This window comes from Streptomyces sp. NBC_00028, from assembly GCF_045041065.1.
GTDB lineage: Bacteria > Actinomycetota > Actinomycetes > Streptomycetales > Streptomycetaceae > Streptomyces.
The window spans coordinates 7,264,390-7,322,060 of sequence record NZ_CP108293.1; the positions used below are offsets into that span (position 1 = coordinate 7,264,390).

49 protein-coding genes and 1 riboswitch (2 of these 50 only partly in view) are annotated in these 57,671 nt (G+C 71.4%); of the genes, 31 read left to right on the plus strand and 18 right to left on the minus strand.

Going from position 1 to position 57,671, the window contains the following annotated elements; genetic code table 11:
• The 4 genes in view from OG885_RS32690 to OG885_RS32705 are tightly spaced (at most 48 nt apart) and all read left to right on the plus strand, a layout consistent with a single transcriptional unit that may run on beyond the window.
• Nucleotides 1–1,952, plus strand: the 3' portion of a protein-coding gene (locus OG885_RS32690) for a CHAT domain-containing protein (RefSeq protein WP_405737843.1). It extends 1,768 nt beyond the left edge of the window; 1,952 of the gene's 3,720 nt are visible here — the last part of the coding sequence; the start codon falls outside the window, past its left edge; it ends in the stop codon at nucleotides 1,950–1,952.
• 29 nt (nucleotides 1,953–1,981) lie between these two features.
• Nucleotides 1,982–2,323, plus strand: a complete 342-nt coding sequence (locus OG885_RS32695) for a hypothetical protein (protein WP_405737844.1) — start codon at nucleotides 1,982–1,984, stop codon at nucleotides 2,321–2,323.
• A gap of 10 nt (nucleotides 2,324–2,333) precedes the next feature.
• Nucleotides 2,334–3,191 (plus strand): hypothetical protein, encoded by an 858-nt coding sequence (locus tag OG885_RS32700; protein ID WP_405737845.1) that lies wholly within the window; start codon nucleotides 2,334–2,336, stop codon nucleotides 3,189–3,191.
• Between the two features lie 48 nt (nucleotides 3,192–3,239).
• A complete protein-coding gene (locus tag OG885_RS32705; protein WP_405737846.1) occupies nucleotides 3,240–4,235 on the plus strand; it encodes a 2-hydroxyacid dehydrogenase in 996 nt (331 codons plus the stop codon).
• On the opposite strand, the gene OG885_RS32710 is transcribed toward OG885_RS32705, so the two are convergent.
• Nucleotides 4,187–6,067: an anthranilate synthase family protein gene (locus OG885_RS32710; RefSeq protein WP_405737847.1), complete on the minus strand. Its 1,881-nt coding sequence runs from the start codon at nucleotides 6,065–6,067 to the stop codon at nucleotides 4,187–4,189. The genes OG885_RS32705 and OG885_RS32710 overlap by 49 nt on opposite strands.
• A gap of 103 nt (nucleotides 6,068–6,170) precedes the next feature.
• Nucleotides 6,171–6,350 carry a trp operon leader peptide gene (locus OG885_RS32715; RefSeq protein WP_405737848.1) on the minus strand — a complete coding sequence of 60 codons (180 nt, stop codon included), beginning with the start codon at nucleotides 6,348–6,350 and terminating at the stop codon, nucleotides 6,171–6,173.
• Between OG885_RS32715 and OG885_RS32720 the strand changes: the two genes are divergently transcribed.
• The 4 genes from OG885_RS32720 to OG885_RS32735 all read left to right on the plus strand — a co-directional run bounded on the left by OG885_RS32720 (nucleotide 6,349) and on the right by OG885_RS32735 (nucleotide 15,226).
• On the plus strand, nucleotides 6,349–12,696 hold the full coding sequence (locus OG885_RS32720) for an RHS repeat-associated core domain-containing protein (protein WP_405737849.1): 6,348 nt from the start codon (nucleotides 6,349–6,351) through the stop codon (nucleotides 12,694–12,696). The genes OG885_RS32715 and OG885_RS32720 overlap by 2 nt on opposite strands.
• On the plus strand, nucleotides 12,696–13,382 hold the full coding sequence (locus OG885_RS32725) for a T6SS immunity protein Tdi1 domain-containing protein (RefSeq protein WP_405737850.1): 687 nt from the start codon (nucleotides 12,696–12,698) through the stop codon (nucleotides 13,380–13,382). Before OG885_RS32720 ends, OG885_RS32725 begins: the two co-directional genes overlap by 1 nt.
• A 101-nt stretch (nucleotides 13,383–13,483) precedes the next feature.
• The gene (locus OG885_RS32730; protein ID WP_399959342.1) at nucleotides 13,484–14,836 is read left to right on the plus strand and encodes a class II 3-deoxy-7-phosphoheptulonate synthase; all 1,353 of its coding nucleotides are present in this window, start codon (nucleotides 13,484–13,486) and stop codon (nucleotides 14,834–14,836) included.
• Nucleotides 14,837–14,983: 147 nt separating this feature from the next.
• Nucleotides 14,984–15,226 (plus strand): bacterioferritin-associated ferredoxin, encoded by a 243-nt coding sequence (locus tag OG885_RS32735; RefSeq protein ID WP_405742978.1) that lies wholly within the window; start codon nucleotides 14,984–14,986, stop codon nucleotides 15,224–15,226.
• A gap of 11 nt (nucleotides 15,227–15,237) precedes the next feature.
• Here OG885_RS32735 and bfr read toward each other — a convergent pair whose 3' ends face one another.
• Entirely contained in the window at nucleotides 15,238–15,717 is a 480-nt protein-coding gene (gene bfr / locus OG885_RS32740; protein ID WP_007381448.1) for a bacterioferritin, read from the minus strand.
• Between the two features lie 174 nt (nucleotides 15,718–15,891).
• Here bfr and OG885_RS32745 point away from each other — a divergent pair, with 174 nt between their 5' ends.
• Nucleotides 15,892–16,524 carry a sulfite oxidase-like oxidoreductase gene (locus tag OG885_RS32745; protein ID WP_405737851.1) on the plus strand — a complete coding sequence of 211 codons (633 nt, stop codon included), beginning with the start codon at nucleotides 15,892–15,894 and terminating at the stop codon, nucleotides 16,522–16,524.
• A gap of 3 nt (nucleotides 16,525–16,527) precedes the next feature.
• On the opposite strand, the gene OG885_RS32750 is transcribed toward OG885_RS32745, so the two are convergent.
• The 6 genes from OG885_RS32750 to thiO form a co-directional block, all read right to left on the minus strand.
• Nucleotides 16,528–17,001, minus strand: a complete 474-nt coding sequence (locus OG885_RS32750) for a DUF4396 domain-containing protein (RefSeq protein ID WP_405737852.1) — start codon at nucleotides 16,999–17,001, stop codon at nucleotides 16,528–16,530.
• A gap of 76 nt (nucleotides 17,002–17,077) precedes the next feature.
• Entirely contained in the window at nucleotides 17,078–17,938 is an 861-nt protein-coding gene (locus OG885_RS32755; RefSeq protein WP_405737853.1) for a deoxyribonuclease IV, read from the minus strand.
• A 49-nt stretch (nucleotides 17,939–17,987) separates the two neighbouring features.
• Entirely contained in the window at nucleotides 17,988–19,916 is a 1,929-nt protein-coding gene (pknB, locus tag OG885_RS32760) for a Stk1 family PASTA domain-containing Ser/Thr kinase (protein ID WP_405737854.1), read from the minus strand.
• A 118-nt stretch (nucleotides 19,917–20,034) separates the two neighbouring features.
• Nucleotides 20,035–20,829 (minus strand): thiazole synthase, encoded by a 795-nt coding sequence (locus OG885_RS32765; protein ID WP_405737855.1) that lies wholly within the window; start codon nucleotides 20,827–20,829, stop codon nucleotides 20,035–20,037.
• Between the two features lie 3 nt (nucleotides 20,830–20,832).
• Entirely contained in the window at nucleotides 20,833–21,033 is a 201-nt protein-coding gene (gene thiS, locus OG885_RS32770) for a sulfur carrier protein ThiS (RefSeq protein ID WP_405737856.1), read from the minus strand.
• Nucleotides 21,030–22,190, minus strand: coding sequence for a glycine oxidase ThiO (thiO, locus tag OG885_RS32775; protein ID WP_405737857.1), 1,161 nt, complete (start codon nucleotides 22,188–22,190; stop codon nucleotides 21,030–21,032). The genes thiS and thiO overlap by 4 nt, the downstream gene beginning before the upstream one ends.
• Nucleotides 22,188–22,299: riboswitch (TPP riboswitch) on the minus strand. It overlaps the preceding gene by 3 nt.
• Nucleotides 22,300–22,351: 52 nt before the next feature.
• Here thiO and OG885_RS32780 point away from each other — a divergent pair.
• The 6 genes from OG885_RS32780 to OG885_RS32805 all read left to right on the plus strand — a co-directional run bounded on the left by OG885_RS32780 (nucleotide 22,352) and on the right by OG885_RS32805 (nucleotide 27,899).
• Nucleotides 22,352–22,702, plus strand: a complete 351-nt coding sequence (locus OG885_RS32780; RefSeq protein ID WP_405737858.1) for a hypothetical protein — start codon at nucleotides 22,352–22,354, stop codon at nucleotides 22,700–22,702.
• A gap of 89 nt (nucleotides 22,703–22,791) precedes the next feature.
• A complete protein-coding gene (locus tag OG885_RS32785; protein ID WP_405742980.1) occupies nucleotides 22,792–23,955 on the plus strand; it encodes an NAD(P)/FAD-dependent oxidoreductase in 1,164 nt (387 codons plus the stop codon).
• A 76-nt stretch (nucleotides 23,956–24,031) separates the two neighbouring features.
• Nucleotides 24,032–24,403, plus strand: coding sequence for an Rv2175c family DNA-binding protein (locus OG885_RS32790; protein WP_399959325.1), 372 nt, complete (start codon nucleotides 24,032–24,034; stop codon nucleotides 24,401–24,403).
• A gap of 754 nt (nucleotides 24,404–25,157) precedes the next feature.
• Nucleotides 25,158–25,823 (plus strand): thiamine phosphate synthase, encoded by a 666-nt coding sequence (gene thiE, locus OG885_RS32795; RefSeq protein ID WP_405737859.1) that lies wholly within the window; start codon nucleotides 25,158–25,160, stop codon nucleotides 25,821–25,823.
• Between the two features lie 148 nt (nucleotides 25,824–25,971).
• Entirely contained in the window at nucleotides 25,972–26,895 is a 924-nt protein-coding gene (gene metF, locus OG885_RS32800; RefSeq protein WP_405737860.1) for a methylenetetrahydrofolate reductase [NAD(P)H], read from the plus strand.
• A gap of 56 nt (nucleotides 26,896–26,951) precedes the next feature.
• Nucleotides 26,952–27,899, plus strand: a complete 948-nt coding sequence (locus OG885_RS32805; RefSeq protein ID WP_405737861.1) for a hypothetical protein — start codon at nucleotides 26,952–26,954, stop codon at nucleotides 27,897–27,899.
• A 36-nt stretch (nucleotides 27,900–27,935) separates the two neighbouring features.
• Here the strand turns inward: OG885_RS32805 and OG885_RS32810 are convergent, their stop codons facing one another.
• The 5 genes from OG885_RS32810 to OG885_RS32830 form a co-directional block, all read right to left on the minus strand.
• A complete protein-coding gene (locus OG885_RS32810; RefSeq protein ID WP_405737862.1) occupies nucleotides 27,936–29,447 on the minus strand; it encodes a phytoene desaturase family protein in 1,512 nt (503 codons plus the stop codon).
• A 48-nt stretch (nucleotides 29,448–29,495) separates the two neighbouring features.
• A complete protein-coding gene (locus OG885_RS32815) occupies nucleotides 29,496–30,113 on the minus strand; it encodes a DUF4126 domain-containing protein (protein ID WP_405737863.1) in 618 nt (205 codons plus the stop codon).
• Nucleotides 30,114–30,476: 363 nt separating this feature from the next.
• Nucleotides 30,477–31,097: a TetR/AcrR family transcriptional regulator gene (locus OG885_RS32820; RefSeq protein WP_405737864.1), complete on the minus strand. Its 621-nt coding sequence runs from the start codon at nucleotides 31,095–31,097 to the stop codon at nucleotides 30,477–30,479.
• A 44-nt stretch (nucleotides 31,098–31,141) separates the two neighbouring features.
• Complete coding sequence (locus OG885_RS32825; protein WP_405737865.1) at nucleotides 31,142–33,226, minus strand: YhgE/Pip family protein; 2,085 nt, start codon at nucleotides 33,224–33,226, stop codon at nucleotides 31,142–31,144.
• Complete coding sequence (locus OG885_RS32830) at nucleotides 33,198–33,923, minus strand: ATP-binding cassette domain-containing protein (RefSeq protein ID WP_405737866.1); 726 nt, start codon at nucleotides 33,921–33,923, stop codon at nucleotides 33,198–33,200. The genes OG885_RS32825 and OG885_RS32830 overlap by 29 nt, the downstream gene beginning before the upstream one ends.
• A 171-nt stretch (nucleotides 33,924–34,094) precedes the next feature.
• Between OG885_RS32830 and OG885_RS32835 the strand changes: the two genes are divergently transcribed.
• The 3 genes from OG885_RS32835 to OG885_RS32845 all read left to right on the plus strand — a co-directional run bounded on the left by OG885_RS32835 (nucleotide 34,095) and on the right by OG885_RS32845 (nucleotide 36,297).
• On the plus strand, nucleotides 34,095–34,667 hold the full coding sequence (locus OG885_RS32835) for an SAV_6107 family HEPN domain-containing protein (protein ID WP_405737867.1): 573 nt from the start codon (nucleotides 34,095–34,097) through the stop codon (nucleotides 34,665–34,667).
• Nucleotides 34,668–34,853: 186 nt separating this feature from the next.
• A complete protein-coding gene (locus tag OG885_RS32840) occupies nucleotides 34,854–35,618 on the plus strand; it encodes a methyltransferase (protein WP_405737868.1) in 765 nt (254 codons plus the stop codon).
• A gap of 283 nt (nucleotides 35,619–35,901) precedes the next feature.
• Entirely contained in the window at nucleotides 35,902–36,297 is a 396-nt protein-coding gene (locus tag OG885_RS32845; protein ID WP_399959303.1) for a DUF3040 domain-containing protein, read from the plus strand.
• Between the two features lie 153 nt (nucleotides 36,298–36,450).
• Here OG885_RS32845 and OG885_RS32850 read toward each other — a convergent pair whose 3' ends face one another.
• The 4 genes from OG885_RS32850 to OG885_RS32865 form a co-directional block, all read right to left on the minus strand.
• Nucleotides 36,451–38,835, minus strand: a complete 2,385-nt coding sequence (locus tag OG885_RS32850) for a DUF3488 and DUF4129 domain-containing transglutaminase family protein (RefSeq protein ID WP_405737869.1) — start codon at nucleotides 38,833–38,835, stop codon at nucleotides 36,451–36,453.
• Nucleotides 38,832–40,208 (minus strand): DUF58 domain-containing protein, encoded by a 1,377-nt coding sequence (locus OG885_RS32855; RefSeq protein WP_405737870.1) that lies wholly within the window; start codon nucleotides 40,206–40,208, stop codon nucleotides 38,832–38,834. Before OG885_RS32855 ends, OG885_RS32850 begins: the two co-directional genes overlap by 4 nt.
• Nucleotides 40,205–41,236 (minus strand): AAA family ATPase, encoded by a 1,032-nt coding sequence (locus OG885_RS32860; RefSeq protein ID WP_399959297.1) that lies wholly within the window; start codon nucleotides 41,234–41,236, stop codon nucleotides 40,205–40,207. Before OG885_RS32860 ends, OG885_RS32855 begins: the two co-directional genes overlap by 4 nt.
• A 251-nt stretch (nucleotides 41,237–41,487) precedes the next feature.
• Entirely contained in the window at nucleotides 41,488–42,096 is a 609-nt protein-coding gene (locus tag OG885_RS32865; RefSeq protein WP_399959295.1) for a beta-class carbonic anhydrase, read from the minus strand.
• A 316-nt stretch (nucleotides 42,097–42,412) separates the two neighbouring features.
• Between OG885_RS32865 and rsmH the strand changes: the two genes are divergently transcribed.
• The 13 genes from rsmH to OG885_RS32930 form a co-directional block, all read left to right on the plus strand.
• Nucleotides 42,413–43,369 carry a 16S rRNA (cytosine(1402)-N(4))-methyltransferase RsmH gene (gene rsmH / locus OG885_RS32870; RefSeq protein ID WP_399959293.1) on the plus strand — a complete coding sequence of 319 codons (957 nt, stop codon included), beginning with the start codon at nucleotides 42,413–42,415 and terminating at the stop codon, nucleotides 43,367–43,369.
• A gap of 8 nt (nucleotides 43,370–43,377) precedes the next feature.
• Nucleotides 43,378–43,935, plus strand: a complete 558-nt coding sequence (locus tag OG885_RS32875; protein WP_405737871.1) for a septum formation initiator family protein — start codon at nucleotides 43,378–43,380, stop codon at nucleotides 43,933–43,935.
• A gap of 5 nt (nucleotides 43,936–43,940) precedes the next feature.
• Nucleotides 43,941–45,902 (plus strand): peptidoglycan D,D-transpeptidase FtsI family protein, encoded by a 1,962-nt coding sequence (locus tag OG885_RS32880; protein ID WP_405737872.1) that lies wholly within the window; start codon nucleotides 43,941–43,943, stop codon nucleotides 45,900–45,902.
• A 162-nt stretch (nucleotides 45,903–46,064) separates the two neighbouring features.
• Nucleotides 46,065–47,585, plus strand: coding sequence for a UDP-N-acetylmuramoyl-L-alanyl-D-glutamate--2,6-diaminopimelate ligase (locus OG885_RS32885; protein WP_405737873.1), 1,521 nt, complete (start codon nucleotides 46,065–46,067; stop codon nucleotides 47,583–47,585).
• A gap of 4 nt (nucleotides 47,586–47,589) precedes the next feature.
• Nucleotides 47,590–48,999 (plus strand): UDP-N-acetylmuramoyl-tripeptide--D-alanyl-D-alanine ligase, encoded by a 1,410-nt coding sequence (gene murF, locus OG885_RS32890; RefSeq protein WP_405737874.1) that lies wholly within the window; start codon nucleotides 47,590–47,592, stop codon nucleotides 48,997–48,999.
• Nucleotides 48,996–50,069 (plus strand): phospho-N-acetylmuramoyl-pentapeptide-transferase, encoded by a 1,074-nt coding sequence (gene mraY / locus OG885_RS32895; protein WP_266828289.1) that lies wholly within the window; start codon nucleotides 48,996–48,998, stop codon nucleotides 50,067–50,069. The genes murF and mraY overlap by 4 nt, the downstream gene beginning before the upstream one ends.
• On the plus strand, nucleotides 50,051–51,484 hold the full coding sequence (murD, locus tag OG885_RS32900; RefSeq protein WP_405737875.1) for a UDP-N-acetylmuramoyl-L-alanine--D-glutamate ligase: 1,434 nt from the start codon (nucleotides 50,051–50,053) through the stop codon (nucleotides 51,482–51,484). The genes mraY and murD overlap by 19 nt, the downstream gene beginning before the upstream one ends.
• 19 nt (nucleotides 51,485–51,503) lie before the next feature.
• A complete protein-coding gene (ftsW, locus tag OG885_RS32905; RefSeq protein WP_405737876.1) occupies nucleotides 51,504–52,868 on the plus strand; it encodes a putative lipid II flippase FtsW in 1,365 nt (454 codons plus the stop codon).
• 6 nt (nucleotides 52,869–52,874) lie between these two features.
• Complete coding sequence (gene murG, locus OG885_RS32910) at nucleotides 52,875–53,972, plus strand: undecaprenyldiphospho-muramoylpentapeptide beta-N-acetylglucosaminyltransferase (RefSeq protein ID WP_399959282.1); 1,098 nt, start codon at nucleotides 52,875–52,877, stop codon at nucleotides 53,970–53,972.
• 26 nt (nucleotides 53,973–53,998) lie between these two features.
• On the plus strand, nucleotides 53,999–54,796 hold the full coding sequence (gene ftsQ, locus OG885_RS32915) for a cell division protein FtsQ (RefSeq protein WP_405737877.1): 798 nt from the start codon (nucleotides 53,999–54,001) through the stop codon (nucleotides 54,794–54,796).
• Between the two features lie 277 nt (nucleotides 54,797–55,073).
• The gene (gene ftsZ, locus OG885_RS32920; RefSeq protein ID WP_399959278.1) at nucleotides 55,074–56,270 is read left to right on the plus strand and encodes a cell division protein FtsZ; all 1,197 of its coding nucleotides are present in this window, start codon (nucleotides 55,074–55,076) and stop codon (nucleotides 56,268–56,270) included.
• On the plus strand, nucleotides 56,267–56,995 hold the full coding sequence (gene pgeF, locus OG885_RS32925; RefSeq protein WP_405737878.1) for a peptidoglycan editing factor PgeF: 729 nt from the start codon (nucleotides 56,267–56,269) through the stop codon (nucleotides 56,993–56,995). The genes ftsZ and pgeF overlap by 4 nt, the downstream gene beginning before the upstream one ends.
• A gap of 6 nt (nucleotides 56,996–57,001) precedes the next feature.
• A protein-coding gene (locus tag OG885_RS32930) for a YggS family pyridoxal phosphate-dependent enzyme (protein ID WP_405737879.1) crosses the window boundary here: on the plus strand, nucleotides 57,002–57,671 show its 5' portion. Its footprint extends 50 nt past the window's final position; the window shows 670 of its 720 coding nt (coding positions 1–670); its start codon is at nucleotides 57,002–57,004; the stop codon falls past the right edge of the window.

Here is a 57,671-nt window from a genome sequence, read left to right on the forward strand (position 1 = left end):
GAATCGACCCCGGCCACAACGGCCGGCACCACCTGGTCTCCGCGCTCGGTGGCGTCCTGCTGGCCCGCTTCCAGCAGCCCGGCGCAGGTGCCGAGGACGCCGAGACCGCCGTACGCCACTACGAGACGGCCCTCGCCGACCCGCCCGCCGACCCCCTGCGCCGCGCGAGCCTGTACGGCAACCTGGCGCACGCCCTGCGCGAGCGCCACCGGCACGGCGGGGACCGGGAGGACCTCGACATCGCCCTCGCGGCCGCCCGCAAGTGCGTACGCCTCGTACCGGCCGGGCATCCGCTGTACGGCGCCGGACTGGGCGCGGTGTCCTGGGTGCTGCGGGACATCGCCCGCGCGGACGGGGGCTACGACGCGATCCGCGACCAGGCGCTCACCGTCAACGCCGAGCTGGCCGCCGACCCCGCGATGCCCCCGGCCCACAGCGTCGCCGCCTCGGTGCGGCTGGCCGGGGTGGCCCATGAGGTCGGGGACGAGGAGCGGGCGCTCGGCGCGCTGCGGAACGCGATCGACACGCTGCCGCTGGTGGTGTGGCGCGGCGGTGACCGCGACGACCATGAACGGGCGCTCAGCGAAACGGAGATGGGGTCGTTCGCCGCGACGGTGGCGCTGGCCGCCGGCAAGCCGTACGACGCCCTGGAGCTGCTCGAAGCCGGTCGCGGCCTGCTCGCCGCCCAGGCCCTCGAACTGCGCACCGACACCGACGACCTGGCCGCCGCCCACCCCGAACTCGCCGCCCGCTTCGGCGAGGTCCGCCGACAACTCGAACACGCCGCCGACGACCTCTCCGCGCCCGGCGCCGACCGACGCCACCGGCTGGCCCGCGAGTGGCAGGAGACCCTGGAGGACATCCGGGCCCGCCCCGGCTTCGCCGACTTCCTGCGGCCCCCGAGGGCGGGTCGGCTGCTGTCCGCCGGCGCGCACGGACCGGTCGTCGTCGTCACGGTCGGCCAGGAGGGGACCGGGCACGCCCTGCTCCTCGACGGCACCGGCCTCAGTGTCCGCCCGCTGCCCGGGCTCACCCATCAAGAGGCCCGGGAACGCGGCGAGTTGCTGTTCCAGGCGGTCGCTGCGGCCGGTCGCTCCGGACTGGCCCGCGCCTTCGCCGAGCAGTCCGTCGCCGACCTCCTCGACTGGCTGTGGACCACCGTTGCCGAACCGGTCCTCGACACCCTCGGCATCACCGGCCCGCCTCCGCCCGGCGAGGAGCCGCCCCGCCTGTGGTGGTGCCCTGCCGGGCCGCTGACCTTCCTTCCGCTGCACGCCGCGGGCGCCGTGCCCGACCGGGTCGTCTCCTCGTACACCCCGAGCCTCGCGGCCCTGCTGCGGGCGCGGGACAGGGCCGCACCCGAGGGCGACCGGGACCCGCTGATCGTCGCCGTACCGGAATTGGACGGCCAGGCCCCCCTGCCGGGCGCCCTGCGGGAGGCCGAGCTCGCCCATCGGGCCGTCGGCGGCGCGCTGTTGCGGGGCGCGGAGGTGCGTGCGGACGCCGTACGGGACGCGCTGCACGCCCACCCTTGGGTCCACTTCGCCTGCCACGGCGTCCAGGACCCCGAACGGCCCTCCCAGGGGCGGCTGTTACTGCCCGACGGGGCGCTCTCCGTCCTCGACGTCGCCCGACTCCACCTGCCCGCCGCCGAGTTCGCCTACCTCTCGGCCTGCGAGACGGCGGTCGGTGGTTCCCGTCTGCCCGACGAGGCGCTGCACCTTGCCGGGTCCCTCCAACTCGCCGGGTTCTCCCAGGTGATCGGCACGCTGTGGCGGGTCGATGACGACTCGTCCGCGGAGATCGCCGCGCAGGTCTACGGTCGGCTGGCCGCAGTGGGGCCGGGGGCACCGCCCGCCGCGCGGGCCCTGTGGCACGCCGTACGGCAGATGCGGGAGCGGTGGCCGGAGCGGCCGTTGAGCTGGGCGGCGCATGTGCATTCGGGGGCGTGAGGGGCGGGGGCGGCTTTACGATCGGGTCTGTGGAAGCGGCTGAGAGTGATCTGCATGCTGAATTCTGCCGGGAGTTGGCGATCCTGCGGGTGCTGAGCCGGGACCGGCGAGCGGCTCTGGAGCAGGCCGTGCGGCGGCTGCGCGAGGGAGCGGCCTTCGCCGAGGTGTTCGCCTCGCTGGACGTCAGCGTCACCCGCCCGCTGCGCGAGCGGCACGCGCCGCCTCCGGTCGCCGCCCCCGGCCCACCCGTCCCCGGCACCTACCTCTGCCCCATGAGCGCCTGCCACCGCGTCGAGCAGCGGTTCGCCGGCCAGGGGCCACCCGAGTGCCTGGTCCACGAACGCGTCCTGACCTTCGTACCGGACGCCTGAGGACCGGCCGGTGACGGGGTTCCTCGCCGAGCTGGGCCGGAAGCTGGCCGAGCGCTGGTTCACACTCCTGGTCCTGCCGGGGCTGGCCTATCTCCTCGCCGCCGCCACGGCGTTCAGGCTGGGGCAGGCCGACTGGCACGACTGGCGTCAGCTCTGGGACGGCTTCACCGCGCTCACCGAGGGCGACCCCGGCCGCGACAACGCCCTCGCGGTGCGGGCGGTCCTGCTGGTCCTGGCCGCGGTACCGGTCTCGGCGGCGCTGGGGCTGCTGGCGCAGGCACTCGCGGGCCCGGTCGAGCGTGCCCTCTGCGGCCCCTGGCCGCGCCCCTTCGCGGGCCTCTCCGCCCGCCGCACCCGCCGCCGCGCCGACGCCTGGGCCGCCGAGGACACCGCCTACCGCGAGCACCGCGACCCGGAGCGAGCCGCCACCCGCAACGCCCTCTCCCTGATCCCGCCCGAGCACCCCACCCGCCTCGGCGACCGCCTCCGGGCCCCGGCCGTCCGTCTCCGGCAGGAGTACGGCATCGACCTGGCCACCGTGTGGCCCCGCCTCTGGCTCCTGCTGCCCACTCCGACCCGCGACACCCTCACCGAGGCCCGCACCCGCCTCGACACGGCGTTCACGCTCGGCGGCTGGGCGGTGCTGTATCTCGCGCTCGCCGTGCGGTGGTGGCCGGCCCTGCTGATCTCGCTGATCACAGCCCTCGTCTCCCGCCGCCGTGCCGCCGTCGCCGCCGAGGTGTACGCCGAGCTGGTCGAGGCGACCGTCGACCTCCACCTGGACCGCCTCCACACCCGTCTCGCCGAACCCCGGCCGTCCCCGCAGCAGGGCCGGGCGCTGACTGAGCGCCTCCGCAGGGGTCTGTGAGATATTCGACCAGGACCAGACAATTCCGGCGCACCCCCGGAGGGCCGCGTGGAGATCCTCGCCTTCGGTGTCCAGGCCGACGAGAAGCCCCTGATCGAGCACGCCTTCCGAGGCCACCACGAGGTCCGCTGCCTGGACGTCTTCCTCAACGAGGACACCGCCCCCATCGCGGCGGGCTATGAGGTCATCTCCACCAGCGTCAACGCCGAGCTGGGCCCCCGCGTCCTGGAGGTGCTCGCGGCCGGCGGCACCCGGATGATCGCCCAGCGGTCCACCGGCTTCAACAACATCGACCTCAAGGTCGCCGAGCGGCTCGGCATGACGGTCGCCCGGGTCTCGTACTACTCGCCGTACTCGGTCGCCGAGTTCGCCTGGACCCTCGCCATGGCGGTCAACCGCCGGATCGTCCGCGCCTCCACCCGCACCCGCGACTTCGACTTCCGCCTCGACGGCCTGATGGGCCGCGACCTGCGAGGCCGCACCGCCGGCGTCCTCGGCACCGGCAAGATCGGCGAGGCCTTCACCCGGATCGCCCACGGCTTCGGCATGAACCTGCTCGGCTGGGACGTCGCCGAGAACCCCGCCTGCCTGGAACTCGGCATGAAGTACGTCCCCAAGGACCAGCTCCTCGCCGAGTCCGACCTGATCACCCTGCACGTCCCGCTGATGCCGGAGACCAGGCACCTCATCGACGCCGCCGCCCTGCGCGCGATGCGCGATGACGCGATCCTCGTCAACTCCAGCCGCGGCGGTCTGATCGACACCGCCGCCCTGGTCACCGAGCTGCGCGCGGGCCGCTTCTCGGGCGTCGGCCTCGATGTGTACGAGGCGGAGGCGGGCCTGTTCTTCCTCGACAAGTCCCTGGAGGCCGTCGAGGACGACACCCTGGCCCGCCTGGTCACCTTCCCGAACGTGCTGGTCACGTCCCACCAGGCGTACTACACCGAGGACGCCGTCGGCCAGATCGTCGACGCCACGGTGCAGAACGTCCTCGACTACAAGGCGGGCCGCCGCTCGGAGAACGTGCTGGTGCCGCGCAGCTGAGCCATCAACTCCCGTACGACCGAAGCCCCGTTCAGCGTCAGCACCGACTCCGGGTGGAACTGCACCCCGCCGAAGCCCGGCCCGCGCAGCGCGTGCACCTCGTACGACCCGCTCCGGCTCACCTCGACCCCGTGCGCGGCCAGCTCGGCCGCCGTCTCGTCGTCGCAGCGCGCCACGAAGCTGTTGTAGAAGCCGACGGTCTCCTCCCGCCCGAACAGGTCGACCGTCGTCTGCGCCCCCTGGTACGGCACTTCCTTCCGTACGATCTCCAGCCCCAGCTCCGCCGCGATCAGCTCGTGCCCCAGGCAGACGCCGAGCACGCCGTGCCGGTGCTCCCGGATGACACGGGCGGCGAGATCGCGCAGGAAGCGCATCTTGGGGTCGGTCAGGTCGGAGGGGTCGCCGGGGCCGGGGCCGAGCACCACAGGGCCCTCGTGCGCGAGAACCCGCTCCCGGAGCCCGGGTTCGTCGTAGCGCCGGACGGTGACGGCGAGACCGCTGGAGCGCAGGACGTGCGCCAGCATCGCCGTGAAGGTGTCCTCGCCGTCGACGACGAGGGCATGTCCGGTGAGTTCCTCGGTCCGGTCCTGCATTCGCAGCCAGAACGGGGCCAGCGACGCGCGGCGCCCGTCGAGCGCGGCACGCACGCGTGGGTCGTCGGTCAGCCGGGGGCGCGCCTCTTCCGTGCGCGGGCGAGACGGCCGTACTCCAAGGGCCGCCAGCACCCCCGCCGCCTTGGCGTGGGTCTCCGCCACCTCGCTCGCCGGGTCCGAACCACGGACGAGGGTCGCGCCGACCGGGACGCGCAGGCGTCCGTCGGGGGAGATGTCGGCGGTGCGGATCAGGATGGGGGAGTCCAGGGTCTGCGCCCCACCCGAGTCCCGGCCGAGCAAGGCAAGGGCGCCCGCGTAGTAGCCGCGCCCGCCGACCTCGTGCCGCTCGATGACCCGGCAGGCGTTCTGCACCGGCGATCCGGTGACGGTCGCCGCGAACATGGTCTCCCGCAGCACCTCACGGACGTCCAGCGAGGACTTCCCGCGCAGCTCGTACTCGGTGTGCGCGAGGTGGGCCATCTCCTTCAGTCGCGGCCCGATCACCACGCCGCCCATGTCGCCGACCGTGCACATCATCTTGAGCTCCTCGTCGACGACCATCGACAGCTCCTCGATCTCCTTGCCGTCGGCGAGGAAGTCCAGCAGGTGCTCGGGGGTGGGGCCCTCGGCGGGATAGCGGTACGTGCCGCTGATCGGGTTCATCACGACCGTGCCGCCGGACATCCGGACGTGCACCTCGGGGCTGGCGCCGACCAGGGTGCGGGCGCCGGTGTGGACGACGAAGGTCCAGTAGGCACCCCGCTCACCCTCCAGGAGCCGCCGGAACAGGGCGAGGGCGTCCGCGCGTGAGAACCCGGGGATCTCGCCCTCGTAGGTCCGCCGGATCACGAAGTTCGCGCCCTCGCCCCGCCCGATCTCCTCCCGCAGCACCCGGCCGACGATCTCGCCGTACTCCTCGTCGGCGACGTCGAAGCCACCGTTCTCGACCCGGACGTCATGGGCGGGGAGCTGCGCCAGGGCCTCCGGCAAGGTCAGCGTGTGTGTCTCCTCGGGGACCAGCACCGCGAGCGGCGTGCCGTCGTCCCGCACGTCGAAGCCGCGCTCGCGGATCTGCCGGAAGGGGATGAGGGCGAGGCCCTCGTCGGGGAGGTCGGCGAGGCGGTCGTAGGAGGAGACCGGGCCGAGGAACACCTCGACGGTGTTGTCGTCATGGCCCGGCGTGCGGCGGCGCAGCAGGGCGAACGGGCGGTCGTCGTGCAGGAGCTGGGTCAGGTCCATGGTTCCTCTGCCGTCTTCTGTCGATTGTCGGTGAGGAACGACCCCGGAAACGCCGAAGGCCGCCCCTCGGGCGGCCTTCGCGAAGTCTTGCGTACGCGCAGAATCAGTGGGCCGCCGGATGAGCGGTCCACCACCAGTTCTGGGTCGAGTGCGCGAACATGCCAGGGACCCTACACGATGCTCCGCACACCACGGTCCCTTCACAGGAATGTCTCAGCTTGTGCATTGACGTGCTCATGCCCCGCCGTGACGCTTGAGGCCTCACGGGTGGAGGGGGACTCATGAAGCGCTTCCGGACATCCTGCGTCGCGGCGGTCGTCCTGGCGATGGGCCTTTCGGGCTTATCGCCGGCGATCGCCCAGGCCGCATCGAGGCAGACCACCTCGATCGCCGACGCAGCCGAATCCGTCACCACAATCGACCGCACCGAGTTACGGGCCGGCGCCCGTCTCGACACCAGACCCGTCGACCCCCAGGGCAGACCCCTCGCCGCCGCCAAGGCCGCGAAGGTCGACTGGCCCGACGCCGGCGAGGACACCGTCACCGTCGGCACCAAGCCCGCCCGCGCCGCCGACACCGCCGTATCGGTGACCGCGCCCCACAGCCGCAGCGCCGCTCCCGCAACGGTCGAGGTCAAGGCGTACGGCAACACGAAGGCCCGCCAACTCGGCGGCCACGCCACGGCGTTCACTCTCGAAGCCGCCGACACCGGCGACCGCGTAGGCGTCCGGGTCGACACCTCCGGATTCCGCCAGGCCTTCGGCGCCGACTTCGAGACCCGTCTCCGGCTCGTCGCCAAGCCCGCGTGCGCGCTCACCACACCCCGCGCCGCGCAGTGCGAGCAGAGCGCCCCGGTCAAGAGCCGTGTCGACCTCACCACCCACACCCTCTCCGCCGAGGTGGCCGCCGACCCGGACACGGTGTTCGTGGTCGCCGCCGCCCCCGACGGCGAGACGGGCTCCGCCACCGCCACCACGCTCGCCTCGTCCAGCAAGTGGCAGGTTGGCCTCAACTCCGGTGACTTCTCCTGGTCGTTGCCGCTCCCGCAGGTCCCCGCGATCGCAGGCGACGCCCCCGACATCAGCCTCGGCTACTCCTCCCAGGCCGTCGACGGCATGGTCGCCGCCGAGAACAACCAGCCGTCCTGGGTCGGCCAGGGCTGGGACCTCGCCCTGCCCTACATCGAGCGCCGCTACAACGGCTGCGCCGACGACGGCGGTGACACCGGCGACCTGTGCTGGGCGGGCGACGAGTACCGCATCTCCCTCCAGGGCACCTCGTCCTCGCTGGTCAAGGACACGGCCGCGGGCGGCGACACCTGGCGCGCCCAGGAGGACCCGGGCTGGCGCATCCAGCGCAAGACCGGTGCCGACAACGGCGACAACGACGGCGAGTACTGGGTCGTGACCACCCCGCAGGGCACCCAGTACACCTTCGGCCGCGGCAAACAGGCCACCACCGGTACGGCCACCGACTCGGTCTACACCGTCCCTGTCTTCGGCGACGACGAGGGCGAGCCCTGCCACGCGGGCGGCGTCGAGGACTCGTACTGCACCCAGGCCTGGCGCTGGAACCTCGACGGCGTCGTGGACGCGCACGGCAACTCCAACACCTACTTCTACGCGCAGGAGACCAACCGCTACGCCCGCAACGGCGACCCGGACAAGTCGACCTCGTACGTCCGCGGCGGTCACCTCAAGGACATCGTCTACTCGCAGCGCTCCGGCGCCGAGGACCAACAGGCCCCGGCGCGGCTGCACTTCACGACCGGCCTGCGCTGTGTCGAGGCCGCCGACGGCAGCGGCGACTGCCCGGCCTTCGACGCCGACCACGCCACGTCGTACCCGGACGCGCCGCTGGACTCGTTGTGCGCGAGCGGCGACTGCACGGGCGAGGACCAGAAATCGCCGACCTTCTTCACCGAGAGCCTGTTGAAGAGCGTCACCGCCCAGCGCTCGAACGCCGACGGCGGCTGGACCGACGTCGACCGCCTCGACTTCACCTACGACTATCCCGAGCCCTCCGACGGCACCAGCGCCATGCTGTGGCTGACCAAGGTGCAGCAGACCGGCCTCGCGGGGGACGGCGAACTCAAGCTGCCCGCCGTCGAGTTCACCGGCAGGGAGTACGCCAACCGCGCCGACGCCGACCCGGAGGCGGGCGCCCCCGAGATGCGCAAGCTGCGTATCTCCGAGTTCGTCGACGAGCTGGGCCGCCGGGTCGACGTGACGTACGGCCAGCCCAACCCGTGTCCGGTCGACGACCTGCCCGAGGGCCGCTTCGACTCCAACACCCAGGACTGCTTCCCGGGTTGGCGCACCAACGGCGACTCCTCCGGCTTCGGCGTCTGGCACAAGTACCTCACCACCAAGGTCACCGTCCGCGACAACGGCGGCGGTTCACCCCCGCAGACCACCGAGTACCGCTACCGCTCCACCCCCGCCTGGCACCACGACGACGACCCGGTCACCAAGGCCGAACGCCGCTCCTGGAGCGACTGGCGCGGCTACGGCAGCGTCGACGTGGCGAAGATGACCGACCCCGACTACCGGGGTGAGGCCACCAGCCGCGCCGCCCAGATCACCCGCACCCTGCACTTCCGCGGCATGGACGGCGACTCCAAGGCCGACGGCTCCCACAAGTCCGTCGAGGTCACCGACTCCCAGGGCAACTCCCTCAAGGACCTGCCCTACTTGCGCGGCAAGGAGCGCGAGAGTCAGCAGTTCCAGGTGACTTCGTCCGGCGCCATCGACTACGAACTCGGCGGCACCCTGCACGGCTACACCTCCGCCCACACCACCCCGGCGAAGGAGGGCGAGACCGACGCGGCCAAGGACGCCCACCTCGTCGTCGAGGACGAGGCGGTCACCCGTGAGACGGTCACCGCCGACGCGGGCGGCCGCAGCAGTCGTACGACCAGTCTGAAGACCACGTACGACACCTACGGCCAGGTCACCGAGGTCCTCGACACGGCCGGTGACGACGTGCGCTGCACGAAGACGTCGTACGACCGCTCCGCCACCACCCTCGACCACTGGATGCTCGCCTTCCCGTACCGCGTCCGCGCCTACTCCGGCACCTGCGCGGACCCGAAGGCGCTGGTCAACGGAAAGGACCAGTACTACGACGGGTCGGCCGAGCTGGGCGGCGCGATCACCAAGGGCGACATCACCCGCTCCGTCGCCGCCGTGACCGCGAGCGGCCCGGACGCCGTCTCCGACACCGTCGCCACCTCCGCGACCTTCGACGCCTACGGCCGCACGCTCACCGAGACCGACGGCCGCGACCACACCGACCGCACCACCTACGCCCCCGCCACCGGCCGCCCGGCCACGGTCACCGAGACCAACGCCCTCGGCCAGAGCGAGGTCACCACCCTGGACCCGGACCGTCAGCTGCCGGTCGCGGTGCGGGACGTCAACGGCAACACCAAGCGCAACGCCTACGACCAGCTCGGCCGGATCGTCTCCGTCCACGAGGCCGACCAGGCCGCCGACGACCCGCCCGCGCAGACGTACGCCTACTTCCTGGACCCGGAGCACCGGCGGCCACCACTCGTGACCATCCGGCAACTCCAGTCCGGCGACACCTACTTGACCAACTGGAAGTACCTGGACTCGCTCGGCCGTGACCGGCAGAGCCAGGAGGTCTCGCCCGCCTCGACCGACGACGACAAGAAGACCGTCGTCATCGACACCCGCTACGACGACATCGGCAACATCGCCGCCGAGTCGCTGCCCGTGGTCGCCGCGGGCGAGTCCGGCAGCGCGCTGCTGACGGTCCCCGGCGACCAGGTCGACGAGACCCGGCGCGCCTACGACTCCATGAGTCGCGTCATCCGCTCCGCCCGCTACGGCGACGGCAAGGAACTGTGGGCGACGAGCATCGTCTACTACGGCGACCACGTCCGCTCCACCCCGCCGCCCGGCGGCACCGTCACCACCGTGTGGACCGACGCCCGCAGCCGCCAGGTCCGCCAGCAGGAGGGCAGCGACCCGAAGCAGGCGACCGTCTACGCCTACACCCCGGCCGACCAGGTCGCCTCCGTCACCGACCCCTCCGGTCACACCTCCACCAGCACCTACGACCTCCTGGGCCGACGCGTCTCCGGCGACGACCCGGACGCCGGCACGTCCCGTACGCGGTACGACGCCAACGGCAACGCGACCGCCGTATGGGACGCCAAGGCCGGCGACACCCCGTCGCTGCGGACCGAGTACGACGAGCTGGACCGTCCCGTCGCCCGCTACAACGGGTCCGCGAAGACGGCGAGTTGGACCTATGACTCCGCCGACATCGCAGGCGGCGTCGGCCAGCCCGCCGCGATGACCACCCACCGCGACGGCAAGGACTACACGATCGCCGTCGACGGCTACGACAAGCGGGGCCGCGCCACCGGCCGGACCTGGACCTTCCCGGCCGGACTCGGCGGCGCCCTGCACCGGTCGTCGTACAGCGTCGACTACGGCTACGACGACGCCGACCACGCGGTGAGCATCGAGTACGAGGACGCCGTGATCGGCGCCCCGCGCGAGAAGATCACCACCGACTACGACGCCCAGGGCAACCCGGACGCCCTCACCGGCGTCCAGAAGGACCCGCTGACCGGCAAGGACGTCACCGTCCCGTACGTCTCCGCCACCGGCTTCGCCGCCGACGGCAAGCTGGCCTCGCGCGACTACGCCAACCCGCACCACGACCTGCGGCGCGTGTACGCGTACGAGAGCGACAGCCAGCGCCTGTCCCGCGTCCAGACCCTGACGACCGGCCTGACCGGCGACTGGGAGGCCAAACAGGACGACACCTACGCCTGGGACCAGGCCGGCAACCTCGACTCGATCACCGACAAGGCCGGCCTCAAGGACGTGGCCACCTGCTACACCTACGACGGCCTCGCCCGGCTCGCGCACGCCTGGACGTCGTACAAGACGGACTGCTCGGACAGCGACTCCGAGCTCACGCACGACGGCCCGGCCGGCTTCAACCAGTCCTGGACCTACACCGCCGACGGCAACATCGCCTCGCGGCGCAGCCTCCTGGACACCGACACCTACACCTATGACGACCCCGACCACCCGCACGCGGTCACCAAGCAGGGCGCGAGCAAGTACGAGTACGACGCGAACGGCGCCCTGAAGAAGAAGGTCGACGGGCTCGTCCCGACGACCTACGAATGGAACGCCAACCAGGAGCTGGCCCAGGTCACCAAGGCCCTCCTGGAGAAGACCGACTTCGTCTACGCCCCCGACGGCACCCGCATGGCGCGGATCACGCCCGGTGGGGTCGCCACCCTCTACATCGAGGGCCAGGAGATCACCACCGCCCTCGGTATCTCCAAGGGCACCCGCTTCTACACCGAGGACGGCATCACCGTCGCCGTCCGCCAGCCGACCGGCGTCCTGGTCTGGCAGCTCAACGACATCCAGGGCTCGGCCCAGGTGGCGGTCGTCGAGGGGACCTCACTGGCGACGCGGACGTACTACAACCCGTACGGAGACATCCGGCACGGCTCCGCGCCACCACCGACGGACCACGGCTTCCTCGGCAAGGTCCAGGACCCGACCACCGGCCTGAACGCGCTGGGCGCCCGCTACTACGACTCGGGTCTCGGCCGCTTCATCTCCACCGACCCGGCTGTGGACAGCTCCTCCACCCAGTCCCTCAACCCCTACGCCTACGGCAGCAACAACCCGATCGTCTACATCGACCCGACCGGCCTGTGGTCCCTGTCCGGCGCGTGGAACTCCGTGAAGGAAGGCGCCTCCGCGGCCTGGGACTGGGCCAAGGAGAACAAGGGCCTGATCGCGGACGTCGCCGTCGGCATCGGCGTCGGCATCGCGGTGGGCGCGCTGTGCTCCACCGGCGTGGGCTGCCTGGTCGTGGCCGGTGTCGCGGCCGGTGCGGCGGGAGCCGCGGCCGGGTACGGGGTCGACGTCGCCGAGGGCAAGACCGACTTCACCCTCGGCGGGTTCGCGACCCGGGTCGGCATCGGTGCCGCCGCCGGTGTCCTCGGCGGGGCCATCGGCAAGGGCGTCGCGGCCGTCGCGCCGAAGGTCGTCGGGGCCATCGCCAAGACCGCCGTAGGCAAGGCCGTCGCCTCCGGCAGCTCCAAGGCCGCCTCCGCCATCACCGGCAAGGCCGCCACCGCGGGACGGGCCATCGCCAACTCCCGCGCGGGCGCCAAGGTCGCCGAGGTCGGCAAGGCGGTCGCCGACAAGATCAGGACGATCGCCGGGCGCGGTCAGCCCAAGGGCGAGGTCGTCGACATCCCGCTCACCAAGGCGACCACCCAGGCCGAGATCGACTCCATCCACGAGTACGCCAAACTCACCAACGAATGGCTGGCCAAGAACGGCCCCAAGGTCATCCAGCCGACCAAGGGCACACAGCTGGGCGCCGACTCCGCGGCGGCCAGGCGCGCCGAGCGCATCCGGGCCGCCCGCGCGGGAACCCCGTACAGCGGCCAGGCCGGACACGTGCCCGACTCGGCGATCTCCGGCACCGGCCAACCGCCCGCCGGCTGGCTCGACATGCCGGGCAAGTCCAACAGCATCGCGGGTGGTGTACTGGGCCCCCGGGTCGGAGTACTGCTCCGAGGATTCACGGTCAACGGAGGACCGCCACTGTGATGCCGCACGCCGAGGAACTCCCGTCGCTCGCCGACCACATCGGGCCTTTGCCCGGTCCGTCGGCGGCGACGGGAACACCCGCCGAGCACTTCCCCGAGGCCCACCGCGAACTGCTCGGCCGGTTCAACGGATTCACCGTCCACCACGGCGCGTTCAGACTGTTCGGCATCGGGCGGCGGGACGCCCTCGATCTGGCCTCCTGGAACGCGTACGACACCTGGCGGTTCGCCTGGGACGACCGGATCGACGACTTCGTGATCTTCGGGGAGACCGCCTTCGGGGACTCGTACGCCTACCGCCGCCTCCCCGGCGGCGGCCTGGCCCCGGAGGTCCACTTCCTGGAAGGCGTCCTGCTGCGCCCGGAGGTCATCGCCCCGAGCTTCGAGGCGTTCCTCGCCGACGAACTGCTGCGCAACGCCAGGGAGCCCTACGACATCCTCGTCGTCGAGGCGGTCCACCGGCTGGGCCCCATCGCCCCCGAGCAGCACTGGGCCTACGTCCCCTCCGTCGCCCTCGGCGGCGAGGAGGACGTGGAGAACATCACGCTGCTGCCCGCGACGGTCGCCATGACCTTCGCCGGGGACATCGCCACCGCGATGCGGGGCGCCGACCGGGACGCCACGAGCGTCGAGCCGTATACGGACGAACGGGGACGTCCCCGGCTCCGGGTGCGCTTCGACCGCTGACCTCGTACGGGGTCGCGGACCGTGACCCCGTACGAGCGGAACGCGTCTCACTTGATGAGCAGATGAATGGACCCGGGACACGACCCCGTAATGTTTACGGGGTGACCGTGAACGCTAAGACCAGCGCGAGCGCTGGCAACACCTGGCGAGACCTGCCCGCGGCGCAGCAGCCCGAGTACCCCGACACCGAGGCTCTGCGCGCAGTCGTTGCGGAGCTGGAGTCGTATCCGCCGCTCGTGTTCGCGGGCGAGTGCGACCAGCTGCGCGCCCGGATGGCGTCCGTCGCCAAGGGAGAGGCGTTCCTCCTCCAGGGCGGCGACTGCGCCGAGGCCTTCGACGCCGTGTCCGCCGACCACATCCGCAACAAGCTCAAGACCCTGCTCCAGATGGGCGCCGTGCTGACGTACGCCGCCTCGGTGCCGGTCGTGAAGGTCGGCCGGATCGCCGGCCAGTACTCCAAGCCGCGCTCCAAGGGCACCGAGACCCGTGACGGCGTGACCCTGCCGACCTACCGCGGCGACTCGGTCAACGGCTTCGACTTCGACGAGAAGTCCCGCGTCCCGGACCCCGAGCGCCTGAAGCGGATGTACAACGCCTCGGCCTCCACGCTCAACCTCGTGCGCGCCTTCACCACCGGTGGTTACGCCGACCTGCGCCAGGTGCACGCCTGGAACCAGGACTTCGTGAAGTCGTCCCCCTCCGGCCAGCGCTACGAGCAGCTCGCCCGAGAGATCGACAACGCGCTGAACTTCATGCGGGCCTGCGGCACCGACCCGGAGGAGTTCAAGACCGTCGAGTTCTACTCCTCGCACGAGGCGCTGCTGCTCGACTACGAGTCGGCCCTCACCCGCGTGGACTCGCGCACCGGCCAGCTGTACGACGTCTCCGGCCACATGGTGTGGATCGGTGAGCGCACCCGGCAGCTGGACCACGCGCACATCGAGTTCGCCTCGAAGATCCGCAACCCGATCGGCATCAAGCTCGGCCCGACCACCACGGCCGAGGAGGCGCTGCAGTACATCGAGCGCCTCGACCCGGACCGCGAGCCGGGCCGCCTCACCTTCATCGTGCGCATGGGCGCGGACAAGGTCCGCGACAAGCTGCCCGAGCTGGTCGAGAAGGTCACCGCCTCCGGTGCGACGGTCGCCTGGGTGACCGACCCGATGCACGGCAACACCTTCGAGGCGGCCTCGGGCCACAAGACCCGCCGCTTCGACGACGTGCTCGACGAGGTCAAGGGCTTCTTCGAGGTCCACAAGGCGCTGGGCACCCACCCGGGCGGCATCCACGTGGAACTCACCGGCGACGACGTCACCGAGTGCGTGGGCGGCGGCGACGAGATCTTCGTCGACGACCTGCACCAGCGCTACGAGACGGCCTGCGACCCCCGGCTGAACCGCAGCCAGTCGCTTGACCTGGCGTTCCTCGTGGCGGAGATGTACCGGGACCAGTGAGTTCCTGAGACGGCTGTGGGGCGCGGATCACATACGATCCGCGCCCCACTCCTCTTTTACGACTCCCGCAGGACGGGTAAGGTTAGGTTAGCCTCACCGATCAACGGGGATGGCAAGTCCGATCAATCCCGTCGGGAGGTGACCCGCGTGTACGTGTGCAGTTGTTTCGGGGTCACCGAGCAGCAGGTGAAGAAGCACGCGGCGGACGGTGCCTGCACCCCCCGCCAGATAGCCTCCGCCTGCAAGGCCGGCACGGACTGCGGTTCGTGTGTGCGCCGTATCCAGGCGATCCTGGGCCGGGGCGCCTGCCCGCGCCGGGATCTCGCCGACCAGGGCATGCCGGTGCTCGCCGAGATACCCGAGGCAGAGGTGCTGGAAGAGGCCGCCTAGCCGCTCGCGGCTCAGCTCTCCGGCTGCTCGATCAGCTGGGCGATGTAGAGCGCCTCACCGAGCTTCTCCAGAAGCTCCAGCTGGGTGTCGAGGTAGTCGATGTGGTGCTCCTCGTCCGCGAGGATCGACTCGAAGATGTTCGCCGACGTGATGTCGCCCTTGGCGCGCATCACCTCGATCCCGCGCTTGAGGCGGTCGATGGCCTCGACCTCGACCTGCCGGTCGGCCTCGAACATCTCCTTGACCGTCTGCCCGACCCGGACGTGGAACAGGCGCTGGTAGTTCGGCAACCCCTCCAGGAACAGGATCCGGTCGGTGAGCACCTCGGCGTGCTTCATCTCGTCGAACGACTCGTGGCGGGTGTACTTCGCGAGCTTCGTCCAGCCGAAGTTCTCCTGCATCTTCGCGTGCAGGAAGTACTGGTTGATCGCGGTGAGCTCGCCGGTGAGCTGCTCGTTGAGGAATTCGATGACCTCGGGGTCGCCCTGCATCGCAGAGGCTCCTTCCACAGGGGGAACTGGCAGGTTGCGCCGCATCCTTGCACCGTCACCGAAGATCGTCCAGTAAGTCTTCGCTTAGTAAGTAAGTACATGCTTAGTCCGGTTTGAGATGAATCGGGGCGGGGTTGGTCAGGTGCACCGCCCGAGGTCTGTCAGGATGGAGTCATGGGTCAGCCGGTGGAGCGCGAAAGTGGGGAAGCGGCGCACTCCGAGCTTCCGCCGGGGCAGCGACTGCAGCGTGGCTGGCCCGTCACGCACTACGGCCCGGTCCCCAAGTTCCGGCCCGAACGCTGGGAGTTCCGGGTCTTCGGGGCCACCGCGGACAGCGAGAAGCGCTGCTGGAACCACGACGAGTTCACGGCCCTGCCGTACACCTCCGTGGTGGCGGACCTGCACTGTGTGACCAAGTTCAGCATGCTCGGCGCCGAGTGGGGCGGGGTCCCCGCCCGGACCGTCCTGGAGATCGCGCCGCCCGCGCCGGACGTCACCCATGTGATGGTGTGGGCCGAGTACGGCTTCAGCTCCAACCTCCGCCTCGCGGACTTCGCCGCCGGCGCCACGATCTTCGCCACCCACAAGGACGGCGAACTGCTGACCGCCGAGCACGGCTTCCCGCTCCGCCTGGTCGTGCCCCACCTGTACGCGTGGAAGGGGCCCAAGTGGGTCCGCGGCGTCGAGTACATGACCGCCGACCGCCGTGGCTTCTGGGAGGAGCGCGGCTACCACAACGTCGGCGACCCCTGGAAAGAGCAGCGGTACTCGTACCAGGAGGAGCCCGGGGACGGCCCGGAACTGTGAGGGTCAGTGGTGCTGGTGCACCACCGCGTGTCCCTTGCCCCGGCCGATCATCCACTTGTTCACCGGCACGGTGACGACGAACGCGATGACCAGCGAGATCGCCAGCGCCCCCCAGAACAGCAGGTCGCCCAGCTCCGCGTCCATCGCGCCCGGCCACAGCACGATCACCCCGTTGTCGACCAGCTCCATCACGGCGATCGACAGTGTGTCCGCGGCCAGCGCCACTTTCACCGCGGCCCGGAGGCCGAGGCCGGAGCGGAGTACCCCGCGCAGGGTGAGCGAGTAGCCGAAGAAGAACGCGAGGACGATCGCGAGGATCGTCGTCGGCAGGTTCCCCCAGCCGAGCGCGGTGCCGATGACCATGCCGAGCACCTCGCCGATGGCGCACCCCGTGAGGCAGTGGAGAGTGGCCTGGACGGCCATGGACCAGCTGCTCGCCTGGTGGTGTGCGTGTCCCGCGTGCGCCTCGTGCTGCATGAGTGCCCCCAACGTCGGATAACGGTTCCTCTGTCGAACAGGAACCGTATACCCCCTGGGGGTATTCCGTCACGGACTACGCGTCACGAAGTTTCTTCAGCCGCTCGACGTCCGCCGCGTGCCCCTCCTTGCCGCCGGGCGTCTCGATGATCAGGGGTACGCCCTCCGTGGCGGGGTGGGTCATCAGCGCCCGGAACGGGTCCTCACCGATGTGACCCGCGCCGATGTTCTCGTGCCGGTCCTTGTGGGCGCCGACGACGTCCTTGGAGTCGTTGGCGTGGATCAGCTTCAGCCGGCCCGCACCGACGGTGTCCACGAGGAGGTCGAGGGTCTGGTGCATACCGGTCGGGCCGGTCAGGTCGTGGCCGGCGGCGAAGACATGGCAGGTGTCGAGGCAGATCCCCAGCTTGGGATGGGCGTCCAGGGCCTCGAAGTACGGCCCGAAGTCCCAGGTGCGCGAGCAGAGCGAGGAGCCCTGTCCGGCCGTCGACTCCAGGAGCAGGAACGGGTCGTCGTCGTGGGTGAGCTCGTCCAGCAGCGGCAGCAGGTACTCCCGGACCTGCTTCAGCGCCACGGACCGGTCCCGTCCGCCGGTCGCGCTGCCCGTGTGCACGACCACACCGAGCGCCCCGATCTCCCGCCCGCGCCGCAGCGAGTGCCGCATGCTCTCCACCGACTTCTCCACGGTCGCCTCGGTGTGCGAGCCGAAGTTGATCAGATACGGGGCATGGACGTACGCCGGGATCGACTCCGCCTCGCAGGCCGCGCGGAACTCCTCGTCCTGCCGGGGGTTGCCGACGGGTGTGGCCCAGCCGCGCGGGTTGGCGACGAAGACCTGTACGGTCTCGGCCGCCAGATCACGGGCGTAGGACAGGCCGACGGAGTTCAGGCCGCCGGCCACGGGCACATGGCCGCCGACGGGGTTGCGCTGAGTCATCACCCGTTCAGGGTGTCATGCGCGGCCGGGTGCCCGGCCAAGTGCCCTGTCAGCGGATCTCGATCGTGATCGTCGACCCCTTGGGCGCGGTGTCGCCGCCGTCCACGGACTGGCTCTTGACGGTGTCACCGAAGAGCCCGAGGATCCCGCGGTCCTCGTCGACCTCGAACCCGGCGGCCTCCAGCGCGTCCTTCGCGTCGTCGACGCTGTCGCCGACCACGTCCGGGACCTCGACCAGCTCCGGACCCTTGGAGATCGTCAGCGTCACGGTGTCGCCCTCGGCGGCCTCGCTGCCCTCGCCCGGCGTCTGGGCGGCGACCTGGCCCTTGTCGTACTCGGAGTTGACCTGCTCGGCGGCGACCTTCACCTTCAGGCCCGCCTCCGTCAGATCCGCCTTGGCGTCCTCCAGGCTCTCGCCGGTGACGTCCGGGACGTCGACCGGGCTGCCCTTGCTGACGACCAGCGCGACCGCCGTGCCCGCGTGGAGGTCGGTGCCGCCCTCGGGGTCGGTGCGGATCACGAAGCCCTTGATGACGTCGTCGCTGAACTCCCGGGTGACCATGCCCGGTTCCAGGCCGTCGTTCTTCAGCCGTTCCTTCGCCTTGTCGAGCCGCAGGCCCTTGAGGTCGCCGAGCTGCACGGTCTCGGGGCCCTTGGAGATGGTCAGCGTCACCGAGTCGTTGGAGCGGATCCGGGTGCCGAAGGACGGGTCCGAGTCGATGACCTGGCCGCGCTTCACGGTGTCGCTGTACTCCCGCTTGACCGTGCCGACCTCCAGCCCGGTCTGCTCCAGCCGGTCCTCGGCCTGCGCCTCGGTCTTGCCGATCAGCGCCGGGACCTTGGTGAACTGTCCGGAGTTGATGTACCAGACGCCCGCGCCGACGCCGAGGATCAGCAGCAGGGCGACGACGATCGCGAGCGGGCCGCGCGGAACGCCCGAGCCGCGGCGCCGGGGCGGCGGGGGCGGCGGGGTCGCGAACCGGCTGGTGCGGTGGAGCGCCGACTCGTCGTCCTCGTTGACCGGCAGTGGCCGCGGCACCGTCAGCGAGCGCGGGATCACACTCGTCCGGTCCTCGGTGTTGTTGTGCTCGGTGGTCAGCGCCTGCGGCGGTACGGCGTCCAGCTGGTCCTCGCTGAGCGCGGCACGCGCCTCGCGGGCCTGGGCCAGCAGCGCCACCGCGTCGTACGGGCGCACGTCCGGGACGCGGGCGGTCGCCGACGCGACCAGCTCGTCCAGCTCGAACGGCAGGCCCGGCACGATCGCCGACGGCGGCGGGACGTCCTCGTGCAGATGCTTGTAGAGGACGATGGCGGGGGAGTCCCCGTCGTGCGGCTTCTCGCCGGTCAGCATCTCGTACAGCACGACACCGCACGCGTACACGTCGACGCGGGCGTCGGCGGCGCCCGGCTGCTCGATCTGCTCCGGCGCGAGATAGGAGACCGTGCCGAGCACGGTGCCGGTGGTGTTGGTGACGGTGTCGACCGAGCGGACCAGCCCGAAGTCGGCGACCTTGACCCGGCCGTCGTCCCCTATCAGCACGTTCTCGGGCTTCATGTCCCGGTGCACGAACCCGGCGCGGTGCGCGGCACCGAGCGCGGCGAGCACCGGCTCCAGGATGTCGAGCGCGGCCCGCGGCTGGAGCGCCCCGCGGTCGCGCAGCACGTCACGCAGGGTGCAGCCGGCGATGTACTCCATGGCGAGATAGACGTACGACCCGTCGGTGCCCTGGTCGAAGACCTGCACCACGTTGGGGTGGGCGAGCCGGGCGACGGACTTGGCCTCGCGGATGAAGCGGTCGACGAAGGTGGCGTCGGCGGCGAGGCCCGGGTGCATGACCTTCAGGGCGAGCACGCGGTCGAGGCGGGTGTCCAGGGCCCGGTAGACCGTGGCCATCCCGCCGACGGCGATCCGCGCTTCCACGCGATACCGGCCGTCGAGCACCTGCCCGACCAGCGGGTCCTGAAGGGTCGTATCCACGCAGGTGAGTGTACGAGCCGTGACTGACAGGGCCGGGGGTTCGGGTGAGATCGGGGCGGGACTGAAGCCGAGCTGTGACGGACCTCGCACCCGCTCCCGATTCTCATCGAACACACGTTCAGAACGCCGGGCGCTCCGGGTCCAGGCGCGCCAACCCCTCGACGGGGGAGGACGCTTCGGCGAAGTGCCGCTTGGGAATGCGCCCGGCCCGGTGGGCCAGCCGGCCCGCCTCGACCCCGTGCCGCATCGCGTGCGCCATCAGTTCCGGCTCCTGGGCCCGCGTCACCGCCGAGGCGAGCATCACACCCGCGCAGCCCAGCTCCATCGCGAGCGCCACGTCCGACGCCGTACCGGCTCCCGCGTCCAGGATCACCGGCACGCGCGCGTGCTCGACGATCAGCTGGAAGTTGTGCGGGTTGCGGATGCCGAGCCCGGACCCGATGGGGGAGCCCAGCGGCATGATCGCCGCACACCCCACGTCCTCCAGCTTCCGTGCGAGGACCGGGTCGTCGTTGGTGTACGGCAGCACCGTGAACCCGTCGTCGACCAGGGTCTCCGCCGCCTCCAGGAGCTCGATCGGGTCCGGCAGCAGGGTGCGCTCGTCGGCGATGACCTCCACCTTGATCAGCTCCGTGCCGAGCGCCTCGCGCGCGAGGCGGGCCGTCAGCACCGCCTCGCCCGCCGTGAAGCAGCCGGCCGTGTTCGGCAGCACCTGGATGCCGAGCCTCGTCAGCACCGACAGGACCGAGCCGTGCACGTTCGGGTCCACGCGCCGCATCGCGACCGTCGTCAGTTCCGTGCCCGAGGCGACCAGGGCCCGCTCCAGCACGTCCAGGCTGGGCGCCCCGCCCGTTCCCATGATCAGCCGGGACGAGTACGTCGTACCGCCGAGGACGAAGGGATCGTCGGCCATGGGTCAGCCTCCTTGGACGGCGGTGAGGACCTCGACGCGGTCCCCGTCGGAGAGGGGCGTCGACGGCCACTGCGCGCGTGGGACGACGGTTTCGTTGAGGGCGGCGGCCACCCCGGAGGGCGCCGGGGTGAGGGCGCGCACGACGGCGTCGAGCGCCGTGCCGGGAGCGAACCGGCGCGGCTCCCCGTTGACGGAGATGTTCATGCGGGCTGCTCCGTGAGGTGTTTCGTGAACCGCAGGGGAGTGAAGGGGCGGGCCTCGTCCGGGAGTTCACCGGCGGTGAGGGCGTGCGCCAGCGCGTCCCCCGTGACCGGCGTCAGCAGCACCCCGTTGCGGTAGTGGCCGGTGGCCAGCAGCAGCCCCGGCAGCTCGGTCGGGCCGAGCAGCGGTGCGTTGTCCGGGGAGCCTGGGCGCAGACCCGCGCGGGTCTCCGTCAGCGGCAGCTCGGTGATGCCGGGGACCAGCTCATGGGCGTCGCGCAGCAGCTCGTACACCCCGCCCGCGGTCACCGTGGTGTCCCAGCCCAGCTCCTCGCTGGTCGCCCCGATCACCAGCTCGCCGTTCTCGCGCGGCACCAGATAGACATGGCTGCCGCGCACCACGGCCCGCACGGTCCGGCTCAGGAACGGCGCGTAGCGCTGCGGCACGGTCAGCCGCAGCACCTGGCCCTTCACCGGGCGGACGGGCGGAAGCACCGCGTCGGGGACACCGGCCAGCCGACCGCTCAGGCTTCCGGCGGCCAGCACGACCTGGCCCGCGCCCAGCCGCGTACCGTCGGTCGCCGTGATGCCGGCGGCCCGGTCCCGTACGACGTCCAGCCGCTCGGCCCAGTCACGATGGAACACGACACCGGCCCGCTCACAGGCGGCCAGCAGCGCCCTGGTCAGCCGCCGCGGGTCGATCTGGTGATCGCCGTCCACCCGTAGCCCACCGCGCACACCCGGCGCGAGCATCGGCTCCAGACGCCGGCACTCCCGCCCGGACAGCCACTCGGACTCCAGGCCCGACTGCTGCTGCAGTGCGTGCAGTTCGCGCAGATGGGCGCGGTCGTCGGCGTCCAGGGCGACGGCGAGCGTGCCGCAGCGGCGGTAGCCGAGGTCCAGCCCGGTCAGGTCGGTCAGCTCGGCCGCGAACTCCGGATAGCGGCGGGCCGAGGCCAGGTTCAGGGCGAGCAGGGTCTGCTCGCCGTAGTGGAGTTCGGTGACGGCGGCCAGCATGCCGGCCGCCACCTGGGCGGCCCCGCCGCCCGGTTCGGGGTCCACGACGGCCGTGGCGAGACCGCGCTGCGCGGCCCGCCAGGCCGTGACGAGGCCGATGATTCCGCCCCCGACGACGAGGACGTCTGACGTACGTGAGGACATGGGCGTCCAGCCCCTCCCTTCGCCGGCATGACCCGGATCAGGTTCGTACGGTCGGAGGCCGCCAGCCTCCCTCTCAGCCCGGTGCGTCCGGGCTCCCGCGAGTGCTCTACGTTGGCCACCCTAGCTCTTGGATTTGCCCTTTTGTAAGGAGGCCCACTGTCATGGCCCGCTCGCTGGACGGCCTCGTCCTCGCCCCCGTCGCCGACCAGGCCCCAGGTCAGGTGGGTGCTCGAACCCGGTTCAGCTACCACGAGAAGGACGGCGAGATCTGGGCCGAGTACGCGGGCGGCGACGTCGTCCGCGGACATCTCGTCGGCACACGGGAGGGCGACCGGCTCGACTTCCGGTACGTGCAGCTGAAGCAGGACGGGACGACGTCCTCCGGGCACTGCGTGTCCGCCGTCGTGGAACTGTCCGACGGGCGGGTGCGGCTGGAGGAGAGCTGGGAGTGGGAGTCGCAGCCCGGCAGCGGGACCAGCGTTGTGGAGCAGGTCACTGTGCAGGACTCCTGACTGACAAATTGTCAGGTGTCTATGGTGATCAGGTGAGCGACGAGACGGATACCGAGGCGCGGCGGCGCGTGGTCGTGGTCGGCGCGGGCATGGCCGGCGTACAGACCGCGGTGGCCCTGCGCGAACAGGGCTTCGCCGGCACCGTGACCCTGATCGGTGCGGAACCCCATCAGCCCTACGACCGGCCGCCGCTGTCCAAGGCCGTGCTGCTCGGCAAGGCCGAGGGCTCCGCCTTCGAGGTCGACTTCGAGGCGTTCGGCATCGAACTGCGCCTCGGCGTGGAGGTGCTGGGCGTCCGCGCCGGCGACCGTGAACTCGACACCGTCGGGGGCCCGGTGCCCTACGACGTCCTGGTCCTCGCCACCGGCGCCGAACCGATCCGGCTGCCCGGCGCGGAGGGCGTCCCCGGGGTCCATCTGCTGCGCACCCTCGACGACGCCGAGCGGCTGCGGCCCGTACTCGCCCGGCAGCACGACATCGTGGTGGTCGGCGCGGGCTGGATCGGCGCCGAGTTCGCCACCGCCGCGCGCGACGCGGGCTGCGCGGTGACGGTCGTCGAGGCCGCCGACCGGCCGCTGGCGGGCGCCCTGCCCGCCGAGGTGGCCATGCCGATGACCGCCTGGTACGCCGACGCGGGGGCCGCACTGCGCACCCACGCGCGCGTGGCGCACATCGAGCCCGGCGAGGTCGTCCTCGACGACGGCTCCCGGCTGCCCGCCGACGCCGTCGTGGTCGGTATCGGCGCCCGCCCCGCCACGTCCTGGCTGTCCGGCTCGGGCGTCGACCTCGGCGCGCACGGCGAGGTCGTGGCCGACGCCGGGCTGCGTACCTCGGTCGAGGACGTGTACGCCGTCGGCGACTGCGCCTCCTTCCCCTCGGGGCGCTACGGCGAGCGACTGCTGGTCCACCACTGGGACAACGCCCTCCAGGGCCCGCGCACGGTCGCGGCCAACATCATCGGCGAGACGCCGTCGGTCTACGACCCGGTGCCGTACTTCTGGTCCGAGCAGTTCGGCCGTTTCGTCCAGTACGCCGGCCATCACACGTCCGCCGACACGGTCCTGTGGCGCGGGGACCCGTCAGGGCCCGCCTGGACGGTCTGCTGGCTGCGCGAGAACCGGCTGGTCGCGCTGCTGGCGGTGGGCCGGCCGCGGGACCTGGCGCAGGGGCGGCGGCTGATCGAGGCGGGGACGGAACTGGACCCGGAGCTGCTGCCGGATCCGGGGAGGCCGCTGAAGGCGGCGGTGGCCTAGCGGAAATGTCGCGGTAGGGGCCGTTTCGGGCGGCCCCGGCTTCCGACTGTCAGTGCGGGATGGCAGGCTTGATTCCGTGACCGAGATTGACGCAAAGATCGATGCTCTCGTCCCCGCCTGGCTCACCCTCCCCGACATCGCAGAAATGCTGGATGTCGAGGTGACGCGTGTGCGGCAGCTGGTCAAGGAGGGCCAGCTCATCGCCGTACGCCGAGGTGAGAACCGCGCACTGCACGTCCCCGCCGCCTTCATCGACGGGGTCGAGCAGAAGGTCGTCAAGGGCCTCACCGGGACCCTGACGCTCCTGCGGGACGACGGCTTCAGCGACGAAGAGATGCTGGAGTGGCTCTTCACCCCGGACGACAGCCTCCCCGGTACCCCGGCCCAGGCCCTCAGCGAGAACCGCGGCACGGAGGTGAAGCGCCGCGCCCAGGCGCTCGCCGTCTGAGCCGAACGCCGCCTGGTGTGTGAACCGGGGCCGCAGGATGTCCTGTGCGGCCCCGGGGCCGAGGCCGGCTGCCGGCCCGGACATATCGAGCCCCAGCCACGGCAGTGGTCTGTCGCCCTAGCTGCGGGCAGTCGTGCCGCTGGGGCGGCGCCCACCCGGCAGCGGTAGTGGTGTCGGCCTAGCTGCGGGCAGTCGTGCTGCTGGGGCGGCGCCCACCCGGCAGCGGTAGTGGTGTCGGCCTGCCTGCGGGCAGTCGTGCCGCTGGGGCGGCGCCCACCCAGCTGCGGTAGTGGTGTCGGCCTAGCTGCGGGCAGTCGTGCTGCTGGGGCGGCGCCCGCCCGGCAGCGGTAGTGGTGTCGGCCTAGCTGCGGGCAGTCGTGCTGCTGGGGCGGCGCCCGCCCGGCAGCGGTAGTGGTGTCGGCCTGCCTGCGGGCAGTCGTGCCGCTGGGGCGGCGCCCACCCGGCAGCGGTAGTGGTGTCGGCCTGCCTGCGGGCAGTCGTGCTGCTGGGGCGGCGCCCACCCGGCAGCGGCAGTGGTCTGTCGCCGTAGCTGCGGGCAGTCGTGCCGCAGGGCGGCACGGGTGGGCGCAGCGGCACCCCGCAAGCGCGGGCGAGCGACACCCACCCCCGGCCCAGGTGACCCGCCGCGACATACCGGCACGCCCCCGCCCGACCCACCTGTGGTTCACTACCGCCCGCCAAGGCCGACCGCACTCGTCCGAGGCCCGTACGCCACCGACACCGGGGGACCGACATGACCGACCCGACCGCCTCGACCCACTCCGCCCGCGCCCACCTCACCGACGCCCGCGTCTACCTCTGCACGGACGCCCGCAGGCGCCAGGGCGACCTCCCGGAGTTCCTGGACGCGGTCCTGTCCGGCGGCGTGGACATCGTGCAGCTGAGGGACAAGGGCATGGAGGCCGCCGAGGAACTGGAGCACCTCCAGGTCTTCGCCGACGCCTGCGCCCGCCACGGCAAGCTGCTCGCGGTCAACGACCGTGCCGACGTCGCCCACGCCGCCCGAGCCGACGTACTCCACCTCGGCCAGGGCGACCTCCCGGTGCCCGCGGCCCGCGCGATCCTCGGCGACGACGTCCTCGTCGGCCGCTCCACCCACGCCGAGCAGGAAGCCGAGGCGGCCGCGGTCCAGGCCGGCGTCGACTACTTCTGCACCGGCCCCTGCTGGCCGACCCCCACCAAGCCCGGCCGCCACGCCCCCGGCCTCGACCTGGTCCGCCACACGGCCGCCCTCCGCACTGACCGCCCCTGGTTCGCCATCGGCGGCATCGACCTCGGCAACCTCGACGAGGTCCTGGAGGCGGGCGCGGAACGTGTCGTCGTCGTCCGCGCCATCACGGAGGCGGACGACCCCGGCGCGGCGGCAGCCGAGTTCGCCAAGCGCCTGCGACAGCGCTGACCAGCCACAGGGGCGAGCGAAGGCGGCGACCGGCCTCTCGCCCGCCTCCTGTCCGAAAACTGTCCGATGGGTGGACAACAAATCGACAAAACGGGCAAATTTCCGTGATCTGGTTGGGTGACCAGCGCCCCCTGGCTAACCTGCCGGTATGGCCCTCGGAACCGCATCCACCAGGACGGACCGCGCACGCACCGTGCGCGACATCCTCGCCACCGGCAAGACCGTGTACTCGTTCGAATTCTGGGCTCCGAAGACGGAGAAGGGCGAGCGGAACCTGTGGAACGCGCTGCGGAGGGTCGAGGCGGTGGCCCCCGACTTCGTCTCCGTGACGTACGGCGCCGGCGGCTCCACCCGCGCGGGCACCGTCCGCGCCACCGAGCAGATCGCCGCGGACACCACCCTCACCCCGGTCGCCCACCTCACCGCGGTCAACCACTCGATCGCCGAGCTGCGCAACATCATCGGCCAGTACGCCGACGCCGGGATCCGCAACATGCTCGCGGTGCGCGGCGACCCGCCCGGCGACCCCATGGGCGAGTGGGTGCCGCATCCGCAGGGCCTGACGTACGCGGCCGAACTGGTCCGGCTCATCAAGGAGTCGGGTGACTTCTGTGTGGGCGTCGCCGCCTTCCCCGAGATGCACCCGCGCTCCGGCGACTGGGACACGGACGTCGAGCACTTCGTCGACAAGTGCCGGGCCGGCGCCGACTACGCCATCACGCAGATGTTCTTCGAGCCGGATTCCTACCTTCGCCTCCGCGACCGGGTGGCCGCCGCCGGCTGCTCCACCCCGGTCATCCCCGAAGTGATGCCGGTCACGAGTGTGAAGATGCTCGAACGGCTTCCGCAGCTCAGCAACGCGTCGATCCCCTCTGCCCTGAAAGAGCGGATCCTCACAGCAAAAGACGATCCGGCCGCTGTACGCTCCATCGGTATCGAATTCGCCACCGAGTTCTGTGCGCGGCTGCTGGCCGAGGGAGTGCCCGGACTGCACTTCATCACGCTCAACAACTCCACGGCGACCCTGGAAATCTACGAGAACCTGGGCCTGCACCACCCACCGCAGGCCTAGACCGGCCGCACGGATATACGACACACTGCGTAGCGGTTACTGGGAGAGGGGCGTACATGGGCTGGACGGTCCTCTACATCGCGTTCGGAATCGTCGCGCTGTGGTTGCTCGGCGAGGTGCTGCTCCAGTACAAGGCACGCCTGCGCTGGCGCCTGCTCGCCTTCGCGGGCTTCGTGGGCGTCGTCTTCGGCGTCCTGATCCCGTCGGTCGTCGTCATCGGACTGGGCGCCATCGCCTTCGCGATCGGCCAGACCTACGTGACGCTCTCCTTCCGCCGCGGCTTCGAGCAGGGCTGGGCGGTCAATCCGCCGGCGGCTCTGGGCGGTCTGGCCGGCGGCAAGCGCCGTGAGCGCGGCCGTGAGGAGCCCACCCTGGAGGTCTCCGACCTCGAGGCGACCGACGCCGACTACGGCGACGAGGGCAACTACCGCCAGAACACCGCCGGTTACGGCGACGAGTACGACCGCGACGACGTGTTCACACCCGCCCGCCCCGCCGCGGCGGCCGAGACCACCGCGGTCTACGAGCCCCAGCCCATGCCGGACGACACCGGCTCCTACGGCATATACGGCGACACCCCCTACCCGGCGGCGGCCGGCGACGGCACCTACGCCGGCCAGGACCAGTACGCGACGGCGGCCCAGGGCGCCGACCAGAACTACGCCTACGACGGCTACACCGGCTACGACCAGCAGCAGTACGGCTATGACACGGCCGGACAGCAGCAGTACGCCGCCTACTCCGACCCGTACATCGGCACCCAGACCTACGGCGGCGGGTACGACACCTCCTACGGCGGCCAGCAGCAGTACGGCCAGCAGGCCTACGGCCAGGACCAGTACGGCAACGCCACCTACGGCGGCGAGACCCCGGCCGGCGGCGTCTGGGTCCCGCAGCAGCGCACCGACGACTCCTACGGCGGTGAACTCCCGCCGGAGCAGCCGTACCCCTACCAGGGCAACGGCCAGCAGGGGAACGGCTACGACGAGCAGTACCGCTTCTGAGCGGCGCTCACCCGGGGTGGACGGCTCGCGGGGCCGTCACTGAGAGCCCCGGAAGTCCGGTCCCTCCACGATCAGCCCGGCGACCAGCGCGCCCGACATGCCCGCGTGCGGCAGACCACCACCGGGGTGCGACCAGCCGCCGACGGTGAACAGGCCCGGCAGCTCCGTCCGGTTGGCCGGGCGCAGCAGGGTGCCCTGAGCCGCGGCCAGCGCGGGCGCGGGGACACCGCCGCCCTCGGCGCCCGTCTCCTCGCGCGTGTGCACCGGCGTGCGGACCTCGCGCCACAGCGTCCGCTCCCGCAGGCCCGGTACGGCCCGCTCGGCCGCGGCGAGCATCCGGTCGGCGAAGGCGTCGGCGGCGCCGTCCGCGGTCCAGTCGTAGTGCGTCTGCGAGGGCACCGTCGCGGTGAGCACCATCGACTCGTGTCCGTCGTCGGGGCGCAGCGCGGGATCGTCCGGCCGGTCGATCCGGACCGTCGGCTGCTCGGGCGGCACACCGAGCGAGAAGAGCTCCGACTCGCTTTGGGAGTCCGGGCCGTGGACGACGGTGCGATGCGCGGCACCGGCCTCGCGCGCGCCACGCAGGGCCAGGCAGACCACGACCCGCCCCGGGGACATGCCCTCCGGGTTCACCTCCACGGCCTCCGCGTCGTACAGCGCACGCCCGCGCACAAGGCTCCCCAGGCGCCAGGGCCCGCCACCGACGACGGTGTCCGCGTCCACCACCGAACCGTCGGCCAGCTCAAGCCCGGCCGCCCGGCCGTCCTTCTCCAGCACCCCGGTGACCTCGGCGCCGAAGTGGAACTCCACCCGGCGCGCCACACACCGCTCGTACACCGCGCGCGCCAACTCCCGCATACCGCCGCGGACATACCAGGTGCCGAAGGCGTGCTCCATGTACGGCAGCACCGCCGCGCTCGCGGGGGCCTCGCTCGGGTCGAGGCCGTACGTCAGCGCGTAGCCGTCCAGCAGGGCGGCCAGCCGGGGGTCGCGCAGCTCCCAGGCGCCGATCTCGGCGAGCAGACCCGCGCGGCGGGTGCGCAGCAGCTTCTTGTGGGGGACCGACGGGTAGGGCTCGCGGTCGGCCAGCACCGACCAGTTGGGCCACAGCGGCTCCTCCAGGAGCGGCCGGCGCGTACGGTCCCAGGCCTCGCGGGCCCGGACCAGGAAGTCGCCCCAGCGGTCGCCGGTCCCCGCGCCGAGCGCTTCGTCCAGCGCCGCCACCACGCCCGCGCGGGACGCGTTCGGCAGCGAGACCTCGGTGCCGTCCGCGAAGAGGTGCCGCGACGACGGGTCGACCTGGACCAGCTCGACGACCGACTCCAGTGGCTCCTTGCCGGTCTTGACGAACAGGTCGCGGTAGACGGCCGGAAGCGGCAGCAGTCCCGGGCCGGTGTCGAAGGCGAACCCGTCGCGCTCGAAGCGGCGCACCGCACCGCCGTACGTCTGCGTACGCTCGTACACCGCCACCCGGTGGCCCGCGACGGCCAGCCGGGCAGCGGCCGCCATCGCGCCCATCCCGGCGCCGATCACCGCAATCCGTGCCATGCCCGCGACTTTATCGGCCGCCACTGACAGCCCTGATGACAGGTGGGGTCACCAGCCCGGTGGCGACCCCGTCCGGCCCGCGAGCCGCTTCTCCTCCCGGCGTTGGGCCCTGCGCCGCAGGAAGCGCCGGATCCGGGAGATCAGGAAGATCAGTATCACCAGCCCGCCAAGCAGCAGCACGGCCGCGATGATCGCCGCCGCCTGCGGGTTGAAGATCGCGAAGGTGACGAGGCCGCCGACGCCGAGATCCTCGGCCAGGCTCACGATCACGTTGCTGAACGGCTCAGGCGAGGTGTTGACCGCCATCCTGGTCCCGGCCTTGACCGCGTGGCTGGCCAGCGCCGTCGAACCGCCGACCAGGCCCGCGACCGCGTCGTTGAGCGAGCCGCTCTGACCAGCCAGCACCGCACCCACCCAGGCGCCCGCCGCTGGGCGGATCACCGTGTGCACGGAGTCCCACGCCGAGTCGACGTACGGGATCTTGTCCGCGACCGCCTCGCACAGGAACAGCACGCCCGCTGTGACGAGCACCTCAGGGCGCTGCAGGGTCGCGGGGACGTCGTCGCTCAGCCCGGTCGCGCCGAAGACGCCGAGCAGCAGCACGACGGCGTACGCGTTGATTCCGCTGGCCCAGCCGCTGGTGAAGACGAGAGGGAGTACCGACACGGACGCGATCGTAACCAGTCGGCGACGGGGCGTCCTGGGCCTGAGTGCGCAGGTCTGAGTATCCGTACCTAGGGGGCGAGATGAGTACGCGCGCGGATGGGTGCCGACCTGCGTGAACGAGAGAGTGGAGCCACGGAGAAGGGGAACGGCTCGGCACCGGCGACACGGGGCGCCGGAGCGGAGCCGCCCCGGATCCGCTCCTTCCGCCGACGCAAGTCGGCGGGAGCGAGGCACGGGGGGCCCGGGGGAACGACCGAACGGGGGTCCAACGGGGGACACGGGGGAAAACGGGGGAGCACGAGAAGGCGCCGGTTCGAGGTGGCCCGCGGGGGACGCGGCCACAGCGGACCGGCGCTTTCGTGTCTACGCGCGCGTACCGCTCACCCGGCCCTGCAACAGCCGCGACAGCGCCGAGTGGACGTCGTCCAGGGAGCGCTCTGCCTGGAACGCCTTCCAGTCCAGGGCGGCCACCAGCACCATGCCGACCAGCGCCGAGGCGGTCAGGGAGACGTCGATGGCCTCATGGAACTCGCCGTTGCCGATGCCCTCGCGCAGGACGTCCTCGACGACCGCCACCGCCTGCTGACGGACCACCATGAGCGTGGACTGCCAGGCCCGGTTGGTGCGCCACAGCTCGGCCACGTAGAGCTGGGTGAAGGCCGGGTAGCGGTCGATGAAGACCAGACCGGCCCGGATCATCGCGTCCAGGGCGTCCGTCTTGCTGCCGCCCTCCCGGGCGGTCCGTTCCGCCGCCTCGCGGAGGGAGGCGGTGAGCAGGCCCACGCCGTGCCGCAGCAGCTCCTCGAAGAGGACGGACTTGCTCGCGAAGTTGTAGTAGACGGTGCCCTTCGCGACCCCGGCCCGCTCCGCGATCTCGTCGACGGTCGTGGCGGAGAAGCCCTGCTCGGCGATGAGGGTGACGGCCGCCTCGTAGAGCTTCTGCCGGGTGGCCTCGCGGCGCGTGCTGCCGCTGCTGCTTTCCATGGCCCCGATTCTCACAGCAACCGCGGGCCCGTCGGTCGTCGAGGTCACAGGCTCAGCTCCGGGTGCAGCCGGTCGAGCGTCCACACCTGGCGGCGGCGGGCCGACAGCGCGGTCAGCGCGAGAGCGCCCGCGGTGAAGGCGACGAGCACCACGCACGCGTGCCACACCGGACCGAGACCGCCTCCCGTGATGAGCCGGCGCAGCGCCTCGACGACGTAGCTCATCGGCAGGAAGGGGTGGAGCGCGTTGAAGAAGCCCGGGCTGGTCTGCACGGGGTACGTGCCGCCCGCGGAGGTCAGCTGGAGCATCAGGAAGGCCAGGACGAGGATCCGTCCCGCCGCCCCGAAGCGGGCGTTGAGCCACTGCACGATCGCCGCGAAGCACGCCGTGACCAGGAACAGGAAGCCCACCGTCCCGGCCGCCCGCACCATCTGGAGGCCGATCGCCCAGTGCAGCACCGACATCAGGGCGACGGTCTGGAGCACTCCGACGGCCACCACCGGCAGCCAGCCGGCCAGCGCGATCCGCCACGCGGGGGCGCCCGCCGCGAGCGCGCGCCGGTTCATCGGCGCCACCAGCATGTACGCGACCATCGCGCCCACCCACAGGGACAGCGGGATGAAGTACGGGGCGAAGCCGGTGCCGTAGTTGGGCGCCTTGTGGAAGTCCTTGGAGACCAGCTGTACGGGGTCGGCCATGACGCCGGTGCGCTCGTCGCGGTCGGCCTTGTCGTAGTCGGGGATCTGTCCGGCGCCGTCGTGCAGTCCGTCGGAGAGCTTCCCGGAGCCGTCGACGAGCTTGTACATGCCGCCGTTGAGGTCCTCGGCGCCCGTCTTGAGCTTGCCGACCCCCTCGTCCAGGTCGCCGGCGCCGGTCTTGGCCGTGCCGAGCCCGGTGTGGAGCGTCTTGGCGCCCGCGGCGACCTTGCCCGCGCCCTCGTTCAGCTTGTTGATCTTGGAGACGGCGTCGTCGAGGTCCTCGGAGAGGTTCGGCGCCCGGTCGGCGAGGGCCTGGGCCTGCTTCTGGAGGGTCGCCAGGTTCTTGTCGAGCTTCTTCAGATCGCCGTCCTGGTCGTCCACGAGGGTGTTCACGTCGTCCGCGATCGTCGCCACGTCCGCGGCGGCGTCCTTGGCCTTCTTCAGGTCGGCGCAGGCCCCGTCCGGCAGGACCGGGTTCTCGCAGCGCGCCTTGTAGACGTCGTCGAGGGTGTCGGAGGCCGTGTGGGCGCCCTTGGCGGCGACCGGAGCCGTCTTCACCAGGGTGTCGAGGTTGTCGCGGATCGCCCCGGCGGAGTCCGCGACGAGCTGGGCGGTGTCGCCGATCGTCTTCTCGTTGTCCTTGAGGAACGGGCCGACCTTCTCCGCGACCCCGTCGACCTTGTCGGCGAGCGTCTGGGTGCCCTCCGCGACCTTCTCCGAGCCGTCCTGGAGGTCGCCCGCGCCCTTGTCGAGCTTCTTGAGGCCCTTGGACAGCTTGCCGCTGCCGCTCTTGGCGTCCTTCAACCCGTCGGCGAGGTCCTTGGAGCCCTTCTCGGCCTTGGCCGTGCCGGTCTCCAGCTTGTCGGCGCCCTTGGCGGCCTTGACCGTCGCGCCGTGGATGTCGGAGAAGGAGATGAAGATCTGGTCCAGGAAGGACCGCGAGGCCTTCGTGGACGCGGCCTGACGGACCTCGCTGAAGACCGTGCGGGAGATCTGCCCGACGATGTAGTTGTTCGCGTCGTTGGTCCTGACCTGGAGCGCGCCCGTCTCGGGGGAGTCGCCCGCACTGGAGGCGATCCGTTCGCTGAAGTCGGCCGGCACGGTCAGCGACAGGTAGTAGGTGCCGTCCTCGACGCCCACGCGCGCGTCGGCGGCGCTCACCTCGTGCCAGTCGAAGACGTCGCTGTCGAGCAGCCCCTTCGTGATGTCGGCGCCCGCGGTGATCTTCTTCCCGTCGGCGGTCGCCCCCTTGTCAGCGTTCACGAGCGCCACCGGGATGCGGTCGAGCCGGCCGTACGGGTCCCAGAACGACCACAGGTACAGGGCGCCGTACAGCAGCGGCAGCACCAGCAGTGCGACCAGGGCGGCGCGCGGGAGCTTGCCCCGGCCGAAGCGCCGCAGCTCAAGCGCGGCCAGTCGCGGCGAGCGCATCGGCCTTCTCCTTCCCCTCGGTGGACACCTTCACGACGTCGTCCGGGGCCTCGCTGCACACCGCCACGACGGTCGTCCCGGCCTCGGCGAGCGACCTCAACAGGGCCCAGACCTCGGCCCGTTCGGCGTCCGACAGCTTCAGATCGACGTCGTCGACGCCGAGCAGCCGTGGGCGGCCGATGAGCGCGAGGGCGAGGGACAGCCGCAGCGCCTCCAGCCGCTCCAGATCGCGTACGGCGGTCCGGGAGCCCTTGGGCAGGGCCTCCCGGTCGAGACCGGCGGCGATCAGGGCGGTGTCGATCCGCAGCCTCGCCTCGTTCGTCCGCTCCGCGCGGGGCCGCAGCAGCGCGCGCAGGGAGTCCCCGAACCGGTGCTGGAGCAGGGCCCGCTCGCGCAGGTGCTCCCCGACGGTGAGGGCCGGGTCGAGGTCGGTGACCCCGGCGACATGCGCGACGGCGCTCATCCGCCGTACCGCCCCGAGCTGCTTGGGCAGTCGCGCCCCGCCCACGGCCGCCGTCCCTTCGGTGGCCTTCATGCGCCCGGTGAGCGCGAGCAGCAGACATGTGCGGCCGGTCCCCGACGGACCCTCGACCGCGACGAGCGAGCCGGGCTCGGCCTCGAAGGTGATCCCGCGGAAGGCCCACCCCCGCGGCCCCTTGAGCCCGAGGCCCTCGGCTGTGACGGCGACTCCGCCCACAGCCCACCCCCTGAGTGTTGAAGCGAGTTTTTGAACTGACTGGTCAGTGCAAAAACTAGCCCGAACTTTCGATCGAAGCAAAAGCCCAGGTCAGAACGGATTGTCAGTGCCATACCTCACGATGGGCACATACGGCCACAACGCCGTCACGCAGACGACAGGAGGTTCGTCATGGCCACCTCTCACGCAGCAGCAGCCGCCCGTCGGCGCCGCTCCACCGGCCCTGCCCCCTCACTGACCGGACCGGCGAGCGACGTACACCCCGTGCTGCGCCGGACCACGGCCCCGCCCGCCGCCCTCGACCTGCTCGCCCAGGCCCGCGCCGGACTCGACGAGGCCGCCGTCCTGGAAACACCGAACGAGCGCTACGCGACGGCACATCTCGCCGCCCTGCGCACCGCCGCCGCCGTCCTCGCCGCGCGCGGACGCCCGGAGCCGACCCCCCGACGCCGGGCCAAGATCCGGAGCGCCTGGGAAGTGCTCCCCGAGATAGCGCCCGAGCTCGCCGAGTGGAGCGCGCTCTTCGCCGCCGGGGCCTGCCGCCGCGCCCGGGCCGAGGCCGGTATCCAGGGCGCGGCCTCCCGCCGGGACGCCGACGACCTCATACGCGACGTGGCGATGTTCCTGCGCCTCGTCGAGCGGATGCTGGTCCTCCAGCCGGTGCTGCCCCAGCCCCGCCAGGACACGGACCACCCGGACCCCGACGACCACCCAGGGAGCAGGGACATGCCGGACGCGGGGTGACTCCGCCGGCGCGCCGCACGGCCCGCCGAACACGGCTCGCGGCGCAGGACTCGGCCGGTGATGACTCGCTTCGCCGCCCATTAGGGTGGAGGCGCCTGAAACCCTCGCCTTCCGCACCCCGGGCGGGGAGGGTGCCCGTTCGCTCCGCCGTGCATGAGGCGGGGCCGCGCCGAGGAGTCAACTGCCGTGTCGGACCCGCTGCGACCCCGCGCCTCCCTCCGTACCGCCGTGGTCTGGGAAGTCCTCCAGGACGCCCTGGAACGGCGGGTCAAGGCCACGGGACGGGAGTCCCTGGACGTCCTCGACACCGGAGGCGGCAGCGGCAACTTCGCCGTGCCCGTCGCCCGCCTCGGCCACCGCGTCACCGTCGTAGACCCCAGCCCCAACGCGCTCTTCGCCCTGGAGCGCCGCGCCGCCGAGGCCGGCGTCGCCGACCGCGTCCAGGGCGTCCAGGGCGATGCCCACGGCCTCTTCGACGTGGTCGAGCGCGGCGCCTACGACGCGGTGCTGTGCCACGGCGTCCTGGAGTACGTCGACGACCCGGCGGAGGGCGTTCGCAACGTGATCGCCGCGCTGCGCTCCGAAGGCGTCCTCAGCCTGCTCGCGGCCGGCCTGGGCGGCGCCGTGCTCGCCCGCGCCCTCGCCGGCCACTTCAAGGAGGCCAAGCAGGCCCTCGCCGACCCGAACGGCCGCTGGGGGGACGGCGACCCCGTGCCGAGGCGTTTCACCGCCGAACAGCTCACCGCACTCGTCGAGGGAGCGGGCCTGGAAGTCGGCGCCGTGCACGGCGTCCGGGTCTTCGCCGACCTGGTCCCCGGCGTGCTGGTCGACACCGAGCCCGGGGCCCTGGAGGCGCTGCTCAAGCTGGAGGAGGCGGCGGCCGAACTGCCCGCCTTCCACTCCGTGGCCACCCAGCTTCATGTGCTCGGCGAGACCCGGACCACCTCCTGAGACCCCTGTGCCGCGCCCTGGTGCGGCGCTGATCAGGGACTTGGGTGCAGATGGAGTACGCCACAGGCCCCCCGATCGGGCGCCCAGCGCCGTATGATCGAGGGAGACCGCCCGGCATGACGGGTCGGCTGCTGGGGAATGCAAGATTCAGTGGCCGGGACGCTCATGGCGGAATCCGGTTGGCTAATTGGCGTAGAGGGGCGGGTTTCACGGGGGCGATTCCCTGCCTATCCTGAAGGGACCCCCCGAGTCGCCCCGGCGACTGCACGATGAGGAGGACTCCGTGCCGCTCTCGGAGCACGAGCAGCGAATGCTCGAGCAAATGGAGCGAGCGCTGTACGCCGAAGATCCCAAGTTCGCGACAGCGCTCGAGGGAAGCGGGCTGCGTACGTACACCCGGCGACGGGTCTACCAGGCGGTCGCGGGCTTCCTCGTAGGTATCGCGCTCCTCATGGCAGGAATGGTCGCCAAGCAGGTCTGGCTCAGCGTGGTGGGCTTCCTCGTCATGCTGGGCTGTGCGGTACTCGCCGTGACCGGCTGGCGCAAGGCTCCCAAGCCGGGCGAACAGCCCGCGGCGGGTGGCCCGCAAGCTCGTCGTCAGCCCCGGCAGAAGCGCTCCATGATGGACCGCATCGAGCAGCGCTGGCAGCGGCGCCGCGATGAGCAGGGCGGCCAGTAGCTCGACCCACAGCGGATGAGGGGGTGACCGCCCACCGGGCGGTCACCCCCTCACGCACGCCCTTGGTCCGGCAGCCCGGCCGACGAGACGAGCCCCCGATCCGCTTCCACGGATCGGGGGCTCGCTCTGTGCCGAGTGCTCGGTCAGCTCTGTCTAGCTCTGCTGGCCGGACGGTTTGCGCAGGCTGGGCCGGGCCGCCGCCACCCGGGCCGTGACGCCGCTCCACCACTCCGAGACGGCCCACACCACCCGTACGGTCGAGCGCGGGGCGAGGGCCGCCCGCAGTTGCGTGCTCCGCGGTGCCGTGCCGCGCAGCCCGGCGATCGCCCGCCGGACGTCCTCCGCGAGCCCCGCCGTGGGGCGCGGCCGCGGCGCGTACAGCACCTGCTCCACCGCCTCCGCCACGCGGTGTACCGAAGCCGCGGCAGCCTCGTCGAGATGACCCAGCCGGACGAACCGGGCCGCCGTCCTGCGAGGCGTCTGCGACTCGTCCGGCAGGATCCCGAAGTCCCAGGCCGTGTCGGTCAGTTCCAGCCAGACCGCCAGCGTGTGCGGGGCGGCGTCCGCCTCGGTCCGGCCGTGCGCCCCCAGCCGTACCGCCCGGGTCCGGGTCCGCCACAGCGCGGGCGCCAGCGGGATCGCCAGGGCGGCGAGACCGCCGAGCGCCCACGCCAGGAAGACGTACCACTTCGGGCCGTCGTCGTCCTTGGCGAGCGCGGCCGCGGTGGACTCGCTCGGACAGGCCTCGAGCTTCTTCTGCTGCGCGGAGCAGCTCTCGCTGGCCGACGGCGTGGCGGAGGGCGCCGCGCTCGCCGACTGGGTCGGACGGCCCGTGTCCGGCAGGTTGCTGCCCGGGGTCTGCGTCTGCGTGTACTCGGGCTGCGTGCCCCGGGTCGGGGTCGGCTCGAAGCGGGTCCAGCCGACGCCCTCGAAGTACAGCTCGGGCCAGGCGTGCGCGTCGCGCAGCGTGACCGTCACCGATCCGTCGCCCTGCGGTGTACCGGGGGCGAAGCCCACCGCGACGCGGGCCGGAATGCCGAGGCTCCGGGCCATCGCGGCCATCGCGAAGGAGAAGTGGACGCAGAAGCCCTGCTTGTTCTCCAGGAACCGGGCGATCGCCTGCGAGCCGCTGCCCGCCTGGACCTGGGTGTCGTACTGGAAGCCACCGGTCACCGTGAAGTACTCCTGGAGCTTCACCGCCTCGTCGTAGTGGTTCGAGGAGCCGGCGGTGACCTCCCGGGCGGTCTTGGTGACGATGTCGGGCAGGGACTTCGGCAGCTTGGTGTACTCGCGCTTCAGGCTCGCGGGAGGTTCCGGGGCCGAGGCCAGCTGGTCGGCCGTCGGCCGCACGTCCAGGCTCCTGACCGTGTACGTCTTCCCGCGCGTGGTCTGGCCGTGGTCGCCGACGAGCGTCATGCCCACCGGTTCGTAGCGCCACTTGCCGTCGACCTCCACGCCGCTCGGCGGGTACGGCATCGGCAGCCAGTCCTGCTGGTACCAGTCGGCGGCCGAGATCCGCGTCGTGATCTCGGCACGCCGGACGTCGGCGCCGAGACCGGGCGGGGTGGGGAACTCGTCCGGCACCTTGTCGATGTCCCGCTTGGACGGCTTCCACGTGGTGCCGTCGAAGTCGTCCAGGGAGACGATCCGCAGATACTGGGCGCCGGCCGCCTCCGGATCGGACCGCACCGACAGCACGTCGCGGTCGTCGTCCGCGTTGAGGTTGTCGCGCAGGGACACCAGGGGGTTCACCGCGGAGATCGTGCCCCCGCTGCCGTTGCCACCGCCCGCGCCCGCTCCGACGCCGTCCAGCAGGCCGCCGCTCATCGAGGGCAGGGCGATCGGCACCACGAGGGCCAGGCCCAGCGCGACGGCGCCGATACGCCGCCCGGTGCGGACCGGGGCCACCGGGCCGGACTCGCCGCCCGGGGTGCGCGGCGCCCCGCCGAAGACCCGGCCCCACTGGGAGAGCCGGTCGCGTCCCTCGGAGAGCAGCAGCATCAGATAGCCGGCCGCCGCGACCACGAACCACAGCCAGTCGGCACCGCCGTCGGACAGCCCCGCGGCCACGGAGTACAGCGCGAGCAGCGGCAGTCCGGCCGGGGCCGCGCTGCGGAAGGTCACCGCGAGGGTGTCCACAGCGAGCCCGATGACCAGGACGCCACCGATGATCATCAGCCGGATGCCGTCGGACTCCAGCGGCGCCGGGATCGCGTACCGCGCGATGTCGTCGCTGCCCTGCTGGAGCAGGTCGGCGAAGCGCTGGAAGGCCTCGGGGCCGGGCACGATCCCGGCGACCGCCTGCTCCCGGGTGAAGAGCAGGGTCAGCATCATCAGCGTGACCAGGGCCTGTGAGGCCACGGTCAGGGGGCGGGCCAGCGGTACCCGCCGGGTCGCCGCGCCCACCAGGGACTGCACGCCCAGCAGGAAGGCCGCCTGGAGGATCCATGTGGCCGGTTCGACCAGGGGCAGCAGGGCGCAGGACGCCATCAGGGTGGCCGCCCAGGCGCCCAGCGCCAGTCGTGCCCGCCCGCTCATGTCCGTGCCCCCTCACTGCCCGCGCCGTTCGCCGCACCGAGACCGGTGCGCTCGCGGTCCGCCTGGCGCCACAGTTCGCTCAGAGAGGCACCGCGCGGTACGCGCAGCGCCGTCCAGCCGGCCTCGCGCAGCATCCGCAACCGCTCCTCGCTCCGGTCCAACGGCCGGGCCGCGTCGGTCGGTTCCCGACCCCAGCCCGCCCCGTCCAGCAGGAAGGCGACCGCGCCTCCGCTGCGCTGGCGCATCTTGGCGGCGACCGTGGCCTGTTCCTCGTCGAGGTCGCCGAAGAAGGCGACCAGCAGCCCCTCGTTGCCGCCGCGCAGCACGTCGTAGGCGCGGGACAGGCCCGTGCCGTCGGAGTGGTCGATCACCGCGAGGGTGTCCATCATCAGGCCCGCCGCGTCCGCCGACTCCTGGCTCGCGCCCGCGAAGCCGTCCGCGCCCTCGCCGGGCACCGAGCTGCCGGTGTCCGTCAACAGCCGGACGGAGAAGCCGCGTTCGAGCATGTGGACCAGCGCCGACGCGGTGCCCGAGACGGCCCACTCGAAGGCCGAGTCGGGGCCCGCGCCGTGGAAGGCGAGGCCCCGGGTGTCGAGGAGCACCGTGCAGCGCGAACGCTGCGGTTGCTCCTCGCGGCGCACCATCAGTTCGCCGTAGCGCGCGGTGGAACGCCAGTGGACCCGGCGCAGGTCGTCGCCGTAGCGGTAGCCGCGCGGGATGACGTCGTCCTCGCCGGCCAGGGCGAGCGAGCGCTGCCGCCCGTCGCCGTAGCCCTTCGCCTCGCCGCTGAAGCGCACCGGCGGCAGCGGCTCCACGCGCGGGATCACCGTCAGGGTGTCGTACGACGAGAAGGACCGGGTCAGCTCGCACATGCCGAACGGGTCGGTCAGGCGCAGCTGGAGCGGGCCCAGCGGATAGCGGCCGCGCAGGTCGGAACGGACCCGGTAGGAGACCTCGCGGCGACCGCCCGCCTCGACCCGGTCCAGGACGAAGCGGGGGCGCGGCCCGAGGACGTAGGGCACCCGGTCCTGGAGCATCAGCAGGCCGGTGGGCAGCCGTGAGACGTTGTCCATCCGCAGATGGACGCGGGCCTCGCTGCCGGCGGGCACGCGCGCGGGGGAGAGCCGGCGGCTGCCGGCGACCCGGTAGCGGGTGCGGTACAGGACGGTGGCGCAGACCAGGGGCAGCACGGCCAGCAGCAGGCCGACCCGGAGCAGATCGCTCTGCCCCAGGACGTACGCGCAGATGGCGGCGGCGATGCCCGCGGCCAGGAAGGACCGGCCGCGGGTGGTCAGACCGGCCAGCGCGGTGCGCAGCCCGCCCTTGTCGCCCCGGTCGGGCTCGGCGCGCCCGGGCCCCCCGGCGGTGGTCATCCAAGCCTCCGCGGCGGCTGCTGGCCGTACGCCTGCGTGCCGTGGCCGAGGCCGATGCCGCCCTGCTGCTGGGGCACCGGGGTGCGCTGGAGGATCTCCTGCACGACCTGCTCGGAGGTGCGCCGGTTGAGCTGGGCCTGGGCGGTGGGCAGCAGCCGGTGGGCCAGGACGGCGACGGCGAGGGCCTGGACGTCGTCCGGCAGCGCGTACTCCCGGCCGCTGAGGGCGGCGGACGCCTTCGCCGCGCGCAGCAGATGCAGCGTCGCGCGCGGGGAGGCGCCGAGTCTCAGGTCGGGGTGGGTGCGCGTGGCGGCGACCAGGTCCACGGCGTAGCGCCGGACCGGGTCGGCGACGTGGACGCCGCGGACGGCGTCGACCAGCTTCACGATGTCGTGCGCGTGGGCCACCGGCTGGAGGTCGTCCAGCGGGCTGACCCCGCCGTGGACGTCGAGCATCTGCAGCTCGGCCTCCGCGCTGGGGTAGCCGATGGAGACCCGCGCCATGAAGCGGTCGCGCTGGGCCTCCGGCAGCGGGTAGGTGCCCTCCATCTCGACCGGGTTCTGCGTGGCCACCACCATGAAGGGGCTGGGCAGCTCGTAGGTCTGCCCGTCGATGGTGACCTGCCGCTCCTCCATGGACTCCAGGAGCGCGGACTGCGTCTTCGGCGAGGCGCGGTTGATCTCGTCGCCGATCACGATCTGCGCGAAGATCGCGCCCGGCTTGAACTCGAAGTCCCGGCGCTGCTGGTCCCAGATGGACACACCCGTGATGTCCGAGGGCAGCAGGTCGGGCGTGAACTGGATACGCCGCACCGAGCAGTCGATGGACCGCGCCAGTGCCTTCGCCAGCATGGTCTTTCCGACGCCGGGGACATCCTCGATCAGAAGATGCCCCTCGGCGAGCAGTACGGTCAGCGAAAGCCGTACGACCTCGGGCTTGCCCTCGATCACTCCTTCCACCGAACTGCGGACACGCTCCACAGTGGCGGTCAGATCAGTGAGGCTCGCTCGATCGTCATAGGTCGTCACCCGGCCCTCCTCGGCCCGTTCTTTCTCCGGGCCGACGCTCTGCGATGCGGACCGGCCCACCCCGAATTCACGGACACCACGCGGAAATGGTTCCGCGTGACGTCCATCCCCGCATTCTTGCTGCCGTTACCGATTCGTGTCACTCGCCTGTGGACAACTGCCTGCGATATGTCAGGGCTTGCGGCCTTTTGGGCACCCAGGAACCGGAAATCAACAGGAGAACGACAGCTTCGGAGGGCGGCCCGACGGGGTCAGGCGGGGTCGACCTCGCGCAGCAGACCCGTCTTCACGTCGAAGACGAAGCCGCGCACGTCGTCGGTGTGCAGCAGGAACGGGTTGGTGCGCACCCGCTGCATGGACTGGCGTACGTCCTGGTCGACGTCCCGGAAGGACTCCACGGCCCAGGCCGGGCGCTGGCCGACCTCCATCTCCAGCTCGGTGCGGAAGTCCTCGGTGATCGCCTCCAGACCGCAGCCGGTGTGGTGGATCAGGACGACGCTACGGGTGCCCAGCTTGCGCTGGCTGATGGTGAGCGACCGGATCACGTCGTCGGTCACCACCCCGCCCGCGTTGCGGATGGTGTGGCAGTCGCCGAGCTCCAGACCGAGCGCGGCGTGCAGGTCGAGACGGGCGTCCATGCAGGCCACGACGGCCACGTGCAGAACGGGGCGGGCGTCCATGCCGGGGTCGGTGAACGCGGCGGCGTACTGCTCGTTCGCGTCGACGAGGCGGTCGGTGACGGCGCCGACGCGTATGGCGCCTTCGGATGCGGTGGCGGCGGATGCAGAAGTCGTCATAGTGACGACGTTACTGGTCACAGCCGATCCGGTCCTGCGGTGAGAAGGGAAAAAGAGCGTCATCACGTCCTCTTTGTGAGGTAAGCCACAGAGGTGAGCCACAGGGGGCGGGTGCGCCCGGCCGGGTGAAATCCCGCCACCGGTCGCCTCACCCCCATGCCCGGCCGCGACGCGCAGGCCGGTTGATTGACCGCGAGACACCGTGGACTAAAGTGACGCGAAGCGGGAGGCGAGGTCTCCCTGTCGGCATCAATTCCCCAGGAGACACCGGCGCAGTCACCGGATCTCCCCACGCGCGCGGCGCGTACGTACGGCTCGGCCTTCTCCCGGAGGCGGGGGCCCGGCGGTGCGGACGGCCCGCCGGACCTGAGAGGGCCCCTTGAGCAACACGCGACATGTCCCGGTGATGCTCCAGCGCTGCCTGGACATGTTGGCCCCCGCCCTCCAGGCCCCCGGAGCGGTCGTCGTCGACTGCACCCTCGGTCTCGGCGGCCACAGTGAGGCCCTTCTCCAGCAGTTCCCCGAGGTCCGTCTGGTCGCCCTCGACCGCGACAAGGAGGCCCTGCGCCTGTCCGGCGAGCGCCTCGCGCCCTACGGCGAGCGCGCCACCCTCGTCCACGCGGTCTACGACGAACTTCCGGACGTTCTCGACCGACTCCGCGTCCCGCACGTCCAGGGCGTCCTGTTCGACCTCGGCGTCTCCTCCATGCAGCTCGACGAGGCCGACCGCGGTTTCGCCTACGCCCAGGACGCCCCGCTCGACATGCGCATGGACCAGACGACCGGCATGAGCGCCGCCGAGGTCCTCAACACCTACCCGCCGGGCGAGCTGGTGCGGATCCTGCGGGCGTACGGCGAGGAGAAGCAGGCCAAGCGGATCGTCGCCGCCGTCGTGCGCGAGCGCGCGAAGGAGCCGTTCAGCAACAGCGCGCGGCTCGTCGAGCTGATCCGGGACTCCCTGCCGCAGGCCGCCAAGCGCACCGGCGGCAACCCGGCCAAGCGCACCTTCCAGGCGCTGCGCATCGAGGTCAACGGGGAACTCTCGGTCCTGGAGCGGGCGATCCCGGCCGCGGTGAAGGCGCTCGACGTGGGCGGACGGATCGCCGTGCTGTCGTACCACTCGCTGGAGGACCGGCTGGTGAAGCAGGTGTTCGCGGCCGGCGCCGCCAACACCGCGCCCCCCGGCCTCCCGGTGGTCCCCGAGCAGTACCAGCCGCGGCTCAAGCTGCTCACGCGCGGTGCCGAACTTCCCACCGAGGAAGAGGTCGCCGAGAACCGGCGGGCGGCCCCCGCGCGGCTGCGTGGAGCCGAGCGGATCAGGGCGGACATCGAGTGAGGAGCGGAGTGAGCAGGAAACCCGAACTGAGGGGGCGGGCGGCTCGTCTCGCGCGGCTCCTCCCATCGTCCTCCGGCTCCGGCCAGGCCGCCCGCACTCCGTTCGTGCTCCTCGTCGTACTCCTTCTCGGCGGCGGCCTCATCGGGCTCCTGGTGCTGAACTCCGCGCTCAGCGAAGGGTCGTTCAAACTCGACGACCTCCAGAAGGAGACGAAGAGCCTCACCGACCAGCAGCAGGCTCTCCAGCGCGACATCGACGCCTACTCCGCCCCCGACGCCCTCCAGCGCCGCGCCCGTGAGCTCGGCATGGTCCCCGGCGGCGACCCCGCCTTCCTCGACCCGGACGGCACCGTCAAGGGCGTTCCGGGCGCCGCGGCCGAGCAGTCCTCGGCCCAGGTCGTACGGCCGCCCGAGGCCATGCCCCTCACGGCCACGTCCCCGACGCCCACGCCCACGGCGTCCACGGCCACCGTGCCGACATCCACGCCCGTACCCACCCCCACGACCACCCCCACAGCCACCCCCTCCACCGAACCGTCCTCCGCGACCCCGACCCCCGGCAGGTGACGGAAGTGTCCGACAGGGAACCGCCGCGCCGCCGTGTGCCCGGACCCGCCAGGCCCGCGGGCGACGGCCGCCGGCGCCCCGCAGGACCCGGCGCCCGCCCGGTCCGCCGCCCGGCGCAGCCCCGCCCCGCGCCCCCGCGCGCCACGGCCCCGCGCCCGCTCCGGCTCGGCAGCCCCCGGCCCCGGCTGCGCATGGTCAGCCTCGCCCTGACCCTGGTGATGATCGCCTTCGTCGTCCGACTGCTCCAGGTCCAGGCCGTCGACGCGAGCACCTACGCGGCCAAGGCCGAGCAGAACCGGTACGTCGGCTACACCCTGGCCGCCGAGCGCGGCCAGATCACCGACCGGGCCGGCGTGGCCCTCGCGACCAGCGTGGACGCGTACGACATCACGGCCGACCCCACGCTCTTCAAGCGCAAGCAGCTCAAGATCGACGACGGGCCCGAGCAGGCCGCCGCGCTGCTCGCCCCGATCCTCGGACAGGAGCAGAGCGAGCTGACCGCGAAGCTCCGCACCAAGGGGCAGTACGTCAAGCTCGCCGGGCGGCAGACACCGCAGGTCTGGAAGCAGATCAAGGACCTCAGGAGCGCGCTCGCCACGAAGGCCGAGGAGGGCACCGGCGTCAATGTGCTCGCCGGTGTCTTCGCCGTCGCCACCAGCAAGCGCGTGTACCCCAACGGCGATCTGGCCGCCGGGATACTGGGCTGGGTCAACGCCGACGGCAAGGGCGGCGGCGGGGTCGAGCAGCAGCTGAACAAGCTGCTGACGGGCAAGGACGGCAAGATCCGGTACGCCCAGTCCGGCGGCCGGCAGGTCCCGACGGCGGGTTCGACGGAGACGCCCGCCGTGCCCGGCAGCGACGTCGAGCTCACCATCGACCGCGACATCCAGTGGGCCGCGCAGAACGCGATCACCGAGCAGGTGCAGAAGTCCAAGGCGGACCGCGGGTACGTGATAGTGCAGGACACGAGGACCGGCGAGATCCTCGCCATGGCAAACTCACCCGGCTTCGACCCCGGTGACCTCTCCCAGGCCGACCCCGGCACCCTGCACAACTGGGCCGTGGAGGACGCCTACGAGCCCGGCTCCACCGCCAAGGTCATGTCGATGGCCGCCGTACTGGAGGAGAACACCGCGACGCCGCTGACGCATGTCACCGTGCCCAACCGGCTGCACCGCGGCGACCGCCTCTTCAAGGACGACATCGACCACAAGACCTGGTACCTCACGCTCAACGGCGTGCTCGCCATGTCCAGCAACATCGGCACCATCCTGGCCACCGGCCAACTCGGCAAGACCCAGGCGCAGTCCAACCAGATCCTCTACTCCTACCTGCGCAAGTTCGGCCTCGGCAGCTACAGCGGGCTGGACTTCCCGGGTGAGACCAAGGGCATCCTCGCGGCGCCCCAGGACTGGTCGACCTCGCAGCAGTACACGATTCCTTTCGGCCAGGGCGTCTCCCTCAACGCGATGCAGGCCGCCTCCGTCTACTCGACGATCGCCAACGGCGGCGTACGTGTCGAACCCACCCTGGTGCGCGGCACACAGGGGCCCGACGGACGCTTCACGCCCGCCGCGCAGCCCAAGAAGGCAAGGGTGATCAGCGCGAAGACGGCGAAGACCCTCGCCCAGATGCTGGAGTCGGTCGTGGACGACGAGGCGGGCACCGGTGCCAAGGCGCGCATTCCGGGGTACCGGGTCGCGGGCAAGACGGGTACGGCCAACCGTGTGGATCCGGCCACCGGCAAGTACCACGGCTACACCTCGTCGTTCGCCGGGTTCGCGCCCGCCGACAGCCCCCGGATCACCGTGTACTGCGCCATCCAGAACGCCACCAGGGGCAGTTATTTCGGCGGTCAGATCTGCGGCCCCGTCTACAAGCAGGTCATGGAGTTCGCCCTGAAGTCCCTCCAGGTCCCGCCGACGGGAACCAAGTCCGCCTCTCTTCCCGTCACCTTCACACCCTGATCAGTACGAGCAGCCAGGAACCACCTCGTGACAACGATCACTCCCGATTCCGGGAACCAGAGCACGTCCACGCCCTCGCTTCGCTCCGAAGCGGGTGTGCCCGGTACGCTCACCGCCGTGCCACACGCTGATCAGTCCCAAACCACCCAGAAGGGCCATCCCGTGACATATCCGGGACCGCCCCGGCCGGTCCGGGTCTCCGCCACACCCCTCGCGGAACTCGCCGATCAGCTGGGTGCCGAGCAGCCGGACAGTACCGCCGAGGTCACGGGCATCACCCATGACTCCCGCGCGGTCCGCCCCGGCGACCTGTACGCCGCCCTCCCGGGCGCCCGCCTGCACGGCGCCGACTTCGTCACCCAGGCCGCCGGCCTCGGCGCGGTCGCCGTGCTCACCGACCCGACCGGCGCCGAGCGCGCCGCGGCGACCGGACTGCCGGTTCTCGTCGTGGCCGACCCGCGCGCGCGGATGGGCGAGCTGGCGGCCACCATCTACGGCCACCCGGGCCGCGATCTGCTCCAGATCGGCATCACCGGCACCTCCGGCAAGACCACCACCGCCTATCTCGTCGAGGGCGGGCTGAAGACCAAGAACAACACCGGTCTGATCGGCACGGTGGAGATGCGGATCGGCGACGAGCGCATCAAGTCCGAGCGCACCACCCCCGAAGCCACCGATCTCCAGGCCCTGTTCGCGGTCATGCGCGAACGCGGTGTCGAGGCCGTCGCGATGGAGGTCTCCAGCCACGCCCTGGTCCTCGGCCGGGTCGACGGCTGTGTCTTCGACATCGGGGTGTTCACCAACCTCAGCCCGGAACACATGGAGTTCCACTCCGACATGGAGGACTACTTCCGGGCCAAGGCACAGCTGTTCACGCCGAAACGCAGCAAACTGGGCGTCGTCAACTTCGACGACGAGTACGGCCGGCGGCTCGTCGCGGAGGCCACGGTCCCCGTGGTCACCTTCTCCGCCGAGGGCCACCCGGACGCCGATTGGCGCGCCGAGAACGTCCAGGTCGGCCCGATGGACTCGACGTTCACCGCGATCGGTCCCGAGGGCGAGCGCATCCACGCCAGGTCACCGCTGGCCGGTCCCTTCAACGTGGCCAACACGCTCGCTGCGATCGTCGCCCTCGCCGTCGCCGGGCTCGACCCGCAGACCGCCGCCGACGGCGTCGCCGCGGTGCCGGGCGTGCCGGGCCGGCTGGAGCGCGTGGACGCCGGACAGCCCTATCTCGCGGTCGTGGACTACGCCCACAAGACCGACGCCGTCGAATCGGTCCTCAAGGCGCTCCGCAAGGTCACCGAGGGCAGCCTGCACGTCGTGCTCGGCTGCGGCGGCGACCGGGACACGACCAAGCGCGCGCCGATGGGCGCCGCCGTGGCGCGGCTCGCCGACACCGCCGTACTGACCTCCGACAACCCCCGCTCCGAGGACCCCCTCGCGATCCTCGCCACCATGCTCCAGGGCGCGGCGTCCGTGCCGGTGCACGAGCGCGGCGAGGTCCAGGTCTTCGAGGACCGGGCCGCCGCGATCACCGCCGCCGTCGCCCGGGCACGGCCCGGGGACACCGTGCTGGTCGCGGGCAAGGGCCATGAGCAGGGCCAGGACATCGCCGGGGTGGTCCGTCCCTTCGACGACCGCCAGGTGCTTCGAGAAGCCATCCAGAAGACCCAGGGATGAACTTGTGATCGCCCTCTCTCTCGCCGAGATCGCAGCAGTCGTCGGCGGGCAGACGCACGACATACCGGATCCGTCCGTCCAGGTCACCGGGCCGGTCGTCCGGGACTCCCGAGAAGTGGGGTCCGGCAGTCTCTTCGTCGCCTTCGTCGGCGAGCGCGTCGACGGCCACGACTTCGCGGCCCAGGTCGTCGAGGCGGGTGCGGTCGCCGTGCTCGCGTCACGACCCGTCGGTGTGCCGGCGATCGTCGTGGACGACGTCCAGAAGGCCCTCGGCGCCCTCGCGCGTGAGGTCGTACGACGGCTCGGCGCGACCCTCGTGGCGCTGACCGGCTCGGCCGGCAAGACCAGCACCAAGGACCTGATCGCCCAGGTGCTCCAGCACAAGGCGCCGACGGTGTGGACGCCGGGCTCGCTCAACAACGAGATCGGGCTCCCGCTGACCGCCCTGTCCGCCACCGAGGAGACACAGTTCCTCGTGCTGGAGATGGGCGCCCGCGGCATCGGCCACATCCGCTACCTCGCCGAACTGACGCCCCCGAAGATCGGCCTCGTCCTCAACGTCGGCACCGCCCACATCGGCGAGTTCGGCGGCCGTGAGCAGATCGCGCAGGCCAAGGGCGAACTCGTCGAGGGGCTTCCGCCGGCGGAGGAAGGCGGTACGGCGGTCCTCAACGCCGACGATCCCCTCGTACGGGCCATGGCGTCCCGTACGAAGGCGAAGGTGATCCTTTTCGGAGAGTCCGACGAAGCGGACGTACGCGCCGAGAACGTGAGACTCACGGACACGGGACAGCCCGCCTTCAGGCTTCGCACACCCTCCGGTGACAGCGACGTGACCATGCGCCTGTACGGTGAGCACCACGTGTCGAACGCGCTCGCCGCGGCCGCCGTCGCCCATGAGCTGGGCATGTCCGCGGAAGAGATCGCCACCGCGCTCTCCGAGGCGGGCTCCCTCTCCCGCTGGCGGATGGAGGTCACCGAGCGCCCGGACGGCGTGACCGTCGTCAACGACGCCTACAACGCCAACCCCGAATCCATGCGGGCCGCATTGCGCGCGCTCGTGGCCATGGGCCGGGGGCGGCGGACCTGGGCGGTGCTCGGCAAGATGGCCGAGCTCGGGGACGAGGCGCTCGCCGAGCACGACGCGGTCGGACGGCTCGCCGTCCGGCTCAACGTCAGCAAGCTCGTCGCGGTCGGGGGGATCGAAGCCTCCTGGCTGCAACTGGGCGCATATAACGAGGGTTCGTGGGGTGAGGAGTCGGTGCACGTGTCCGACGCACAGGCGGCGGTCGACCTGTTGCGCAGTCAGCTGCGCCCGGGAGACGTCGTACTCGTGAAGGCGTCCCGTTCGGTCGGCCTGGAGAGTGTCGCCACGGCGCTGCTCGGCGCCGAGGGTGAGGTTGCCGCGCGATGATGAAGCAGATCCTGTTCGCAGGAGTCATTGGTCTGTTCCTGACCCTGGTCGGCACCCCGCTGCTGATCAAGCTGCTCGCGCGCAAGGGCTACGGCCAGTACATCCGCGACGACGGCCCGCGCGAGCACGCCAGCAAGCGCGGTACGCCGACCATGGGTGGTATCGCCTTCATCTTCGCGACGGTCGCCGCGTACTTCCTGTCCAAGGTCATCACCGGCTACCCGCCCACCTACTCGGGCCTGTTGGTGCTCGGCCTGATGGTCGGCATGGGTCTGGTCGGCTTCCTCGACGACTACATCAAGATCGTCAAGCGGCGTTCGCTGGGCCTGCGGGCCAAGGCGAAGATGGCCGGCCAGCTGATCGTCGGCATCAGCTTCGCGGTGCTCGCGCTGATGTTCCCGGACGCCCGCAACAACACCCCGGCCTCCGACAAGCTGTCGTTCATCACGGACTTCGGCTGGAAGATCGGCCCGGTGCTGTTCGTGGTCTGGGCGCTGTTCATGATCCTCGCGATGTCGAACGGCGTGAACCTGACGGACGGTCTGGACGGCCTGGCCACCGGTGCCTCCGTGCTCGTCTTCGGCGCCTACACGTTCATCGGCGTCTGGCAGTTCCAGGAGTCCTGCGCCAACGCGGGCACCCTGACCAACCCGGGCGCCTGCTACGAGGTACGAGACCCCCTGGACCTCGCGGTCATCGCCTCGGCGCTGATGGGTGCCTGCCTCGGCTTCCTGTGGTGGAACACCTCGCCGGCGAAGATCTTCATGGGCGACACCGGTTCGCTCGCCCTCGGCGGTGTCCTCACGGGCCTGGCGATCTGCTCCCGCACCGAGCTGCTCGTGGCCATCATGGGCGGCCTGTTCGTCCTCATCACCATGTCGGTCGTCATCCAGGTCGGCTCCTTCAAGCTGACCGGCAAGCGCGTCTTCCGCATGGCACCGCTCCAGCACCACTTCGAACTCAAGGGCTGGTCCGAGGTTCTTGTGGTGGTCCGCTTCTGGATCATCCAGGGCATCTGTGTGATCGTCGGCCTGGGTCTCTTCTACGCGGGATGGGCAGCAGAAAAGTGACCTCCACGGTGTCCGCGGACTTCCAGGGCAAGCACGTCACCGTCGCGGGACTCGGCGTCTCCGGCATCCCGGCGGCCAAGGCGCTGCACGCGCGCGGGGCGCTCGTCACGGTCGTCAACGACGGCGACGACGCACGCGCGCGTGAGCAGGCCGCCGAGCTGGAGGCGCTCGGCGTCACCGTCCGCCTCGGTGACGGCGCCACCCTGCCCGAGGGCACCGAACTCATCGTTACCGCACCCGGCTGGAAGCCCGACAAGCCGCTGTTCACGGCCGCCCGGGAAGCCGGTGTCGAGGTCTGGGGCGACGTCGAACTCGCCTGGCGCCTGCGCGGCCCCGACGCGGCCCCCTGGCTCGCGATCACCGGCACCAACGGCAAGACGACGACCACGCAGATGCTGGCGTCCATCCTGAAGGCCGCCGGACTGCGCACCGCCGCCGTCGGCAACATCGGCGTCTCGCTCCTCGACGCGGTCCTCGGCGAGGAGCAGTACGACGTCCTGGCCGTGGAGTTGTCGAGCTACCAGCTCCACTGGGCGCCCTCCCTGCGCGCCCACTCGGCGGCCGTCCTGAACCTCGCCCCGGACCACCTCGACTGGCACGGCTCGATGGAGGCGTACGCGCGCGACAAGGGCCGTGTCTACGAGGGCAATCGCGTCGCCTGTGTCTACAACGTGGCCGACAAGGCCACCGAGGACCTCGTGCGCGAGGCCGACGTCGAGGAGGGCTGCCGGGCCATCGGCTTCACGCTCGGCCCGCCCGGCCCGTCCCAACTCGGCGTCGTGGACGGCATCCTGGTCGACCGCGCCTTCGTGGAGAACCGGCAGAAGAACGCCCAGGAGCTCGCCGAGGTCTCCGACGTCAACCCGCCCGCCCCGCACAACATCGCCAACGCCCTTGCGGCGGCGGCCCTCGCGCGCGCCTTCGGGGTGCCCGCCAAGGCCGTACGGGACGGTCTGCGGGCGTTCACCCCGGACGCCCACCGCATCGCGCACGTGGCGGACGTGGACGGCGTCGCGTACGTGGACGACTCCAAGGCCACCAACACCCACGCCGCGGAAGCCTCGTTGGCGGCGTACGAGTCCATCGTGTGGATCGCCGGCGGGCTCGCCAAGGGAGCCTCCTTCGACGAGCTGGTCGCCAAGTCGGCCAAGCGACTTCGGGGTGTGGTGCTGATCGGCGCCGACCGGGCCCTGATCCGCGAAGCCCTCGCGCGACACGCGCCGGAAGTACCCGTGGTCGACCTCGACCGGACCGACACTGGGGCGATGCTCCAGGCGGTGACGGAGGCGAAGCGGCTCGCTCGGCCCGGCGACACGGTGCTGCTGGCCCCGGCCTGCGCCTCCATGGACATGTTCACCAACTACAACAAGCGCGGTGACGCGTTCGCGGAGGCGGTTCGCGAACTCGGCTCCTGACCGACCAGCGGAGGCTCTGATGCCCAGCAGCCGTACCGGCCGACCGCCCGTGCAGCGGACCGTCAGACGGCCCGCCGCTCCCCGGACCGCGCGCGACAACCCCGTACGACAGCTCTACCTGCGTGCGAAGAAGGCCTGGGACCGGCCGCTGACCGCGTACTACCTGATCCTCGGCGGCAGTCTGCTGATCACCGTGCTGGGTCTGGTGATGGTCTACTCGGCCTCCCAGATCACCGCGCTGCAACTGTCCAAGCCGGGCTCGTTCTTCTTCCGCAAGCAGTTCCTCGCCGCCTCGATCGGTGGGGTGCTGTTGCTGATCGCCTCCCGGATGCCGGTCAAGCTGCACCGGGCGCTGGCCTATCCGATCCTGGCCGGCGCGGTCTTCCTCATGGCGCTGGTGCAGGTGCCGGGGATAGGAGTGTCGATCAACGGCAACCAGAACTGGATCGCGCTCGGTGGCTCCTTCCTCATCCAGCCCAGTGAGTTCGGCAAGCTCGCGCTGGTGCTCTGGGGCGCCGACCTGCTGGCCCGCAAGCAGGACAAGAGGCTGCTGACCCAGTGGAAGCACATGCTGGTGCCGCTGGTCCCGGTCGCCTTCATGCTGCTCGGGCTGATCATGCTCGGCGGCGACATGGGGACGGCGATCATCCTCACGGCGATCCTGTTCGGCCTGCTGTGGCTCGCGGGGGCGCCGACCCGGCTGTTCGTGGGGGTGCTGTCGATCGCCGCGCTGATCGGCCTGATCCTCATCAAGACCAGTCCCAACCGGATGGCCCGGCTCGCCTGCATCGGCGCCACCGAGCCCAAGTCGGGGGGCGCCGACTGCTGGCAGGCCGTGCACGGCATCTACGCCCTCGCCTCCGGCGGAATCTTCGGCTCCGGGCTCGGTGCGAGTGTGGAAAAATGGGGCCAACTCCCAGAAGCGCACACGGACTTCATCTTCGCCGTCACCGGTGAGGAACTGGGCCTGGCGGGGACGCTGTCGGTACTGGCCCTGTTCGCGGCTCTAGGCTATGCGGGTATCCGCGTGGCCGGCCGCACGGAGGACCCCTTCGTCAGGTATGCCGCGGGAGGCGTGACCACCTGGATCACCGCACAGGCGGTGATCAACATCGGTGCGGTGCTCGGCCTGTTGCCGATCGCCGGTGTCCCGCTCCCGCTGTTCTCCTACGGAGGATCCGCCCTGCTGCCGACCATGTTCGCGATCGGCTTGCTGATCGCCTTCGCACGCGACGAACCCGGTGCACGGGCCGCGCTTGCGATGCGGCAACCTCGCTTTGGTAGAAAGCGGGGTGCCGGGGGCTCCGCTCGCAACAGGGAGCCGCGGAGATGGAACACGATGCGACGGCGTGCCTCGGCGGCACGTACGTCCGGAGAGCGGTGAATTTCGGTGCATGTCGTACTCGCCGGTGGGGGGACCGCCGGCCACATCGAGCCCGCGCTCGCCCTCGCGGACGCCCTGCGCAGGCAGGACCCGACCGTGGGAATCACGGCCCTGGGCACGGAGCGCGGCCTGGAGACTCGTCTCGTCCCCGAGCGCGGCTACGAACTCGCGCTGATCCCCGCCGTACCGCTGCCACGCAAGCCCACCCCCGAGCTGATCACCGTCCCGGGCCGGCTGCGCGGCACGATCAAGGCCGCCGAGCAGATTTTGGAGCGCACCAAGGCGGACGCCGTCGTCGGCTTCGGCGGGTACGTGGCCCTGCCCGGCTACCTCGCCGCCAAGCGCCTGGGTGTGCCCATCGTGATCCACGAGGCCAACGCCCGCCCCGGCCTGGCCAACAAGATCGGCTCGCGGTACGCCGCCCAGGTCGCCGTCTCCACCCCGGACAGCAAGCTGCGCGGCGCCCGGTACATCGGCATCCCGCTGCGGCGCACCATCGCCACCCTCGACAGGGCCGCCGTCCGCCCCGAGGCCCGCGCGGCGTTCGGCCTCGACCCGAACCTGCCGACCCTGCTGGTCTCCGGCGGCTCCCAGGGTGCCCGCCGGCTCAACGAGGTCGTCCAGCAGGTCGCGCCCTGGCTCCAGCAGGCCGGCATCCAGATCCTGCACGCGGTCGGCCCGAAGAACGAACTGCCGCAGGTGCACCATATGCCGGGGATGCCGCCGTACATCCCGGTACCGTACGTGGACCGGATGGACCTCGCGTACGCCGCGGCCGACATGATGCTCTGCCGCGCGGGCGCGATGACCGTCGCCGAACTCTCCGCCGTCGGACTCCCGGCCGCCTACGTCCCGCTGCCCATCGGCAACGGTGAACAGCGGCTCAACGCCCAGCCGGTGGTCAAGGCGGGCGGCGGCCTGCTGGTCGACGACGCGGAACTCACCCCGGAGTGGGTCCAGCGGACCGTCCTGCCCGTGCTCGCCGACCCGCACCGGCTGTACCAGATGTCCCGCGCCGCCGCCGAGTTCGGCCGCCGGGACGCCGACGACCTGCTCGTCGGCATGGTGTACGAGGCGATCGCCGCCAACCGTGCACGCCACTAGGAACGTATGACCGAAGGGCAGGGAGCGTGGCCGGACCGACCACCGCCGAACGCGGTGAACGCCAGCAGGAGTCGTCGTCCGCCCCGCCCCCTGCCCGCCGGTTGAGGCCGCCCGGGCTTCGTACGATCATCATCCTCGCCGTCGCGCTGGTGCTCCTCGGCGGTGGAGGCGTCTGGGCCCTGTACGGCTCCCAATGGCTGCGCGTGGAGCGGGTGTCGGTCTCCGGCACCGACGTGCTGACGCCCGCACAGGTGCGCGAGGCGGCCGACGTGCCCCTCGGATCGCCGCTGATTTCCGTCGACACCGATGCGATCGAGGCACGGTTGCTCCGGAAATTGCCCCGAATTGACTCGGTTGATGTGACCCGCTCCTGGCCGCACGGAATCGGACTGAAAGTGGTCGAGCGCACTCCCGTCCTGATTGTCGAAAAGGGCGGAAAGTTTGTCGAAGTGGACGATGGCGGCGTCCGTTTTGCCACGGTTTCTCAGGCCCCGAAAGGCATCCCCGCACTCGAATTGACCGTCTCCGGGTCGGGCTCCTCCGCCGCGAGTCTGCGCCGCTTCGGCACGGACCGGCTGGTGCGCGAGGCGGTCCGCGTCGCCGGTGACCTTCCGGCCGCCGTCGCGCGAACGACCCGGACCGTCAAGGTGCGTTCGTACGACGACATCTCGCTGGAGTTGAGCGGTGGCCGGACGGTCGCGTGGGGGAGCGGCGAGAAGGGCGCGGCGAAGGCCCGTACGCTCACCGCCCTGCTGAAAGCGGCGCCCGATGCGCGGCACTTCGACGTCTCGGTTCCCACCGCCCCTGCGTCATCAGGGAGTTGACGTACATCCGCGCAGGCCAGCACCCTGGTTGGCTACCGCTACGGCTGATCACATAGGGTGAAAAGAAAAACGGGAGGTTCGGCGTGTTCGTTGAACGTGCGCCACTTGTCGACTTAGTGTCCTGTTCAGAAGACTCCAGGGAACACACACACTGGTAACCCTAAACTTCAACGTTAGGGTTCGGGTCGGCACTATGGACCGTCCCATTCGGCATCCGTCGCGTATCGCATGACCACGCGAGACGACGACACGTAACTCGAGGCGAGAGGCCTTCGACGTGGCAGCACCGCAGAACTACCTCGCAGTCATCAAAGTCATCGGTGTCGGCGGCGGTGGTGTCAATGCCATCAACCGGATGATCGAGGTCGGTCTCAAGGGCGTCGAGTTCATCGCCATCAACACCGACGCGCAGGCGCTGTTGATGAGCGACGCCGACGTCAAGCTCGACGTCGGCCGTGAACTCACCCGCGGACTCGGCGCCGGCGCCAACCCGGCCGTCGGCCGCAAGGCCGCCGAGGACCACCGCGAGGAGATCGAGGAGGTCCTCAAGGGGGCCGACATGGTCTTCGTGACGGCCGGCGAGGGCGGCGGCACCGGCACCGGCGGCGCGCCCGTCGTGGCCAACATCGCGCGTAACCTCGGCGCCCTCACCATCGGCGTCGTCACCCGCCCGTTCACCTTCGAGGGCCGGCGCCGCGCCAACCAGGCCGAGGACGGCATCGCGGAACTCCGCGAAGAGGTCGACACCCTCATCGTCATCCCCAACGACCGGCTGCTGTCCATCTCGGACCGCCAGGTCTCGGTCCTCGACGCCTTCAAGTCGGCCGACCAGGTCCTGCTCTCCGGTGTCCAGGGCATCACCGACCTCATCACCACGCCCGGTCTGATCAACCTCGACTTCGCCGACGTCAAGTCGGTCATGTCCGAGGCCGGTTCGGCCCTCATGGGCATCGGCTCGGCCCGCGGCGACGACCGCGCGGTGGCCGCCGCCGAGATGGCGATCTCCTCGCCGCTGCTGGAGGCGTCCATCGACGGCGCCCGAGGCGTGCTGCTCTCCATCTCCGGTGGCTCCGACCTCGGCCTCTTCGAGATCAACGAGGCCGCCCAACTGGTCAGCGAGGCCGCCCACCCCGAGGCCAACATCATCTTCGGCGCGGTCATCGACGACGCCCTCGGCGACGAGGTCCGGGTCACGGTCATCGCGGCCGGCTTCGACGGCGGCCAGCCGCCGGCCCGCCGGGACAACGTCCTCGGCTCGGCCTCCACCTCGGCCCGCCGCGAAGAGCCCACTCCGGTACGGCAGACCGAGTCCCGCCCGTCCTTCGGCTCGCTCGGCAGTGTCACGCCGAAGGAGGAGCCGGAGCCCGCGCCCGAGCCGGTGGCCGACCTCCCGGTCGCCCCGCCGGTCCCGCCGTCGCGCACCTACTCGGACAGCGCGGCCGAGGAACTGGACGTGCCGGACTTCCTGAAGTGATAGGACGGCGCGACACCGTGAGCGGCGCGCACTTCGCCTTCACCGACCGGTGGGGCGGGGTGAGCGCCGTTCCGTACGAGGAGCTCAATCTCGGCGGGGCGGTCGGCGACGACGCCGACGCCGTCCGCGTCAATCGTGAACTGGCCGCCAAGTCGCTGGGGATCGACCCGGCGCGGGTGGTGTGGATGAACCAGGTGCACGGGGCGGAGGTGGCGGTGGTCTCCGAGCCGTGGGGGGACCGGCCGGTACCGGAGGTCGACGCGATCGTCACCGCCGAACGCGGTCTCGCCCTCGCCGTCCTCACCGCCGACTGCACGCCCGTCCTGCTCGCCGACCCGGTCGCCCAGGTCGTCGCCGCGGCCCACGCGGGCCGGCCCGGCATGATCGCCGGGGTCGTCCCCGCCGCCGTACGGGCCATGACCGAACTCGGCGCCGATCCCGCCCGGATCGTCGCCCGCACCGGACCCGCCGTCTGCGGCCGGTGCTACGAAGTGCCGGAGGAGATGCGCGCCGACGTCGCCGCGATCGAGCCCGCGGCGTACGCCGAGACGAGTTGGGGCACCCCGGCCGTCGACGTGACCGCAGGAGTGCACGCACAGCTGGACCGGCTCGGGGTGCGCGACCGGGAGCAGTCGCCGGTGTGCACCCGGGAATCGGGCGACCACTTCTCGTACCGTCGCGATCGCACCACGGGGCGACTCGCGGGATATGTCTGGTTGGACTGAGAGAGCATGACGGACCGTAAGGGCGAACTCGCCGCGAACCTGGCGAGGGTGGAGGAGCGCATCGCTGCCGCGTGCGTGGCCGCGGGGCGCAAACGCGAAGAGGTGACCCTGATCGTGGTCACCAAGACCTACCCCGCGAGCGATGTGCGGATCCTGTCGGAACTCGGTGTCCGCGACGTCGCCGAGAACAAGGATCAGGACGCGGCTCCCAAGGCCGCCGAATGTTCTGATCTGTCCCTTAATTGGCACTTCGTCGGTCAGCTTCAGACCAACAAGGTGCGTTCTGTGGTCGGTTACGCGGATCTCGTACAGTCCGTGGATCGTTCGAAGCTGGTGACGGCTCTCTCCAAGGAGGCCGTACGGGCCGAGCGCGAGGTGGGGTGTCTGCTCCAGGTCGCGCTCGACGCGGAGGCGAGCGAGCGCGGGGAGCGGGGTGGCGTAGCGCCCGGCGGAATCGAAGAGTTGGCCGACCTCGTCGCCGGGGCTCCGGGGCTGCGGCTCGACGGACTGATGACCGTCGCACCGCTCACCGGGGAGTACGCGGGGCGCCAACAGGCGGCGTTCGAGCGGTTGATGGATTTGTCGACCGACCTGCGCCGAGCCCATCCGGCTGCGAACATGGTCTCGGCAGGGATGAGTGCGGATCTCGAACAGGCCGTGGCCGCCGGAGCGACAC

Bases quoted from the DNA above. Each gene is read 5' to 3' on its own strand.
- OG885_RS32820 (WP_405737864.1), bottom strand. From the start codon at position 31,097: ATGGAAAGCAGCAGCGGCAGCACGCGCCGCGAGGCCACCCGGCAGAAG.
- OG885_RS32720 (WP_405737849.1), top strand. From the start codon at position 6,349: ATGAAGCGCTTCCGGACATCCTGCGTCGCGGCGGTCGTCCTGGCGATG.
- thiS (WP_405737856.1), bottom strand. From the start codon at position 21,033: ATGAACATCTCCGTCAACGGGGAGCCGCGCCGGTTCGCTCCCGGCACG.
- OG885_RS32825 (WP_405737865.1), bottom strand. From the start codon at position 33,226: ATGCGCTCGCCGCGACTGGCCGCGCTTGAGCTGCGGCGCTTCGGCCGG.
- OG885_RS32835 (WP_405737867.1), top strand. From the start codon at position 34,095: ATGGCCACCTCTCACGCAGCAGCAGCCGCCCGTCGGCGCCGCTCCACC.
- mraY (WP_266828289.1), top strand. From the start codon at position 48,996: ATGATGAAGCAGATCCTGTTCGCAGGAGTCATTGGTCTGTTCCTGACC.
- OG885_RS32850 (WP_405737869.1), bottom strand. From the start codon at position 38,835: ATGAGCGGGCGGGCACGACTGGCGCTGGGCGCCTGGGCGGCCACCCTG.
- OG885_RS32865 (WP_399959295.1), bottom strand. From the start codon at position 42,096: ATGACGCTCTTTTTCCCTTCTCACCGCAGGACCGGATCGGCTGTGACC.
- OG885_RS32755 (WP_405737853.1), bottom strand. From the start codon at position 17,938: ATGACTCAGCGCAACCCCGTCGGCGGCCATGTGCCCGTGGCCGGCGGC.
- OG885_RS32745 (WP_405737851.1), top strand. From the start codon at position 15,892: ATGGGTCAGCCGGTGGAGCGCGAAAGTGGGGAAGCGGCGCACTCCGAG.
- metF (WP_405737860.1), top strand. From the start codon at position 25,972: ATGGCCCTCGGAACCGCATCCACCAGGACGGACCGCGCACGCACCGTG.
- OG885_RS32715 (WP_405737848.1), bottom strand. From the start codon at position 6,350: ATGAGTCCCCCTCCACCCGTGAGGCCTCAAGCGTCACGGCGGGGCATG.
- OG885_RS32785 (WP_405742980.1), top strand. From the start codon at position 22,792: ATGGCCGGCGTACAGACCGCGGTGGCCCTGCGCGAACAGGGCTTCGCC.
- OG885_RS32855 (WP_405737870.1), bottom strand. From the start codon at position 40,208: ATGACCACCGCCGGGGGGCCCGGGCGCGCCGAGCCCGACCGGGGCGAC.
- OG885_RS32805 (WP_405737861.1), top strand. From the start codon at position 26,952: ATGGGCTGGACGGTCCTCTACATCGCGTTCGGAATCGTCGCGCTGTGG.
- OG885_RS32750 (WP_405737852.1), bottom strand. From the start codon at position 17,001: ATGCAGCACGAGGCGCACGCGGGACACGCACACCACCAGGCGAGCAGC.
- ftsW (WP_405737876.1), top strand. From the start codon at position 51,504: ATGCCCAGCAGCCGTACCGGCCGACCGCCCGTGCAGCGGACCGTCAGA.
- OG885_RS32780 (WP_405737858.1), top strand. From the start codon at position 22,352: ATGGCCCGCTCGCTGGACGGCCTCGTCCTCGCCCCCGTCGCCGACCAG.
- bfr (WP_007381448.1), bottom strand. From the start codon at position 15,717: ATGCAGGGCGACCCCGAGGTCATCGAATTCCTCAACGAGCAGCTCACC.
- OG885_RS32725 (WP_405737850.1), top strand. From the start codon at position 12,696: ATGCCGCACGCCGAGGAACTCCCGTCGCTCGCCGACCACATCGGGCCT.
- OG885_RS32810 (WP_405737862.1), bottom strand. From the start codon at position 29,447: ATGGCACGGATTGCGGTGATCGGCGCCGGGATGGGCGCGATGGCGGCC.
- murD (WP_405737875.1), top strand. From the start codon at position 50,051: ATGGGCAGCAGAAAAGTGACCTCCACGGTGTCCGCGGACTTCCAGGGC.
- thiE (WP_405737859.1), top strand. From the start codon at position 25,158: ATGACCGACCCGACCGCCTCGACCCACTCCGCCCGCGCCCACCTCACC.
- OG885_RS32765 (WP_405737855.1), bottom strand. From the start codon at position 20,829: ATGGCCGACGATCCCTTCGTCCTCGGCGGTACGACGTACTCGTCCCGG.
- OG885_RS32710 (WP_405737847.1), bottom strand. From the start codon at position 6,067: ATGGACCTGACCCAGCTCCTGCACGACGACCGCCCGTTCGCCCTGCTG.
- thiO (WP_405737857.1), bottom strand. From the start codon at position 22,190: ATGTCCTCACGTACGTCAGACGTCCTCGTCGTCGGGGGCGGAATCATC.